Raw genomic sequence first — 54,073 nt, 5'->3', positions numbered from 1 at the left:
ATCCACCGAGCAGGTTTGGCCAACCACCAGATCACGGGTGACCGTTTTCAAGAAGCGCCATCACACTCCCTGCGTCGCGTCGGTTTGCGGCCAGTAGCACCCCATCATTGCGGGGGTTGGGGTTGGAGCCCTGCCGGGCCCGAGGGAGGCCCCGGCAGGGCACAGCATCCGCACCCCCGCCGACTTCGACGCCGCGCTCGCCGCCGCCTACGAACGCGCCGGCGCACCGCCGCGGCGCGTTCTGCAGGAGCGCGCCACCACCGACACCGCCGAGGGGGCCCTGCTGCTGCCGCTGACCACCCTGTGGCGCATCACCCGCCGCGAGGCCCGGCCCGTGACCTGGCATCAGTGCGAGGCCTTCCTGCGCGGCTGCGGCATCCACCCCCTCCGCATGGGCCCATGGCCGGAAGCCTGGCAGCGCATCCACACCACCACCCGCGCCGAGCAACCCGAACCCGCACCCGCCGGCCGATAGGCCGTCCGCAGCTCCTGGCGGACACGGGCGGCTCGGCCCGGGCTCGTCAGGCCGCTCTCCGACGGTTCCGGATGGCAGCTATGGGACAAGTCGGCCGCGGACGAGCCGTACGCCCTCGCAGACCGGCCCGGGCAGCGGGAGGCCGTGGCGGCTCCCGCCGTCAGCCGCCTCTACGCCGACCTCGACCCCACCGACCAGCACACGGTCCTCACCGCCGGCCTCACCCACCTCTACGCCGCCCGGGGCCGCGCCCGCCGCAACGGCACCGCCCCCGACACCAGCGGTGGCGCGCCATCTACAAGGCCGCGTTCGATCAGGCGTCGGGGGCCGAGCATGCTGACGAGGTGACCAAGGACTTCTCGTACAGCCGCGGTGAGGCCGAGGCACTGATCGGGATCGCTGCCAGCCTCCTGCGCGCTGCCCGGGCTCCGGGCATCTGAACGCGCCTCACTCCCGGGCCGGGTATTGCGCCACCGGCCCGCGGATCAAGTTACGACGACCGGCGCGATCTGGCGGGCGGCCGTTAGCCGCGGGATCGAGTTGGAGTCCACCATGTGTACGCGGATCACAGACTAGGAGAATCACCGTGGACGACGCACCAGACCTGCGATTCGCGCTGCGCTATCGCCGGACCAGCCTCATCGAGAAGACGCTACTCAAAGAGTCGTCTGCCAGGCGGAAGTCGTTTTCCGCGGCTCTACAGCAGTTCGAAGAACAGATAGAGGCGGCGAGGATCGTTACGTCAGCGACCAGGCCGATCAACCTCTACTACGGGCTAGTTCAGGCTGGCCTCGCTATCACAGCGGCCCACACCCCGGGGAACTGGAGCTTCAGTAAGCATGGCTTGAAGGTCCTGGACATGCAGCCGGACCTTCCTAACATCACGGTCCGTCCCGACGGAGACGGTGCCTTCCAATTCGTCGCCAGGGCCACCGGATCCGAGCAGTTGGCAGACACTGCGAGCTTCGGGGCGCTGTGGGCATCGCTTCCAGGCCTGTGCGAGTTCCCGCTCGCGGGCGCGACCTCACCCGTGGCCCTGGAGCTCTACAGGGAGAGATACGCCGAGGGCCCGGAGCACGGTCCAGCGCACTTTCGCGCCGAGATCGCCGTGAACACCGACATGCCCGAACAAGCCGACAGGGAGAGTTGGTTCCGCACCGCCATGGCCCACTACCCGGCCATGGCGAACGCGCGGCTCTGGGGCGGCAGCGACACCGCATTCAGGGAGGCCCGGAAAGACCGCTTCCTTGTGGACGTCGGGGTGCCCGTGCCGCATGGAAAACCAGCACAAGACGTCTCCGAGGAGGAGATTGAGGCGTTCTTCGACAAGCTGGCCCCCCAGCACCGGTTCGAGGGCGAGCGGTACCTGCGCCCTCCGATCGGCCCAGAGCAGACGCCTCCTCCGTCCCCTCTGATGACGTGGTGGCTCTTGCTGTACACGTTCTCGATGATCTCTCGGTACCAGCCCCGCAAGTGGACAGAGATCCTTGACCTGGACAAGTCCCCCAACGCGGCCGTGGTCCAGCACGCGTTGGAGATCGCCTTGGACGTGCTCCCCCACCTGGTCCTGGAGGCATTGGACAAGGAGCCGATGCTCTTCCGGCGGCCGCTGCGCCTCTGAGCGCCCTGATGACCGGGCGTCCGGTCATCGTTCCGGGTCGGAGCCTTCATGTCCGAACCTGTATAGGAGCGGCTCCAGTTCGGCGTCAGCGCCGCAGAGGCTGCACAGCCTCACGCTGGCCTTCTCTGCGGCGTTCAGCGCCTGGTCGACTGTGAGGGCCGGGGCGCCCTGCGGGGCTTCATTGCAGTCAGGGACGTGTAGGACACCCCGGTCCGGGCCGTGTCGGCGGTCCAGTGTCTGCAGCACCCACCCTGTAGGTCGGCGCGGTCCGAGGATCTTCCGCTCCATCGGCTGTCTCGGGAGGCTCGTGGTGGGGACGTCGTCGTACGAGACGCCGGCGACCGGTTCGACATGGGCGGCGGGCGCCTCCACCCACACCGTGTACCAGGCGGGCTCTACACGGCCGTCAGCACTGTTCTGCCAGGCCGGGACGGAGACGCGGTACAAACCGGCCAGCGGCGCGGCCTCGCGCCCGGGCAGCACGTCGATCGGGTGATGGCGTTCGACGTCTGTGATCAGCGTGGCGTACGAGTGCCCCTTGCGCGTGGCGAAATCGTCGACCCCGAGCACGCGCGGCGTGCTGAACATCGGATCGGGCAGGGCCACGGCGGCCTCCAGCAGGGCCCGGGCGTGCCAGCGGACCTCGGTGTCGTACCCGGGACCGGGCGCGGTAGGGATGACCAGGCGCGCGGCCAGGAGCAGGGCGTCGGGCTGCGCGGGTGGCCGGCGACCCGCTCGGCGACGTCGCCGGCCTCGGCCAGAAGCTGTGTCACATCTTCATCTTTGCAGGTCATAGGGCATGGAGGATGGTGGAGACCTGGTTTGCCGTTCGGTTGGACGTCGTTGCCGTCGCCGTTCCGAACGGCGACGGCAACATCCTGACCGCCAGGCAACGGCGAGGGTGCTCGGCAACGCCTTCGTCTGGCGGCGAGGCCAGCCAGGCGGCGGGACATGAGAGCTGACGGCAGCGAGCCACCACACCTACAGCACCGCGGCCCCACATCGGCGTCCACGGCAACGACCATCCGCGGCTGGGGCACCCCGTCCCGGCCCGTGCGGTCACGTACGCACGTGTGCCCACCTGCGTCAGCGGGGGGCGTATTCGAGGTATAGCGGTGTAGCCAGTAGCCAGCGTTCGTGATTGCCGCCCGGAGCGTTGCCAACGGCCAGGACACGGGCGTGACCGGCGAGTTTCGTCGGCGGCATCCAGCGAATGATGTTGCGGTGTTGTCGCGCGTCGCTGCCGCACAGCCAGCCGACCGAGGTACCCACGTTGCTGTACTCGACGTCGTCCGGGTCCGGCAAGGTGCCCACGGCTCCCCCTCCTGGAAGCTCGCGCAGGTGCCGGAATTCCTCGCGCAAGGCCTCCATGTAGAAGTGTCCGGGGTCGTAGCACTGCTGTGGGGTCGGTTCTGGCTGCCTTCGGTCAAGGATGTGGTAGCCCGAGGCAAGCAGTGCCAGGGGTGGGAGCTCCGCGGCTGCAAAGTACACAAGGTTGTACCTCTCAATGGCGGGGTCCCTCGCGCTGGATGCCCGGCCGTAGAGGAAGACCTCGTCCAGCCTGATCCAGTCCCCGACCCGCAGGTCCACGTCATGGCGGGACCGCTCGCCGTGCTTCTCCTCGATCATGTCGATAACCGCGTCGAGAGCCTCGAAGGGGGATACCTCGATGCCGAGGACGGCCAGAGAGCAGCACTACGAGCGGGCCGGCCATTGGCCGACGAAGGGGCGTGCCCCCTGCCGGGGGCCGCACGCGGGGTGAGGGCCGGCTCCCTTCCGGGACCCTCGCCGGACGAGCGCGGGCCCGGGGCCCGCTGGCCCCGGAGCAGGTGGGCCCCCAGCACCGTCCTTGCGGTGCGGGAGCCATGCGGGGCCGGATCCGGTCGGGTGCGGGAGACGGAGCCGTACGGCGGCGCAGGCGGAGGGGTGAGCATGCGCTGGGGCCCGGAACGTGGTGTGCCGGGCCCCAGCGGGCAGGGCGTGCGCCAACACGGCCTGCGGGGTGTCCTGATGCGCCAAGGTGCGACCCGTACGGCTCAGGAGCGCCGCCGGCGGGGAACCGGTCGGCGGATGCCACGCATCATGAAGGAGTCCCTCGTCCCGGGGCAAGCAGGTCTGGAACACGGATGACCACCATCGTGGCTGACCGTAGCCAAAGCGGGGCTGGAATTGCCGGTCGTGACGCGGCAGATCCGTATCAGGCCTCCAGGGCCCAAGCCCGGCGTTCACGGCTCGAAGTCCGTTGTTGGAACAGCGCCGACCATCTGCAGGACATTCAGGACAATCGGGGGAGGCGGTACGGCGCGGCACCGTGGCATGCTCTGGCGCACCGGCCCCGCGCACGGGCAGCGCCAACTGCTCGCGGATGCCGGTCACTTGCGACCCGTCCGTCTTCGGCGGCCCGCTCCCCGTGTGCGGGCGGGCCCGCCCCGTGTCCCAGGAGTGCCCCCGTGCCTCAGCTCACCCCTCTGCCCGTGCCCGCCGAGGCCCCCTGCGTTCCCGGCCGCCCCCGCACGGGAGCGCAGGTCGCCGGTGTCGTCGCGTTTCCCGTGATCGGCGGCGTCCTCGCCGTGACCGGCATGCCAGTCGGCGACGTCCTCGCCCTCGTCAGCGGCTGCGGCGTGATCGGCGCCGCGTCCGTCACCGCATGCGGCCGCCTCGCCGGCAGGCCCGTGGCCGGCCGTCTCGCCGCCTCGCTCGCAGCGGCCGCCGTCCGCGTGGCACGTGAGCCGAGGCCGTGACCGTACGCAGCGGCAGGCCGCCCGCCCGGGAACGGATCGCCCTCGGCGTCTTCCTCCACTCGCTGCGCTGGGTCAACGGTGGCCCAGGCTGGGCCGAACTGGCCCGGCGTACGGGCCTGTCGGTGTCCACCCTCCAGCGCACCGCCCGCCGCACCGGCCCGGTACCGCGCGAGGAGAACGTGATCGCCTACGTCCAAGGGATCACCGACGACCCACGGGCCGTCACCGACGTCATGCGGCTGTGGCGCCGGGCACGGATCGAGGAACGCGGCCGGCTGCGCACCCTCGCCGCCCCCGCGCCCGCCTACGTGCGCAACGAGGCCGACCTCCTGGCCGCGCTCGCCGCCGCCTACGAAAAAGACGGCGCCCCACCCCTGCGGACCCTCCAACGCCGCGCCGGACGCGCCGGCGACGACGTGTTCGTCCTCCCCCTCGCCAACGCCTCCCGCATCGTCAACCGCATACGCCTGCCCACCGACCAACGCCAGTACGAAGCCTTCCTCACCGGCTGCAACATCCCCCACCGCGCCCTCGGCCCCTGGCGCGAAGCATGGCACCGCGCCCACACCACACACCCCGCCACCACCCGGCCCGCCACGACCGACAGCCGGCACCCACACCCGTAACACCACCCCTCCCCCGCCACAGCGGGCGGCCGGGCCGCCGTGCGAGCGTGAGCGCCGGCCCGGCGGCACCCCACGACGGGGCCGCCCCGGCGGGCCGCCCAACGGCCGCACCACGTCCAGCTCCTCGGGGCCGACAGCAAGTCCGGCCCGGACCGCCCGGCCAACCATCGGCGCCCGGGCGGCCCGGGTCGGCTCACCCGTTTTCCGAGTGGTGCTTCAGGCAGTGCTGGACGGCCATGGTGTACAGCTGCTCGTAGGTGAAGGGCCGGGACCGGCCTCCGGCCCGCCGCACCGCCTCCCCAGCGATCGTCGTGCACGCGGGCGACGGGCGACGAGCAGCACTTCGAGCGGCCCGGCCGTTGACCGGCGATGAGGCGTGCCCCCTGTCGGGGGCCGCGTGGGGGTGAGGGCCGGGTCCCTTCCGGGACCCTCCCCGGTCGGGTGCAGGAGCCGGGGCCGTTGGCCCCGGAACGGGCCGCCCGGTCACCGTGGGGTCGGGCAGGAGCGGCGCGAATTCGGTGTCTGCGAAGGCCCGTTGCAGAGCGCTGCGGAAGTCGCCGGAAAAATCTTGCCGGACCACTGGACGCTTTGGGGCCCGCCGGCGGCATCCCTTGTGTAGAGCAGTGCGCTGGCGAAGGATCGCGGGAGGGGCCGGATGCGCAACCAACGGGCAGAAGTACAGAGCGGGAGGTGGGGTACAGGATGACGATCACCTCCGAGCCTGTCTGCTCCCAGCCGGTCTGCCGTCGCACGGATCCTGAGCCCGACTGCCGCACCTGTCCCTGGGCGCTGTCTGTGATACCCGCGATGGACACCGGCGTGAGGCTGGGGTTTCTTCCGCAGGGGCTGGTGGACTTCCACGACGTTCACCGCGTGGTGTTCCTGAAGTACGCGCGCAGCCGCGGCATCACCCGTGACGAGGCCGAAGACGTGGTCAGCCGGACCTTCCTGCAGCTGTACCGGGCCGGGGAGTTGTTTCTGTCGGCGGACAACCGGCCGGCGTTCGGCTTCAAGGTCCTGCGGGACGTGCTGGTGGACCACTTCCGGGCAGCGGACCGCAGGCCCAGGGCCCTGCCGCTGACGGCCATGGACGAGCGGCCGGCCACGGACGGGGGCATCAGCGAACTGATCTGCCGCCTCGATGTGGAGAAGGCGCTGGAACGGCTGGCGCCGCAGCAGGCCGACTGCCTGCGCCTCCACCTCTTCTTGGACCTGTCGCCCACACAGATCTGCTTCTACCTCGGCATCAAGCGTTCCACGGTGTCCTCGCACCTGGCCGCCGGACGGCAGCGGCTGGCGGAACACCTGGCGAACTACCGCCCGTCCCCCTCCCGCCGCGGAAAGGAGCAGCACGCATGAACATCGACGAGCTGGCACAGGCAGCCCGTGCTGCCCTGAACGAGGAGTACGCCGGCTACGACACGGCCACCGGCCGTGCCCGGCTGGAGGACGATGCCAGCGGTGAAGCAGCCACCGCCGACGCCTGCGCCACCCAGGCCCCGGCCGACGCCGCGCCCCCGCCCACGCGTTTGTCCGTCTGGATGTGGGTCACCGACTGGAGCAGCCAGGCAGCCTGCCGCACCACTGACCCGGACGAGCGGTTCGTCCAGGGCGCCGCGCAGAACACGGCGAAGGCCGTCTGCCAGGGGTGCCCGGTGCGGACCGAATGTCTGGGGGACGCCCTGGACAATCGGATCGAGTTCGGCGTCTGGGGAGGCATGACCGAACGCGAGCGGCGCGCACTGCTGCGCCGCCGCCCGACCGTGACCTCCTGGCGCCGGATGCTGGAGACCGCGCGCGGGGAGTACGAGCGCGGCGCGGGAAGCCTGCCGACCGAGGACGAGGACCTCACCGCCATCTTCGACCAGGCCATGTAGAAGGCGGGCGCGGCGCCCTGCCGCGCCCGCGAGCCACCTCCGCAAGCCCGGCGTTCCACGCGGCCGGGCCGCTCCGACCTGCCGCCACACACCCGACCAGAAGGCCGCCGGTCAAAGCCCGGCACCCCTGCCCCCACACGCTACCGACCCCCGTGAGGAACGACTGCGATGACCGAGCTCGCCATCACCCCCGGCCTTCTGCTCACCCTCATGGTGTCGGCGCTCGCCGCTATCGCCGTCTACCTCGACACCAAACGGCGCAGCAGCGACATCCCCCCGCGCGGGGACCTGTACATGGCGATCACGGCAGCCGCGGCCGTCGCAGCCGTCCTCGTAAGCCTCGGACTCACCTCCATACCACCCAGCCCCGCCCAGACACCCGCCGTCGCCCCGGCACCCGCCTGCCCCTCCCCACCCGGTCGCTGCGGTTGACGTACCGTGTCGTCGACGACGTCGCGCCGGTCATGGCGACCGCCGTCCGCACTCAGTACGCGTCGCCTGTCGACTGCTGCTCACACCGCTGGGATCAATGCCCCAGCCAGGTACCGAACTCTGCGAAGAACGCGGACGCCCTGGCCGGCCCCTCCGCCAGCTCCGGCGTCGCATCAACGGCGCCGCCCGCTAGCCTCCGCATGTGACCACCACTGCCGCCGAATACGACCTGGCCCTGCCGCGCAAACGCGTCGCCGCCGGCATCCTCTTCTTCGACGAACACGACCGCGTCCTGCTCGTCGACCCCATCTACAAAACTCCCTGGGAAATCCCCGGCGGAGCCGTCGAACCCGATGAAGCACCCCGCGCCGGCGCTCGCCGTGAGCTGAAGGAAGAGCTCGGCCTCGATCTCGAGCCTGGCCGCCTCCTCGGCGTCGACTGGACCCCGCCCCGCCCCGACCGCAGCGAAGGCATCGTCTTCTTCTTCAACGGAGGCCACCTCACCGCCGAGCAACACGCCGCGATCCAGCTCCAGCCTGACGAACTCCGCGCCTACGCCTACGTACCCCTCGACGAGATCGACCGGCGGCTCATCCCCCTACTCACCCGCCGCGTCCACGCCAGCGCCCAGGCGCGCGCGCAGGGCACCACCGCCTACCTCGAAAACGGCAACCCCACCTGAACACCCCCGCTCAGCAGGAGCGGGGGCGCAGCGGATGACCGCCAACCGCACGCCCCCTGCCGGGGGCTTCGAACGCAGTGCAGGCCGGGCCCCCGAATGCCTGTGCGGAAACCTTGGATCGCGGCAATCGTCAGTCTGGGCGCGCCCGATCCCTCAGAACGTCCATGCGGTCCAGGAGCTCTCCCAGAAGTTCGGCACGCCACTGCTCGAGCTCCCGTATCTGGCGGGTCAAGTCTTCGATTTGGTTGTTCAAGTAGTCGATGGCGTCGGGCTCCAGGGTCTCGCGCTGCTCGTACTGCTGTGCCACGAAGCGGATTTCCCGGTCGATCTCACGCAGGCCGTCCATCCTTCGGCCTGCCTTTCGTTCAGGTTGCCCGTCCTGCCGCTGCGGCCACCTGGCGTCGACTGTGGTCGGTGACATCGCAAAGTACAGCCCGTCGGCTGCGGCGGCGTCCGCCGCTCGTGTCGCATCCGTCCATGTCGAATCCAGAGCAGTGAGGAGCTCTTCGACGTTGAGCGGTTGCCCGTTCTCCATCGTGCGAACGGCCTCCGACCGGAGCGTCAGAGCCGCGCGCGTGGTGCTGCGCAAGGCGATGAGGCGGTCAAGCTCCGCCGTGTCCCGAGCAAGCCGGCGTGTGCGTTTTTCGTCCTTGTGTTGGAGGAGCGGTGCCGTGATTGCGGCACCTGCTCCTAGCAAGGCTCCGCCGAGCGCCCCGACCAGCCCGTAGAGGGCCGCGCTGTCCGCCATGAGGGCCATGCTCCCGGAGCTGGAGTCTCCTGACCAGAGCAGCGACTGCCCCCGCTTACCTCATCCTCAAGGCTCGACAAAAGGGACGCTCCTCATGCCAGCGGCCCGGAGTTGGCGCCATCGCGGCCTCCAGATCGGCATGTTGCGGGGAGGGTATTCACTGCGTCCCGGGTGACGCTCGTGGCGAGGAGCTCAAGTGCAGGTTGTTGGCGACGTTCTCCAGTGCGTCAGTCATGCAAGCTCAACGACTGGCCGGTGAGAGCGTCGCGCCGATAGCTCGGTGATCAGAGGCTTCTTCAATGGCACTGACCAAGCCCTCCGGGGCCAGTGCGACACCGAGGCCGTCGGCCGTCGTGCCCACCTGCGTTCTCGCTGCGCGTTGGCGACCATGACGGGCTGGGCATGGAGAGTCTGTCGACTCCCTGCCGATGAACGGCAGGAGCACGAGAGAGGGAGGGGTATGCAGGCCATCAGCCCGACCGGCTACGCAGCGCTCTACCGGAATAAGGCACGCCGAGTCGTGGAGTCATGGGATCCGGAAGGGCATCCTCAGGTTGTCCAAGGGGACCGTCTCGTCAACGCGCACACCATCGAAGGCTTCGCAGGCCTCACCCAGTGCCCCCGCACCAGAGACGTGATTCCTGGCGGCCAATGGGTCCAAGAATGGTGCCTGACACAAGAGAAAGAGTCTCCGGAAGCAGTGTGGTCAATCCCCGTCGTCGCCTGGATCATCAGGAGCGACGGCGAAGCCGAGCCCGTAATCCCACAGGACGTGTGGCCGGAAAAGGACTACAAGGGGCAGGAGATCGACTGGGACAACTCCGGCATGTCAGCAGTACGCACCGTGCCGATGACGCACCCCACGATGGGCTGGCGCCCCTACCTCGAAAACAGCACACCCACCTAACCACCCCGCCCAGCAGCGGCGGCGCAGTGCACGGACGGGCGCCGGAGGGCCCGGCCGCTTGGGTAGGGCCGACCGATCGAGGCGTTGGACACCAGCGCAGACGCGCCCGCGTTGCGTCGAGCCCCGCTGCGCGGCCGGCCTCGACCAGGGCCGCCCGCGCTGCGGGTCCTGCGGTGGATGGCCGGGCCTCGGTAGGCCCGGCCGCTCTGGATCAGCCCCGGGGCAGCAGCATCAGCCGCTTGTGGGCCTTGGACTTCATGTCGTCGTCGGAGCCTTCGAGGGCGGCGGTTGCGCGGGCGATCTCCTCGGTCATGCTCTGGCCGGGGCGGCGGGGGGCGACGTGGTCGAGGTAGCCGGTGATGGCGCGCTCTGCGGCGTAGGCGGTGCGGCCGACCCGTTCGGTCTCGGTGGCGAACACCTCGTCGAGGGCGCTGAGTCGTACGGCGTGGTTGGTGCGAGTCCGCTTGGAAGCGTCGTCGTCGAGGGGCCACAGGTCAGCGATGGCCTTGTGGAAGTCGTCGATGGCGATGTCCGTGCGGGCCAGTGCCGTCTCCTCGGCGGCGAAGTGGTCGAAGTACTGGACGGACAGGCCGAGGGTTCGGCGGGCTTCCTTGATCTGGTTCGTGGCTCCGGCCGTGTGGCGCACCGCCCAGCGTGAGACCGCGTCGCGCACGGCGAAGCGCTCGGTGTTGGCGCAGACCGGCCGCCAGGGCGTTACAACGCACTGGAACTGCCCTTGCCCGCTGTGGTCGTTCATCACGGCGACGTACGGGACGACGACGTCGTTGATGCCCTCGGCGTCGACGGTGACGGACTCGGGGAGCCTGATCGAGATGAACACGCGGCGCCCGCCCCGGATCACACCGGCGGACTCCCAGACCACGTCGAAGCGCCCCACGAGTTCCTGGAGGAACTCGAAGCCCTGCCGGTTCTGGATCGGCTGATAGCGGCGGCCGACGGCGCCGAGCGCGGCGCCGGTGTCTTCGCGGATGGTGTGGAACTGGTCGGCGTGTTCGCGCAGTTCGCCGTCCCACTGGTACAGGGCGGGGACGGTGGTGACGGTGAAGTCGAGCCCGCCTTCGCGGAGCACGGTGTCGATGTCTGTGGTTCCGCCGGGGATGATCTGGCCCAGTCCGTGCCAGGCCGGAGACGATGCGTACAGGGCGATCGTGCCGTCCGCGCGCTCGTCGAGGCCGTGGTTCGCGAGGATCGCGTCGATCTCACCTTCGGCGTTGCGGGAGAGGGTGAACACTTCGCCCCGGTCCCAGCCGGTCAGAACCTCGTACTGGTCGCTGCCGAGCAGGCGGATTTCGCCCCGGTCGATGCGGGCCTGGAAGGTGCGCTCACGGTTGCGCGCGGCGTCGATCTGTCGGGCCTTCTCGTCGGCGAAGGCGGTGTTCACGTCGGTGATGGTCACGGTGTACTCCTTGGGACTTCGTCGGTGTGACTTCGGTCGGTCCCGGAGGCGGGGATGCCACTCCCCCGCTTCCGGGGTGGATGGGTGCCGGCTGGTCAGACGGCCAGCACGTCGTGTCCGAGGCGGGCCAGCCGCATGGCCATGCGGGCGGCCGTCTGTCGGTCCTGGCCGGGCTGGGTGAAGGCTTCGATGCCCGGCTGCCAGGTGAAGGCCGCGCCCTCGATGGCGGCGCGGGTCTCGTCGTCGAGGTCGTCGGCGCACTCCGGGGCGACGACGAGGGCGCCGAGCCGGGTGTCAGTGGTCACCAGGAACATGGGTCCTCTTCTTGGCAGTAGGCGTAGGCCTGATCGGCTGCGGAATCCGCGTCGGGGGCGTCGAATTCCATTGCCCAGCGGGTGAATTCCTCTTCGCTGGTTTTGAGAATTACGACTTCGTCGGCGACGGGTCCGGGGATTACTCCAGCGATGAATAGGTCGCTCATGTCGACGTCCGAGCGCAGGCCGATGACGGTGAAAGTCTGAACAGCTGGGTTCTGCATTGGCTGTTCCCTCTCTGCTGAATTGCTCGGGGTGGCTGGCCCCCGGACGAGGGGCGGGGGCCAGCGCGTGACCTGTGATCAGGAGCAGGGACGGGGCATGAGGCCGACCGTGGCCATGTCCAGGTAGAGGTCGATCAGGGCGAGGGCCTGGGGGTGGCTGAGTCCGGCGGCGTTGCCGTCGGCGTCGGGGGTGCCGGTGAGGACGACGTCGCCGATGTACGGCAGCGGGGTGGGCCGGTAGAGCCCGATGAGGCCGTGGGCCGCCTTGTTGGGCTTCTCGCCGTACGCTGCGGCGTCCTCGTCGACCCACAGGGTCAGGGTGGTGGTGAGGTCGACCGGGCGGGCGGTGTCGCAGCACAGCGCGTGGCGTGGGTTGCTGACGGGGAGCCAGGCCAGCAGGCGGAAGATGCCGCTGGGCTGGATGATCAGGGCGAAGCGCTGGTCATCGCTGGCGGTGGTGGTGATCAGAGACATAGATGCCTTCCTGAACTGGGGTGTGAGTCTTCGGTGTTGGGGCCTTGCCACAGGACCGGCCAACAAGACAAATATACCGCACTAGCATCAGACTTTGCAGGAGTGGCACGATCTTTCTTTGGGGTATTTCGCCTGCCCAGAGCGGGTTTTGAGGCGCCTGGCCGGGGCACGTCGCGGGGCGTGTCGGGGCCCGTGGCGCGCAGCGTCGCGGGCAAGGGATTCGGCAGCGCGAAGCGAGGGAGCAAGGCGCGGAGCGCACTGGGACCGCCTGCCGCAACCCACAGCGCGTCAGCGCGCACAGCGCGCGGTCCGAGCGGGCGCTGTGCGGCCAGCCGGACACACGGCAAGGCGGCGCGCCCCGGCCGAGCGAGAACTCATGCTGCACCCCGCTCCACCGCGCCTGGACGACTGCTGCGCCCTTGCCCGGCTGCCTCCTGGGAGGCCGCGAGGCCGGCACCTGCGGCCTCCCCGTGGGCGCCGCGAGGATTTCCCTGCCGCCCCGGGTGCGAGGTCACGCCCGAAACGGCACGCGGGAATCAGCCCGTCAGCGTCGGCCGCGGACGGCGCGTACGACGTCGGCGACCGCACCCAACACCGCCGCACGATGCTCCGACGCAGTACCCCGCAGCGCAAACCGGGCGAGAAGCACTGCGGCCACCGCGACGACGGTCATGCTGGCCACAACCGCCAGCGGCCAGACAAGTACGGAATCCATCGGCGTTCTCCCTATCAGCCGCGCCCGCTCCAGCAGCAGGACCAGCCCCACCACAGCGCGCCAGCTCCGCAGGTGTCCGCACTATCCGGACACGCCGGACGCCTCTGAGGCATCCTGCTGGTGAGGGGCACGTCCGGAAGCGCGGCAACCGGACCGACCGGACAGCGTCCCGAGGGGGGAAGCAGGGCGCATGAATGCCGAAACACCCATCGACCACCCAGGCCGGGCCGCACTCGCCCAGGAGTTGCAAGACCTAGAAGCACGGGCAGGCTACGGCACCGGCGACCCGAAACGCTCCCGCAGGCAAGCCACACTGCAGGCCAACCACACCTGCACCCAGCGCCAACTCCCTATCCTGACAACCTCCACCGTGAGCGACTGGTTCACCAAAGGCCGCCCCCCACGCGAGTTCCTGTGCCTGTGGCACCTCGTCGAGATACTCCTCGACTGGGCGGGTCTTCCAGCCGCCGGCCCAAAACGCGCCGCGCAACAAGCCTGGTGGAAACAACTCTGGGAACAAGCCCGCCGACCAACGCCCGCTACCAAGCCGCCCACCACCGCATCACGGTCATTCGGGCAATCGATCGAGGACTGGGACCCACTGGTACTTGGAGTCCACCCTGCCGTCGATGTCCCCAGCCGCGCAGGAGACGGCCGACAGGGCAGATCGCATGCCCCAGCGGCGCCACTGCCGGGGTACGTGTGCCGTGCTCATGATGCAGAGCTAGCCGCTCTCGTTACTGCTGCCGTACGGGGGCACAGCAGCATGGCAGTCCTGGTGGGCTCCTCCTCAACAGGCAAGACCCGCGCCTGCTGGGAGGCAGTGCAGCCACTTGCACCCGCGAGGTGGCGACTGTGGCATCCCGTCGATCCCACATACTCTGAGGCAGCCCTCACTGCCCTCGCCCACGTTCCTCCCCGCACGGTGGTATGGCTGGACGAGACCCAGCTCTACCTCGGCGCCGGCCAAGGAATCGGCGAGCGCATCGCCGCTGCACTGCGCTCTCTGCTCACTGACCCGGTACGAGGTCCGGTTCTGGTCCTGGGCACCCTGTGGCCCGTATATGCCCGGGGCTATAGCGCCCTCCCCCAGCCGGGCACGGAGGACCGCCACCCGCAGGCACGGAAGCTCCTGGCCGGATGCCGAATTTCCCTGCCTGACAGCTTCGACGCGGCAGCCACTGCAGCCACTCGGACTCTGGCGGCCGCGGGCGACCGCCAGCTCGCACAGGCTCTGAAACGCGCCCATGACGGACGCCTGACGCAGTATCTGGCGGGAGCACCGGAACTGCTGCACCGTTACGAAATCAGCTCGCCGGCCGCACGCGCGTTACTGGACGCAGCCATGGACGCCCGCCGCCTCGGCGTAGGCCCCCACCTGCCCCTTCCATTCCTCAAACAGGCCGTCGAGAGCTACCTCGATAACAACGACCACGACGCCCTTTCCGACGATTGGCTCGACCAGGCCCTCGAAGAGCTCAGCAGACCGGTCCACGGAAACCTCGCTCCCCTCCGCCGCGTCCGCCACCGCATCACCCCCACAACCCCAGGCTCATCACCGGCCACACCCCCACAACCGGCCTACCGACTCGTCGACTACCTCGACCAACACGGCCGCCACCAACGGCGACTGCTCTGCCCACCCACCAGCTTCTGGCACGCCGCACACACCCACCTCACACACCCCGACGAACTGGTGGCTGTCGCAGATGCCGCTGGCAGGCGCCACCGCCTCCAATGGGCCCACCACCTCCGATACCGCGCCGCCGACTACGGAAATACCAGCTCGTCGTATGTCATGTGGGACGAGTGGGTCGGCAACGGTTTCTACGTCGGCCAGGACTTCATCTGGCTCAATCCTTGGGACACGGAAGGCGTCGACGCCGTGATCTCACAGGCCGGCAGCAGCGACCGCCCCTCCGAGCTCTACAGAGGAGCCTTGCGCCGGGAAAGGGCTGGGGACCGGCAGGGCGCCGAAACCTTCGCCCAACAGGCCGCCGACCGCAGCAACACCCGCGCCCTGCACCGCTTGGCCGTGATGCGGGAGGAGGCCGGAGACCGAAAGGGCGCCGAAACCCTCGCCCGGCAGGCCGCCGACCGCGGCAACCCCCTCGTCCTCTACCGCCTGGCCGTGATGCGGGAGGAGGCCGGAGACCGAAAGGGCGCCGAAACCCTCGCCCGGCAGGCCGCCGACCAGGGTGGCCTTAGAGAGTTCGACCTCCTGAAAAGACTATGGCCTCATGGCCTGGACCCGGATGGTACGCCCACGCACGACTGGCGGTGACCGAGCCGCGTCCTGCACTGGGGGATCACGCTGTCCCCGGCACGGCTGGTGGGACGACTACCTCTAGCTCCGGGCTGGCACGGAGCAGCCAGCCGGACGCGCGGGGCGGCGGTACGGCGCGCGGAACGGACCCCACCACTGGCCGACACGCACATCGGCGCGCCCCGGCCGGGAGAGAGCAGACGCTACGCCCGCTCTCACGCACCCGCACAACTGCTGCACCCCCATTGCCCCGCTGAACCCCGCAAGGCCGGCACCAGCACCCTCTACCAGGCGCTGCGAGGCTCCCCGCCACCCCCGGGTATGGGAGAAGTCGCGCCCGGCACGGCGTGCGCGGATCAGCCGGTCAGCTCGACCTCGGGCGCCCCGCTGCCAGGGGGGTCGAGTCCTTCGGCATCGAGGTCGAGATCGACGGTCACCACCTGGGGCGCGCTGGTGCTCGCCGTGGGTGACGGGGGCGTGCTACCAACAGCCCGCTACAGCCCCCGGCTAATGAGCGAGCGCAGGACTGGAACGCTCGAGCCGGCGCCTGTCACGCCAGCAAGCACCGCGGTTGCCACGGGGACACCCGTGAGCGCAGTCAACCCGCCGATGACGAGCCCGATGACGAGAGCCGTCAGCAGGACAACAGCGGCGTGCAATGACAAGAAGGGCGGCTCGGTTGGGGAGTCGCCTGTGGAGCCGGGATTCACCGGCGGCATCAGGTTCACGGCCCCAGACTGTCGCCAGTCGTGGCCCTGACCAGCACGGGTCAAACAGGTCTGGCGAACTCCGACCAAACACTGAACGGCGCGGGACTGCATCCACCGTGTTCGGTGCTGTTCGGAGGAGTTCGGTGCCGTTCACTGCCCGCGCACGTAATCTGCTGCCGATGACGCGAGGCGGGGGTGGGCATGACCCAGAACAAGGCGGACAGCAACGCCAGTTACCAGACGGCACTCCGTGAGATGGGAGAGGCCCTCACAGACCTGAAGCGACGCCGCGGTGTTCCTTCTTACGACCGCCTGCGCGCCCGAGGCACGAAACTGTTCGGCGAACAGTGCTCAAGTTCCAAGGCGACCATGAGCAATGTGTTCGGCGGACGCCAGTACCTCGCCCTGGACAAGCTCATGTGGTTGGTCCGAACCATGCTGTCCTACCAGGACGGCGAGGAAAGCAGCGCACCGACGCGCGATAACCCGATCCTGGAACCATGGCGTACGCGCTGGTACAACATCGACGCCCTGCGTACCGCCGCCCGCAGGCAACTCGCCGCGGCGCCATCAGCAGGACCAGCGGAGGACGGCGAGGCCTCCGCATCCACGTTGCCCAACAGCGAGGAACAAGCTCGAAACCCGTCACCCTCCTCGGTGGGAAAAGAGGCAGAACCGCCAGCGGGACGGCGGCAGTCCCGCGATACCCCCTTCGTCTCCATCAGGCGCCCGTTCAATCTCGACGCCCTCTCTACCGATGGCCGTAAGGATGTTGCGGCGCTGGCACTCTCGCCGGACGGCTGGGTTGCTGCTGTAGGCCCGGACCAGGTCATACAGCTGTGGGCCCCGAAAACCGCCACCGGTCCAGGCAGGCCTCTTGAAGGAGCTCGTGACGGAGCCGTAGCGATAGCGTTCTCACCGGAAGGACAGCTTCGCACCCTGTGCGACGGAAGAGTCCTCCGGGAATGGGATCCCGAAACCCACTTCCAAGTCACCGCATTCCTCATCGGCGACAAGGACGGCGGGGCTACATGCGGTGCGTTCTCACCGGACGGCCGGCTCCTCGCCACAGCTGAGGGCTACCGCGGGCTCGCACGGGTGTGGGACTTGGAAACCCGTGAGGCGCTCGACGTGTCATTCTCCTTCCCGTCCGTCACCGCGGTGGCGTTCTCACCGGACGGACTGCTCGCCACCGGCCATAGAGACGGAAGCATCCGGCAATGGGATCTGGAGACCCGTACCCAACACGGGGAACGCCTGGTCGTCGGTCTCACGCCAGACGAACCCGTCCGCGGCCTGGCGTTTTCGCCGGACGGGGTACTGCTTGTCACAAGAGACGAAAACGGGCTCGGACGGGTGTGGGACTTGGAAACCGGCAAGGCATTGGACGACCCGTTCCCCGGCGCCGCCGTCCCACCCGTCACTGCATCGGTGTTCTCACCGGATGGGCTACTCGCCACCGGTCACAGGGACGGAAGCATCCGGCTCTGGACGCAGCCAGCGGCCCCTCCGGTGCCGAGCGTTGCTCTGCCTCTTGCTGCCCGGGCGGCGCTGTACGGCATGCACCGCGGTCAACCCGTCGAGCTCGGAGCCCGGCTAAAACACGACAGCCCCGTCCTTGCCACTGCGTTCGCGCCGGACGGGCGTCTCGCCACAGGCGCATCGGACGGAACTGTGCAGCTGTGGGACCCAGTCACCCGAGCCGCGCTGTCCCCCCGGCTTCATCATCACGGACCCGCTCGCGTGGTGGCCTTCTCACCGGACGGAAAACACCTCGCCATCGCTGACGACTACGGCGTCCGCCTCTCGCCCTCGGCCGGCGACACCGACCGTGGCCCGTACCTCAATGGCAATCATGGACTCGTCCGAGCGGTGGCCTTCTCACCGGATGGACAGCACCTCGCCATCGGCGACGACAACCACGTGCAAATGTGGGATGTACGAGCCAGCGCCCCGCTCGGCAATCCTTCGGTGCATTCGGGTTTCCTCACGAACTGGTGGCCTTCTCGCCCGACGGGCAGCAGCTCGCCACATGCGGGCAAGACGGTGTCCAGCTGTGGGACCCTGTGAGCCGTTTCCCGCACGCATCGCTTCGCAGCGACATCGGATTGGTCGAGGCGGTGGCCTTCTCCCCGGACGGCCGGCTCCTCGTCGCCGCCGGCGAAATGGGCATCCATGTATGGGATGCCGCTCGTGCCTGGCTGGGAGGCCAACTGCCAGACGAGGATGGGCCGTTTCAGTCAGCCGTTTTCTCACCGGACGGCCGGCTCCTCGCCACCAACGGCGAAGACGGCATCCAGCTGTGGGACCCGGCGACCCGTGTACGGCTCGCCACACTTCGCAGCAAAAGCAGCCCTGCCCATTCGCCGGCATTCTCGCCGGATTCTTCCGTGCTTGCTGTGGCCACCGGCGATGAGGTCTTGCTGATCGCCTAGATCTGTGAGCCGCCGCGCACCGCAGGCCAGGGAGATGACCGGGGGCGAGGCCGAAGCCTGGAGGAGCCGGGGGCGGCGGGGGCGGGTCCTTCGGGGCTGCCGGGCCATGGTAAGCCCGGGTGCGGGGCCGCCCCGGGCCAAAACGCCCCTCCACAATCACCCGCCCGAGGAGGCATGGTTAGACACTCCAAGTAGCCCGCCAGGGCAAGGGGCGTCACGGCGCTGGCCCGGTCGACGGACATGGACTCCGAGCCACCGGGCGGGAGTTGAGGGTGTGGGCAGTCTGCGCAGGGTGGACGGCATGACAGAGGTTGAGGAGCGGGACGCTGCGCGGGCACTGGCCGCGCAGGCCCGGAACGTGGCGTGGGCGGCGGACGGCACGCCCTGGCAACGGTTCTTACGCGCGATCAGCGGCGGCAGATGGGGCCGGCAGCCCACCGGCTGGACGGTCACCCGACTCGATGCGCCCTGGCAGGATACTCCCTCCTCGGAGCGGCCCGGCTGGAGGGAGCGGGCGGCGAACCTCTCCGGCGATGTCGCCTTCGCCGTCGACTACACCGTCTGCGCCGCCTGCGGGCTCGGGTGGGTCGAGCAGCCGTACACGATGGAGAAGTACCAGCGGTGCGGGCTTGGCGCCGCAGGCCTGGAGGCGCTGCGCCTTGAGCACCCCGGTCTGTCCTGGCACACCCTGGGCGGCCATTTCCGGGACTCCCGTCCCTGGGCGGCGGTGGGCACGGGTGTGCCAGGCAACTACCAGCAACGTGATACCTGCCCGCATGTGCCCGAAGGGTGAGCCGCCCAGCCGGCGCGCCCAGCGGGGGCTCGCGGCTGGCTTCACTCCTCCGCCGGATGTCAGTGAGCGTCCCTGGCGATCCATCGGCCGACCGCGGTCCAGGTCGGCTCGGCGCCTCTCTCGGGTACGGCGCCCGTCAGACCGTCGAGATGATCGACGGCCTCGCGGGTGACGTAGCGGTCGGGATGGGGGGACTGCAGGTAGCGGCGCAGAAGGTCGCCGTCGAGGTCCTGGCGCTGGAGGTAGGCGGCGATCGTGCCGACCAGAAGATGGTTGTGGGCGAGGGCGTCGGTCAGGGCGTACAGGACCAGGCGCTGCCACTCGCCCATACCGTCCTCATGCAGGGTGCCCAGGCTCTGGGCGCGGGCGAGGTAGGCGTTGATCTGCCGGCAGTGGTAGGTGACGAGTGCCAGCAGTTCCGGCGGCACTCCTTGCATCGCAGGCCGAGGAGCAGGCGGCACGGTGCGTGCCGCGGAGGCAGGCAGCAGAGCATCGCGGATCTGCTGTAGGCCTTCCGTCTGTTGGGGTCCGCGGGGGAGCTCGCTACGCCGCTGGGAACGCCTGCGCGGATACGAGTCGGTCATGATGGATCCGTCTCCGGCCGGTCCCACGACCCGGCACTTCTGTGTGGCCGAGGCGCTGCGAATGACGCCGCGCGTCTAGGGCCTACCCGTTCGCACCAGACGTGGGCTGACGCGACACTCGACCGGGCACCGTCACAGCGCAATGAAGGCGGCACCACTCGTCAAACGAGCCGTGCTCGAGCGAAGTCACGAACCGATCCAGGCCCGTCACGAGAGCGGGCAGCGCCGGGACACCCGCTCTCCGGGGGGAGTGGCAGAGATCAGGACGCCCGGCAGCTGACCGGGCTATGCCGGTGCCGGGCCAGGTACGAAGGCCCGGGCGAGGTGGAGTGGGTCTGCGGCTGTGGCCAGACGGGCGAGGCGAGAGCGCTGCTCGCCGATGCCGCGGCATCCGTCCAACGCCCTCGTGGATCCCCCGGACGGCCCTAGATCCACATCTACTGCCTGGCACAGGGTGGAAGCCACCAAAACGATCAGGGATCCGTAGCAAGAAGGATGACCGTCGCTGCTGCTTCGGGCTCCTGACAGCAGCGCGATCAGACGGGAGCGCCTCTCAATGACTAGCGGACCGGACGAGCGCGGCACGCACCGCAAGCACGCACTCAGCGAACAGACCGAACTCGCACCCTACCGCCTTCTCGATGACGGTGAGGTGGGTCTGTCGTGGTGGCTCGTCCCTGGAGCGGACCGTTACGAGGTCACCGCACTCGACGGCGACGGGGCGGCAACGCCCCTGGGAATCACCGAGGACATCACCTTCGTGATCCCGCCGGAGTCGGTGAACGGCGCGACGAGCTACCGCGTCGTCGCTGTCTCCGGCGGTGAGGAGATCACACAACTCGAAATCAGCCCTTCTCCCATGGCTCCCGACAGTGAGCCCGCAGACATGAACGCGTACGTCAAGCAGCTTGCCGGCTGGCGCTCCATCGCCCCTCATGACCCGGACAAGATTGAACCGCATGGCCCTGAAGCGAAGTCGACCGAGAAGGCCGAGTCCGGCTACGTGGTCACAAAAACGCAGCGCTACGACATGACCAAAACCCCTGAGATCATCATGACGCGCGACCCGAACGCGGACATCCTGTGGCCCGGCGCTCTGGTCCAGGGGGCCGCAGCCGTGGAGGGCGGCCTCACCGAATGTGCGATCAAGGAACGCAAACCTATCCGCATCGGAATCACCTCACTGGGAGGAAACATCAAGTCCCAGCTGGTGGAAAACCCGAGCGGCTCACTTGTCGGCGACGCGATCCGCGCCATGACAGGGGATAGGGACGCCACCCCGGAGACAACGTTTTACCGTATGAGTGAAGCGTCCTCCGCCCGCTCGGCGTTGCTGGAGATGAACGCCTCAGCGAGCTACATGGGGTTCAAGAGCGAAGCCAGTGGAGAGTTCAAGAAGGAAGACAAGAGCACAACAATCTACGCGCTCTTCATCCAGCGGGCTTTCACGGTCACCTGCGACAATAACGGCCTGCCGGACCAGTGGTTCACGCCGGCACTGACGAACAAGAGACTCAGCGAATACCAGCCGCAGTACATCGATCAGGGAAACCCGCCGCTGTGGATCTCCGGCGTGTCCTACGGACGGAGTCTGATCTTCGCGTTTCACAGCAACTCCAGCACCCTGGACGCCAAGGCCGCGCTTCGTATGGGATACGACGGGGGCGCGTTCAGCGGGTCGGCCGAGCTGAAAGCGAAGTTGCAGCAGATCCTGGATACGTCCGAGGTCAGCATCATCGCACGCGGCGGTCCGAACAAGGACATCATGGCCCTGATCAGGGATAATTCGCTGAAGTCCTATTTCAGCGGTGACCTGAAGATGAACCAGTGTGTGCCGATCTCCTACACCCTCAAGTCCCTGGCCGACGCGTCCATCGCCAGTATGTCGGAGACGACCCAGTTCACCAAGGTCAGCCGCTCGCCCCTCGCCTTCACGTTCCAGCTCGATGCCACCAGCTTCGAAGGCCGGACTATCGCATTGGGCATGGAGATCGGGATTAGAGGCAACCTCAAAAAGACATGGACCAGGGACTTCGGCTCCAACCCGTTCGAAAATGGTTTTGAGGAGCAACTCGACATCTCTGGCCACAAGTTGACAGTTCGGGTCCCGGTGAACCCTGAAATGTTCCGACAGCGCAGGACGATCAACAGCAAGAGCTATTGCGAGCAACCTGACATTGCGCTCAGCGGTGATGTCTCTTACACCCTGACGATGCTGCAGCCGTCCGGGGACGACTGGCCCATGGTCTAGCTAGAAGGGGAGTCGTGGTGCGCGAGTGACGGAGACCGTGGCGGCGGCCGCGGTGCCGGGCCCGAACGGCGGGCCCGGCATCGGGCGGCGTGCCGCGTGCGGTCAGTCGCGCTCCAGCTCCAGGGCCACGAACTCCTCTTCGGTGCGGGCGGTGAAGCGCACCGAGACCGGGAGGGCAGGGGCGTCGAGGACGTACGCCTCGTCGAGGGTGATGTAGATCTGGATGCGGTCGGCCCGGAAGCCTCGGAAGCCCCCGCTCAGGCGGTCCATGGACTGCACGAAGACGGCGCCGTCGTCGCCGCCGGTGACGATGTCCTGGATCTCGATGGTGCGGATGGAGGGGGCCTCGTCCGCATCGGCGTACGCGATGGCGACGGCACGCTGCTCGTCCAAGGCACGCCCGAGGTCAGTGAGGGTGTCGGTGAGCGACTGGTGGGCGGTGTTCTTCATCGTGTCCAGCACGAAAGTCTCCCTGGGGATATGTCTGCCTTCGGTGGTGGGCTCTGCCACGAAACCCACAAGACAAAGATACCGCATTAACATCACACACGGGAGGGGAACACGCCTGTTTTCCAGGCGAATTGGCATGTCAACCGACACCGGCGACGCGAAGCGGCCCGAACACCGAGACGGTGTCCGGGCCGCTGGCCAAGGTTGTGTCGCGCGTTTCCTCGCCGACGGAGTTCAGCCCTGCAGGGTGCCTCCGGCCAGGTGGACGGTCTTGGGATGCCTGGTGCCGCGCCGGCCGTCGGTGAGCGCGGCCAGCAGCTCGGCGGGTTCGGGCTGCTGGTGCTCGCTGAGGTAGCGGATGCCGTCCCCCTCCGGCGGGGTACCGGTCTCCTTGCCGATCGGGTGCCGCTTGCTGACAGCAGTGCGCCAGCCGTAGCGCTCGTCCCACACGAGGGCGGGCGCGCCGGATCCGCTCAGCGCCACGGCCGCGGCGAGCACATCGCCCTCCAGGCGCTGCACCTGAACGTCCTGTGCCGCAGCCAGGCCCGCGCCGACCAGGACGTCAGCGACGCGCTGCAGGTAAGGCTGGACCTGCCGGGCGCGCAGCTCCGTGGCGGCGCTGGCAACGGCGGTGCGCTGCACCGAGGTCGGGTAGCCGAGACGGGTGGCGGCCTCCTCGGGGGTCAGGTCCGGTTCGATCTGCAGCAGGTCGGCGATCCGCTCCCCGCGCAGCCGGGGCAGGGCACGCGCGGCCGCGGCGTAGGACAGGCCGACGCGCTCCTGGACCGTTGCGAGGGTCACCGCCGGGTCCTCGTCGAGCAAGTCGCCGACCCTGGCGGCGATCTCGTCGCGCGGCACCATGTCCCCGCTGCCCTTGGGGCGGCCCTTGGGTCCGGCGTCTGCGCCAGCGTCCTTGCCGGTGCGGAAGGCCTGCACGATGCCGCGGGGGCAGTGCTCCACGCCCTTGACCGTGACGAGGTGGGGGGCGATCTGCGGGTGCGTCTTGTAGTTCTTGTCCCAGGTCTTGGGGCTGACGCCCAGCTCGGCGGCGGCCTCGTTACGGTCGAGGAGGTCCTGCTCGTCATCCTCCTGCGGCAGTTCGGGGACGGGACGGCCGGCCAGGTAGGCGGCGGTCTGCTCGCTGTCCCACAGTTTCACCCGCGCCCCGTCGGAGCTGATCAGGGGCGGGAAGTCCTCGTCGGCGTAGGGCTGCTTGTTGCGGAAGGTGCCGATCGTCACGCCCATGGCGGCCGCGAGCTCTTCGCTGTTCTGGGCGTACTTCCGGCGTCCGGCGCGGATCATCGCTCTCTCCTGGTCGGTTGTGCAGGGCGCCGGCGTCGGCGTTGCGAGGCGGGTTAGGCCGTGGGGGCGGGGGTGCCGGCGGCGGTGGCACGCCACTGGGTTTCGAGAGTGCGGACGGCGGTGCGGTATCGGTCCTGGGCGGTGTTGGTCCGCGCGTCCTGGGCTTCCTGCCGGGCCTCGAACAGCACGGGCTCATCCAGGAGTCGGCAGACCGGGTCGCCAGCAAGGCTCGCGCCGAGGTCCTCCAGGACTCGATCGTGGCGTACCTCGAGGCCGGCGCGGCAGCGCCGGCCTCGAGGTACGCCTTCGCACGGACCAGCAGGACGAAGGCCCCGACCACGCAGATGACGGGACGAGCGACACGGAGCAGGGACTCCATGGGCACAGAGCCGGTTGTCTCCGCGCGCCGCATAACGCGGCACGCGATCGCGCGGGGTGCAGCATGGAGGAACTCCTTGACGACGCTGATGACTTCGGGCCGGGTGCGCTTGCCACAACACACCCAACGAAAGAAAGTTACCGGACTTACGTCATGGCGGGCAAGGAGGCGTTCCTTGGGCCTGTCGCGCCGCTACACTCGAAGGACGGCGCAACCCGTGCGGGTCACTTCCTGTCCTGAGCGGTGTGTGTCTTCGGTTGGCCGGTGCCCTTGCCACCCGCTTCGGCGGATTGGGCGCCGGCCGCTTTCTTTGTCCGCGGCCGGCCGACTGTCCCTGCAGCGTGGGTGCCCCGCCGACGGGGGAACGACGGGGCAGGACCAGTGTCGCAGCCCGGGCCCCGTCCGGCGCGGTTTTCGCCGCACCGACTCTTCCAGGTGGCCGAGTCCGTGCGCTCGTTCAGCCGTTCTACTGCCGGCCGAGGAGGGTGGCGAGCTGGGTGCGCTGCTGCTCTTCCTCGGCCATGACCTCGGCGAGGATCTCTCGGTCGATGTAGCCGTCGACGGCCTCCATCACCAGGCGCTTGAGTTCGGCCGGTTCCAGTGCCTCGACCTCCCACTGGACGGGACGGTCGAGGTCGAAGCCGTAGCGGCGGGCGAACCCGGGCCAGCGAGGATCGTCCCTCTTCCCTTCCGCCGGCGGCAGCTGGTACTCGCGGACCTGGCCGTCCGTCAGCAGCACCCGCTCCACCCGTTCCCAGCAGTCGGTGCGCTCCACCCAGTCGCGTTCGATGTCGGACCCGCTGGCGTCGAAGTCACCGAGGTAGATCAGTGCCGCCGGCCGGGGATCGCTGCGCGCACGGTCACGCACGACATCGGCATAGCTCTGGCTGCCGAAGCCTCTCACCACCAGGACGGGGATGCCGTACTCGGCGAGCCACCCGGTCAGCAGCTGGCGCAGCGTGTCTTTCTCGGCCGCCACGTACAGCGCCCACTCCTGCCCGCGGGTGCGGTCCAGGCGGAACCACTCGGGCATGTCCGCCATGAACGCGGCCGCGTCCGGCCAGGCTGGCGGGACGTGGACTTCGCGGATCGTGTCGACGAGGTCCGGGAACAGCCCGTCGCGGCGGGCCTGGGCGAGCCGGGAGGACAACCTGCGGTAGGTCGGTGCGGTGTTCGGCAAGAGTCCTTCGGCGACCAGCCGGTACATGACCTGTCGTACGGTGACGCCGCCGTCGTAGCCGTCGACGATGTCGCGGGCCCGGTCGATGATGTCCTGCCACTTGATGCGCGCACTCATCCGGTACATGTACCAATCAACGCCGCCCCGTGGTCAACTCCGTTTCTCCGGGTGCTCGTTCCGCATCCCCAACGGTCTGCCGCCTCCGGCCCGGCCGTATGCGGGGCCCATGGCCCGGGCGTCGGCCGGCGAGCCCTGGCCCCCGCCTGGGGCGGGGCCAGGAGGACCGGCCTGTCAGCTCGCGAGCGGTACATGTACCGGTTCGGGGAGGCCTTCGTCCGAGGCCTGGGCGCCGGGCTCGGCGGAGTCCACGCGCATCCCCATCAAGACGGTGCCGGCCAGGCCGGTCCTGGCAACCGTTTGAAATCCGTCGGCGGTGCGGTGGCGCACGCTCCACACCGGGCCGGTCAGGGTCGGCCGCCAGGTGAGTTCGTAGCGGTGGCCTTCCTTGCTGATCACGTCCCACCATCCCCGCTGGGCGCGGGTGATGCGCTCCCCCGCCTCCACCTCGGGCGTGGCCGGGCCCGGGCCGTGGGCCGCCTCCACCCATGCGAGGTAGGCCTCGGTCGGGGCGATTCGGGCGCGCATGGTGTCCCCGCGGGTGCCGCGGCCCGTCCAGGCTCCGGTGACCGTCCAGCCGCGCTTTTCCACCAGGGCGGTGAGGGTGGCCCGTTCGACGGACAGCGGGGTGCGGTAACTCCCGCCGATGGTCTGCGGCCGCCAGCCGGGGTTCTCGTGTGTGGTGGCGCACGTCCCGCATACGAAGGCCAGCACCGCGTTCCCCGTGACCGGCGAGACGTAGAGTTCCGCGGCCACGGGACGGTGCTTCTCCTCCGCACGACGGGCAATGCCCAGGCGGTCTTCCTCGGTCAGCCGGACAGGGGCCTGCCGCCGCTCGCCCTGCAACCGGTAGGCCGCGCGCCGCCGTCGCTGCTCCACTCGGCGCCGCTCCGCTTCCAGGGCGGCGCTGCGACGCCGGTCGGCCCGGACGATCGCGTACACGTCGTCCAGGCCGACCCACCCGCCCAGGTCGACGTCGGCGCCGCCGAGGGTGTAGCGCACGGTGTAGGGCAGTACCGCGTCCGGCGCGTGATAGACGCGGTACTGGCGCCCCGCGCAGGTCAGTTCAGTGATGCGGCTGTTCGCGTCCGGTCCGGGCGTCCACTCGGGCGCAGCCGGACGGACGGCGTAGGGGTCGCCGTCTGCCGCCTGTTGGCCATGGCAAGGGTGGACACGCGGCTGCTCGACCCCGGGCACGGCGCCTCCCTCCCCCTCCCACGCGTCGACCATGCCCGGATCGCTCACGGTGTCCGCCGCCACCGGGCGGTCAGCCTCGCTCGCGTCCGCTGACTCGACGTGCCCGCGGCCCCACATCTGGACGGCAGCCCAGTTTCCGCCCGTCGCCGATGCAGACCAGCCGCACGAGCACTGGGCAACGGCCGTGTCCTCCAGCCGCGGGTCATAGCCTGCCCGGGGCGTTCCTCCGCCCGAGAAGACGGAGACGCGCACGATGTGCGTGGGCGGCTCCGGGTCGGTGGTGAGGTCCGAGGCTTGGACGAGCACGGGAGTGTGGTCGCCGTCGCACAGGATGTACGCCCGCCCGTAGGTGGAGTAACGCGCGAAGACGCCGCGCGCGGGGATGCCCGACGGCCCGTCATAGATCACCCGCTCCCCCCGGGTCAGCCGCACAGCCGGTACGGCCACGCCGGGGACGGCGCCGCCCTCGCCATCCCAGGTGTCGACGGTTCCCGGGTCGCTCACGACGTCGGGGCGTACCGGGGTGACGTCGACGGCCGGAGCGGTACATGTACCCATTTCCGGTGAGGGGTCGGTGCCGGCGGGCACAGCACCCCGTCCGGCGTCCGGTGCGCTGGGCCGGTCGACGCCGACGCACACCCCGCCCTCGTCCTCCCACACGTCCACGCTGCCCGGGTCGCTGAGCACGTCCGCCGGACGCGCCCCGTACGCCACGGCGACCGCCTTGCGCGCAGCCTCCGCGGCGCGGTGCATCTCGCCGACACCCGCGCCCGACTCCTCCGCCTCCTTGCGCGCTGCCCGCGCGGCCCGGACGACGGCACCGGCCGGAGCCTCGACCGGCGCCGGGCCCGCCTCGGGCAGACGGCGCCCGTGGGCCGTGTAGCAGTCGGCGCAGATGTGGAACCGGTGCCCCTCCCCGTCCGCAGTCCAGTACGTCGAGGCGTACAGCGCCACCCCGGTGCGGAAGCACCGGTGGCAGTACAGGCGCCCGGTAGCACGTGCCTTCTCCTCCGCCGGGCACATGCGCGGACCGTTCGCCGTCATCGCGGCCACGATGTCCACCCGCCCGCAACGGCGGCACGTGCCAGCGATCACCAAACCCTTTTCCTGGCAACGGTGGCAGTACTCGCCTACTACCCGCTCAGCCTCCGCCGGGGTGTCGGCCACGGGTGCCACGGTCGCCGTGTCAGCCTCCGCCGGAACTTCCGCCGGGGTGTCGTCGTACTCGCGCACGAACGCCCCGCCCTCGTTCTCCCACACGTCCATGTCGTCCACGCGCGGGGTGACCACATCGAACAATCCGTCAGCCGCGCACTCCGGGGCGATCACGGTCACGTCCGCGAGGTACCGCTGAACCGCCCCGTTGTCCGCCACCCCGTACGGCATGGACACGTGCGCGTATGCCCGCTTCCTACGCGACCCCGCGTAGAGCGGCACCGCCACCGCCTCATCACGACGTGCCCGACGGCCGTCAACGGTCGCCACGATGACGGCCGTAGCCTCCCCCTGGTCAGCGTTCCAGGCGCCACCCTGCACACGGGTCGCCCACACCTGTCCCGTAAACCGCACCCCGTCAACCATCCACGCGAGCATGGACCCCGGGGCGTAGTCCTTCGGCTCGAACGCCTTACGCGGTGCGGGCTTGCCCGACCACATCTGAACCTTCGCGGGCTTGAACATGGGGCGCCCGTCGGCACGCTTGACGATCTCCACGGAGAGTTCCCGTGCGCGCTTGTGGAACCCGTCGCGGGCTTCCTGGTGTGCCTCGTCCGGCACGGTGTGCAGCGTGAACCTGGCGCGCCCGTCCGCCGACTCGATGTTCAGTCGCGCGCCCCCACCCGTGACGTAAGCGCGACTGTGCGCCCCCGCACTGACCAGGGGACGGACATTGTCCGGGGTGCCTTCCGGGCACGTGTCCGGAGTCTGCGCGTGGTCCGACTCGCCGTTCAGGAAGTCGGCGCGGGTGTCCGCTGCGAGCCGCGACAGATGTCCCTTGGAGGCAACACGCCCGTTCGCGTCGACGACCTTCCAGCGCTTGACGGGCTTCGGTGCGCCGTAGGCGATACGGCCGACCGCTGACACGTCCGGGGTGACGTTGTACTCGGCCACGCTGTATGGGGCGCAGAACGGCGCCTCAGTCTCCGTCGGAGCGTCCGGGGTGGCGACGTCCGCGACAGGCGCCGGAGCGGACGCATTCTCCGTCACGGCGGCATTGTCCGCTGCCTTACGGGCGTGGTCTTCCGCGATGACCTCAGCAGCCGGAGGGAACGGCGTGGCCACGACTACGGGTGCGTTCGCGGTCATGGCCACGTCCGCCGACCATTCAATCCCGTGCTCAGAGCGCACCGCGTACGCCACATTGTGAGTTCCCGAACGGCCGTCGGAAACGATCGTGAATCCCTCACGGCTCACGGCGTCCGGGTTCAGAACGGCGCCACACGAACACTCGAAGCCGTACCCTCCGCGCGTTGCATAGCGAATCTGCTGACGGCAGATGCCCGCCTTACGCCCCCCGAACCGCGCTACCGCGTACCGGCCGTTGTGCCGCACGGGTTCCAGGATCACAAGCCCGTCGGGGCGCACGTCCGCGATGTTCTTCCGCGCGTACGTCGACACCGGCCCCCTCGTCTTGTAGCCCTCCCGCCCTGGGATGATCCAGCGTCCGTCAAGCGTCACCAGGCTGTACCGCTCCGTCGCGGGGCAGTACACGGAGTACGCAACCGCGCGACGCATCATGCTCCGCCCCTGCAGGTTCGGGTACAGGTCGGCATCCGAGGCGAGGATCGTCTGCGCGTCCGTAAGACCGTGCCCTTCCATGGCGTTGCGGGCGGGAGTGGTGATCATGATGGCGTTCGACATGCGGAGCTCTCCAGAGTCTGTGTGGATCTTCGGCGCGGCGGGGGTGCCACTCCCCCGCCGCCGGGGGGGGTGGGGAGCGGCGTGCGCCGCTCCCCGGGGGAGGCCTAGATCAGGTCTGCGATGCTCGTGAGGAGCGCTACTGCCTTGTCCTTGGTGAGCGGAACCGTGTCTCCGTCCGTGTCGGCGCCACCGGTCAGCAGGACGGGTCCGTGGTACTGCTGGTGGGTAAATCCGAATCGGATCGCGAGGAGCGTCGCGAGCTTGTTGACCGGGTGGTTGTAGAGACCCTCGTCGTCGAGCCACATGTCGAGTTGGTCAGTGAGCGCGACGACGTCAACGCGGTCGCAGCGGAGTACGGCTCGCATGACGATCAGCCGGTTGTCACCGTCCGGAAGGTCGATCGGAACGATGTCCGCCTCGGGGGTGATGAGCAGGGCGTCGGGCGTGTGACCCATGGATGTCTCCCGTTCTCTGGGGGGTGTCTTCGGATTCGGTCGGCTGCCACCGCCGACCAACAAGAGAAATATACCGCACTTTCATCATCGAATGGAAGGGGTTCCGGCGCTGTTTTCCAGGAATCTGCGCTGGTCAGCGGCTCGCTCGGCGTCACGCGCGTGAGCGCGCGCACCCGTCCGGCGGCACCCTGGGCGGGGCCGGCGTCGGCCCAGCGGGGCCCCGGTCGGCCGAGTGCCGGCGGGACGGCCGGACGGGCCGGGATGGACTGGACTCTGGGCTGGGCTGGCCTGTGCTGAACTGGGTCCTCTTCCTCCGACTTACGCGGAGAAAGAGGTGTCGTTGAGGGTGAGGGGCTTGCCCATGGGGGGTGAGCTGGGCGAACGCCGAGAGCACACGGAGGGGCGCTGCACCTCTCGGTGCACCTCACGGTGCAACGGTGGAGCCAACCGTCCAGCCAACGGTGGAGCCCACTAAGGAAGCAACTGCGCAGACCAGTTCGCCGGCCCGCCTCCTGCGGGCATGGATACGCGGCCACTACGACTGGTGCCGGTCCACGGCCCGCTTCAGCAACCCCCTCCCCGAAGGAGCTTGTTCCTGAGCAGCGGTGCCGCAGGGCTTGGGCCCACTGTCAGTGGCGGGCGGCAGGATGCTGGTCATGACAACACCTGCAGCACTGATCGTGGATGCCGCCGCCTACGCGCAGGCGGTCGAGGACGCCGTACGGGCGGCGGCCGCGTATTACGAGGGCGGCACCTCGCCTCTCGACGACGACACCTACGACCGGCTGGTGCGCGGAATCGCCGCATACGAGGCCGAACACCCCGAGCAGGTGCTGCCCGATTCCCCCAGCGGGAAGGTGGCCGGCGGCGCGGTGGAAGGCGATGTGCCGCACACGGTGCCGATGCTGAGCCTGGACAACGTGTTCTCGCCGGAGGAGTTCACCGCCTGGACGGAGTCCCTGGCCCGCCGGATCGGCCATGAAGTCACCCGCTTCCACGTGGGGCCGAAGCTGGACGGGCTCGCGGTCGCCGCCCGCTACACCGGTGGCCGCCTCACGCGGCTGATCACCCGTGGGGACGGGACAGCCGGGGAGGACGTCTCGCATGCGATCGGCACCATCGAGGGGCTGCCTGAGCAACTGGGCAAGCCGGTCACCGTGGAGGTGCGCGGCGAAGTTCTGATGACGACGGCCCAGTTCGAGTACGCCAACGAGGTGCGCACCGGTCACGGCGGGCAGCCGTTCGCGAACCCGCGCAATGCGGCGGCGGGCACTCTGCGGGCCAAGGAACGCCTCTACACGGTGCCGATGACGTTCTTCGGGTACGGCCTGTTGCCCCTGCCCGACACCGAGCACGCCCTGGCCGAGCGGCTGATCGCGTCCGCGCACAGTGACCTGATGGGCCTGGTGGCCGAGCTCGGCGTGCACACCAGCACCGGCGGCGCGGTCCCGGACACGCTCGCGGAGAACGTGGAGCAGGTCCTGGCCCGGGTGCAGAAGATCGCCGCGGTCCGCGCCGAGCTGCCGTTCGGCATCGACGGCATCGTCATCAAGGCCGACCTGGCTGCCGACCAGCAGGCCGCGGGATCCGGGTCGCGCGCGCCGCGGTGGGCGATCGCCTACAAGCTGCCGGCCGTGGAGAAGATCACGCGGCTGCTGGAGGTGGAGTGGAACGTCGGCCGGACCGGGATCATCGCGCCGCGCGGCGTGCTCGAGCCGGTCGTCATCGAGGGCTCGACGATCACTTATGCCACGTTGCACAATCCGGCCGACATCACCCGTCGCGATCTGCGTCTGGGCGACCAGGTCATGGTCCACCGGGCCGGTGACGTCATCCCCCGCATCGAGGCTCCGGTCGCCCACCTGCGCACCGGCGACGAACAGCCCATCGTCTTCCCGGAGTTCTGCCCGCGCTGTGGATCGGACATCGACAAGAGCGAGGAGCGCTGGCGGTGCGCGCAGGGCCGCAACTGCCACCTGGTTGCCTCCCTCTCGTATGCCGCCGGCCGCGATCAGCTCGACATCGAGGGCCTCGGCGCCACCCGGATCGTCCAGCTGGTCGACGCCGGCCTGGTCGCCGATCTCGCAGATGTGTTCACCCTCACCCGCGAGCAGCTGCTCGGCCTGGAGCGGATGGGCGAGGTCAGCACCGACAACCTGCTCGCCGCGATCGAGAAGGCCAAGCAGCAGCCGCTGTCGCGGGTGTTGTGCGCGCTCGGGGTGCGCGGCACCGGCCGGTCCATGTCCCGGCGGATCGCCCGCCACTTCGCCACCATGGACGCCATCCGTGCCGCCGACGTCGAGGCGATGCAGCAGGTCGAGGGCATCGGTGCGGAGAAGGCGCCCTCAATCGTCGCGGAACTCGCCGAGCTCGCCCCTCTGATCGACAAGCTCGCCGCCACGGGCGTCACCATGACCGAGCCGGGCGCCATCCCGCCGGCGGCGGCCGATGCTGCTCCCGGCGAGGAGGCACCCGCGGCCGCGGCGGACGGCGGCCCGCTGGCCGGGATGACGGTGGTCGTCACCGGCGCGATGACCGGGGCCCTGGAGAAGCTGTCCCGCAACGAGATGAACGAGCTCATCGAGCGGGCCGGCGGGCGCTCCTCGTCCAGCGTGTCCAAGAAGACGACGCTCGTCGTCGCGGGCGAGGGTGCGGGCTCCAAGCGTGCCAAGGCCGAACAGCTCGGCGTCCGCCTCGCTACCCCCGACGAGTTCGCCGCCTTGGTCGCCGACCACCTGATCTGAGCTGACGGTCATGCGTGTGGGGCCCGCACCGGCACGGTGCGGGCCCCACACGTTGGTTCAGCTGGCTGCGGCTTCCGCCGGCTCGGGTTCCGGGTGCCGGGCCTTGGTCCGTACGGCAGCCTCGACGTCGAAGCGGGACTTGTCCTCGTCCTTGGCGTGCTTGGTGACGGCGGCCTGGACCTCGTCGGCCGCCTTCCACCAGTGCTGCCAGGCCTTCTCGTAGGTCTCAGTCTGCTCCTGCGACCACGGTGTTTCCGTGGGCCGACCGTAGCGGTCCCGCAGTTCCAGTACCTGAGCGTGCGCCTCGTCGGCTGCCTGCTGCATCTCCACGAGATCATCGAATGTGTGTGCCACGTCCATGGATCCTATGACGCTCGCGTCGGGCAGCCCCTCGCCCGCTGACCGGCAAGCCTCCCGCTCACTCGTCCTCGGGCGTGGTCTCCCCTTGAGCCGTCCACCTTCGCAAGACGCGTTCGCGGCCGTCCGTCTCCTCGAGGAGCTCAACGACCACGGCCGGGTCCTTGCTGTAGAGGCCGACCCACTCCGTGTACCGGTCCTGGGCGGTGTCGAGGACGCTCCATTCCCCCTCCACTCGTGGGCCGTCAGCCACGAATCTGAGCCGGACGAGGTACTTCAACTCCATGACGTGTTCCTCCGGTGGGCAAGCCACCCGCTCGGCCTGGGCAAGCACTGCTGCGTAGGGGTGGGCAAGCCCGCACCGTACGGGCTCGGCAGGGGCGGCAGACCGGCTGGTCAGGTGCGGATGACGGTGAAGCCTGCGCTGTTGAGGGCGCGGGTCCACACGTCGCGGTCGAACCACTTGGCGATGTCCGGCTGCATCTCGGTGAGGGTGCGCATGCGGGCGTGCCAGTCGTGGCCGGTGGGCCCGCGGCTGCCGGCGCATCCCTCGCAGCCGTCTTCTCCGTGGATGTGACCGGCCATCCACGCGTTGACGGCGACGTTGAGGATGACGGCGTACAGGTCGCCGCCGGTCTGGGCGAGGGCGTCCGGCACGCCGGCGAGGATGAGCGCCAGCTCGGGGTTGTCCCGTGGCGGCATCGGCGCCTGCCCAGCAGCCCTGTCGTCGGAGCCGCCGTCCTCGAACTCCCTCACGCTCTGGGCGATGGTGTCGGCGAGGGCGGCAGCGTCGAAGTACCGCCAGGCGGATCGCACCTGGATCCGGAGCTGGTCGGCCACCGCCTGGACGTTGCGTTCGATGGTGTCCTCCACCGTCGCGGGGGTGAGGGTCACACCCCGGCGAGCCAGTTCGGCGAGGGTCTCGGCGACGGCTTCTTTGAACGCTTTGGTGTTCCGCACCACCGCATCGTAGGGGCGAGGGGCTTGCCCGCGTGCCGAGAAGCGGTGGTCGCAGGACGCAGGCAGCGGTTCAGGGTGAGGGGGCCAGGGAGGCCGGGAAGACGGCGTCGGGTCCGAAGCGGGCACGGGCGGTGTCGGCGGCCTTCTCGAGCCTGCGGGCCTTGTCGTCGCTCGCGTCGAGGAGGAGCTGATGGTGGGCGGCGGCTGCGGGACGCAGGGCGGAGGCGCGCAAGGTGATGGAGCGGACGCGTGCGCGCTGGAGGCCGAGCTGGTCGTAGATGCGGAAGGCGGCGTGGGTGAGGGCGGCGGAGTGGTTGGTGGCTTCGGGCAGGGAGCGGGTGCGGGTGGTGTGGGAGCGGTCGGCGTACCGGACGTCGAGGGTGAGGGTGCCGGCGACGTCGCGGGTTGCTCGGAGGTCGGCGCCGAGTTGTTCGGCCAGGGCGAGGAGGGCGCGGCGGTGCTGTAGCGGGTCGAGTTCGTCGTACGGGAAGTCGTGGCGGGCACTGCGGGAGGCGGGTGCGGAGCCGGGGGTGACGGGGCGGGGGTCGTGGCCGCGGGCTCGGTCGGCGATCTCCCGGCCGGTGGCTTTTCCGAGGAGGCGCTGCAGGGTGAGCAGCGGGGTGTCGGCGAGGGCGCCGATGGTGTGCAGGCCGTGCCGGGTCAGGAGGGTGGCGGTGGCGGGGCCGATGCCGGGCAGGGCGTGGACGGGGCGGGGGTTGAGGAACGCGGCGATCGCGTCCGGGGTGGGGTCGACGATGGTGATCCGGCCGGGCGGGGTGGCGTCGGCTGCCATGGCGGCGATCAGGATCGAGTTGCCGCCTCCGATGGTGGTCTGGACGCCGTACAGCGCGGCGGTACGGAGCGCGATGAGGAGGCCGAGGTCGCGCGGGTGGCGGTCGAAGTACTTCAACGCGCCGGTGACGTCGTGGTCGGCGGCGGTGGGGGGTTGGGCCTGCCAGCGGGGGGAGATTCCGTCGAGGACGGTCAGCAGCTGGTGGTAGAGGTCCTCGTTGCCGCCGTGGTGGAAGTGGATGCGCAGAATGGCGCGTTGGTGGGCCATGGCTCACCCCGCGCTTCCGGGAGAGGTGTGGCCGAGTTTGGTGAGGTCGGCGGCGCGCTGCCCTGGAGGCTGGAGGTCGGCCCAGGGGTGAAGGGCGGCGCCGGTTTCGTGGGTGATGGTTCGGTGCGGTTCGGTGCGCGGGGCCGCAGGAACGTTCGCTTCGGCGCCGAGGAGACGCTGGACGGCTTCGGGTCCGTGGTCGCGGCGGGCGGCGGCGAGTTGCTCGAGGTCCCAGACCATCGAACCGGTGACGGTGTTGCGTTCGCCGCGGCGCTGGACGTTGCCGCGGACGAGGAGCAGTCCGCTGTGGAAGATCGTGTGCGCGCACGCTTCGTGGGAGTCTTCGAAGAAGGCCAGGTCGACCAGGCCGGAGCCGTCTTCGAGCGTGACGAAGATGATCCTTTTCCCGGAGCGGATGGGCGGCGTCTGGGTGGAGGCTCGGACGCCGGCGACGAGGACCTGCTGGCCGGGGCGCAGTCGCTGCAGGTGGGCGGCGTCGGTGGCGCCGAGTTCGCGCAGCAGCTGATGGTGGTGGTCCATGAGGTGGCGGCTGACGTCGGCGCCGAGGATGTGCAGTTCCGCGTTGAGGGCTTCGCGGCTGGTCATCTCCGGTAGGCCGGACGGCGGGGCGGTGTGCTGGTCGTCGAGGGCCATGGGGAGTTGGCCGTCGCCGAGGGGGCGGCCGCGGTACTGGCGGTGCAGTTCGGTGATCTGCAGCAGCAGGTCGCGGCGGGTGAGGGGGCCGCGGAGGCTGTCGAGGACGCCGGCCTGGGCGAGGCGTTCGGCCGTGGGCCGGTTGGGGCGGGCGCGCTGCCACAGGTCGGACAGCGAGGCGTAGGGCTGGCCGGCGACGAGGCGTTCGGCCTCGTCGGTGTGGATGCCGCGGACGGCGGAGAGGGCGAGGCGGACGGCCCAGGTGCTGTCGGGGGCGCGTTCGACGGTGTGGCTGGTCTGGGAGCGGTTGACGTCGACGGGCAGGACCGTGACGCCGCGGCGGCGAGCGTCCTGGATCAGGACGCGCTTGGGCCACATGCCGGGGTCGTGTTCGAGCAGGCCAGCGAGCAAAAACGCTGGGTGGTGCGCTTTAAGCCAGGCCGATTGCAGGGCTGGGACGGCGAAGGCAACGGCATGCGCCCTGCAGAAGCCATACGCCCCGAACGCTTCGATGATCTTCCAGACGTGGGTGAGGACGTCGGCGGGGTAGCCGCGGGCGGCGGCCGTCTGGTGGAACCAGTCCCGCAGGCGGGGTAGCCGGGCGGAGTCGGCGAGGGCGCGGCGGGCGATTTCGGCGAGGGCGCGGTCGCAGCCGGTGAGCGTGGCGATGATCTCGATGATCTGTTCGTGCCAGATGACGACCCCGTAGGTATCGGCGAGGACCGGCTCGAGGTCGGGGTGCGGGTAGGTGGGGGTGGCACCGTGACGTGCGGCGATGTACTGCTCGGGCATCCCGGACGCCACAGGTCCTGGACGAAAGAGGCTGATGTCGGCGATGACGTCGGCGACATTCCGCGGTTGCAGCCTCGAGAGCAAATCCTGCTGCCCACTTGATTCGAGTTGGAAGACTCCCAGGGTCTGGGCGTCCTGGATGAGCTTGAAGGCGAAGTGGTCGTCCAACGGGACCTGTTGCGGATCGTCGAGGTCGATGTGCTTGCCGGTGACGCGTTCGATCTCGGAGACGGCGTGCGCCATCGCGGACTGCATCCGTACGCCGAGCACATCCAGCTTGATCAACCCCAGATCTTCGACCCCCTCTTTCGGCATCTGAACCATGGGATAACTGCCAGGTGTGGGCTGGACGGGCAGCCGGTCAAGGAGGGTGGCGTCGGAGACGATGACGCCGCAGGGGTGCATAGCCAGGCCCCGCGGGAGGGCGTCGAGGCCTTCGGCGAGTTCGAACAGCAGCCGATAGCGGCCGGCCTCCGCGGCGAGCTGGCGCAGTTCGGGCAGTTCGGCGAGCGCAGCGGTGATGTCGGCGGCCCGGATGTGCGGGAAGCTCTTGGCGATCCGGTCGACGTCGTACGGGGCGATCCCCAAGGCAAGTCCGGTATCCCTCACTTCCCTATTGAATTGGCGTGTTGAAGCCGATCAAGAAGGGTGCGCTCGTGGTGAGTTGGCGTGTGTTCTGGGTGCCGCCGGACGCGGTACGGGGCGGAGTTCGGGGCAGTGTCGTCGAGGGATGGAACAACCTGCCGTCTCGCGAGGACGCGATGGGCGTGATGGCCGGCGACCCCATCTTCCTGTCACCAGACCACCGGGTGGACCCTCTGCTGAGCCTGTACGGCCAGTCCGGTACCTTCCGCCGCTACGAGGAGGAGACCCGCCGTAACTACGCCACGGACATCGCTCTGCTGCTGACGTTCTTGTGGAAGCGCGGGCGGGGCTGGCTGGAGGCGACGCCGCGGGATCTGGAGGACTACGAGCACTGGCGGCGGAGGGCGGAGGGGAACCCTAGCCGGGTGGGCGGGTCGAAGTGGGGGCGTGAACTGGCCGCGTTTGCCAGTCTGTTCCGGTGGGCTGTCCGTGAGGGACACTTGGTGCGCGGTCCGCTGGTCGTACGGCAGGTTATGGGGCGGAACGGCGAGGTGATCTCGGTGCCGGAGGCGGCACCGAAGGACGTCCGGCCGAGCAACGTGCACTGGCTGACGCCGCGGACGTGGCGGAAGTGGATCGATGTCGGCCTGCGCGGCCACACGCGCGGCGGCGTGCCGCGGCCGGGCTGGGCGGGTCGACTGGAGGACCGGAACGTGGCCTTCGTGCGATTGCTGACGTCGTCCGGGCTTCGGCGAGGCGAAGGCGGGTCGCTGCTGACGTTCGAGCTGCCCGTGCGGCGGATCGGCGGCGGTCGGTACTACCGGGGGAAGGCGGCCGCGGCGGTGACCCGGTCGAAGAGGCCGCGGACGTTCTATGTGGCCGCCGATGCGCTCGGCGACGTCGAGGCGTACGTCGATTCCTCGCGGGCATGGGTGGTTCGCAAGGCCCAGCAAGTCGGCCGGTACGAGCGGCTTGCTCAGCTGTGGCTGGTTACGGAGGTGACGCGTGGGCTGAAGCCGAAGGTGCGGTGGCGCGATCGGCATGGCCTTGCCGGGGAGCGGGAGTTGAATCTGCTGTCCGTGCGCGAGCGGATGATGCTGTTCACCGAGGGGCCGCATGGTCCGGAGCCGTTGTGGCTGTGGCTGAACGAGCAGGGGATGCCGTTTCGGCCGCACTCCTGGGACGGTGTGTTCCGTACGGCGAACCAGCGGTGCGCGAAGGTGCTGACGCCGCCAAAGTACCTGGGGATGGATCCGCATCAGGTCTTTGCGCCGTATGCGACGCCGCACTCAGCGCGGCACTCGTTCGCCCTGTACATGCTCGTGGTGCTGAATCATTTGATGGACCGGCGGTTCGGGCTGAGTCCGGCCGAGCGGCGGGACTTCCGTCTGCTGTACGGGGATCCGTGGTTCATGGTGCAGAACCTGCTGGGGCACGCCTCCCGGCAGACCACCGTCGACATCTACCTCGCGCCGGTCGCCGACCTGCAGTTGCGGGCGATGCTGGCCACGGCCGACGACGATCCGCAACAGGCGCCGATGCCGGAGCTGGATGAGGTCTTCACGCGCATTGCCCGGGAGTCGGAAGGCATCCAGGACCTCGACGACCGCCTCGACCCCTTCGGGGGTGTGGCGTGAGTCGACGCGGACGCCGGGCATCCCTGCCCCCAGGCGACCACACCCGCCCCGAACCCCTGGATCTGGGCGGGCTCGTCGTACGGCACGTCGACCGCAGTGGCCGGGTGCGGGCGTACGACTTCGCGACGCTGCCGGTCGCCGAGCCGATGCAGCGCTCCCTCGCCGTGCTGTTCGCCGCACGCTGTCATCCCAACCGGTGGGGCAGCCACCGCTCGTCGAGACTGGCGTTCCAGCTCCTGGAGAAGTTCACCGTGTTTCTGTCCGGGCTCGAGCGGACGCCCAGGGATGTGGAGGAGCTGACCACAGCGCAGGTCAAGCAGTGGCGGCTGAGCCAGGCGGGCACGGCGGGCGGCCACAACGCCATCACCCGGGTCGGCAGCCTGCTGCGGCAGGACGCCCGGCTGGCGAGCGGGCCCGTTGCGGACGAGTTGGCCGTGCGCACCCAACGGCCGAAGAGTAAGACGCAGTCCTACAGCGAGGATGAGTTCGACCGCATCAAGCGGGCGGCGAGGCGTACCTTCCGTGCCGCGTTGCTGCGTATCAACGACAACGCGGCGCACCTGGAGCGGTGGCGGGCGGGTGCCTTCGCGCCGGGCAGCCACGACTTCATCCTCGGCGAGGCGCTGGATTCCCTGGCCCGCACGGGCGACATCCCGCGCCGGGTCAGCGCAAAGGGGGCACGGAATCCGATCTGGCGATTCCATCGCGTCCTGGGCAACACCAGCCCGGCCGCGACCTGGCAGCGTTTGTTCCTGTCCCGGCTGGAGGCGGCTGCCCTGGGGGTGCTGCTGATGGTCGAGTTCGGCTGGAACTTGTCCGTGATCCACCAGGCCAAGGTACCCAAGGCCAGCCCCGACCCCGGAGAGGACGGACACCCGACCTACCGCATCCCGGTGGTGAAGTACCGGCGCGGCGGCGGCCGCTACTTCGAAACCCGCAACGTCACCGACGACGGCGCGAGGTCCCCAGGCAGGCTGATCACCGACGCACTGCAGGCCACCCGCTTCGCGCGGGCCGTCGTCGAGGACCTCGCGCCCGGCACCGACCTGCTGATCGTGTGGCGCTGGGCGCAGGGCGGGCACCCCATCACCACCTCTGATCACCACCCACCGGTCGGGCTCTTCCGCTTCGGTGTGGTCGAGAGCGCTGGCCGTGACTGGGCCCAGGCCGAAGGACTGGACGGTTCGCCTTTCCGCCGGGGGCGGCGCACGGTCAATGCGCTGGTGAGGCGGGAGCCGGGGCAGAACAGTCAAGCCACCCATGACCGTGACTATGTGCTGGTCGACCAGCGGGTGCAGCAGGAGGCCGCGGACATCATCGCGGCCGGTGCCGAGGACGCTGCCGCGCGCGCCCGCCAGGCGGTCCTGGTCGCCGAACTCCGCGCAGACCCCGATCCCGACGACCGGGAGACCGCGACGGTGGACTGCCACGACTACGAGCACAGTCCCTTCACCGGGCCGGGCAAGGGCTGCCGTGCCTCGTTCCTGACGTGCCTGGGCTGCACCAACGCCCGCATCCACCCCGGCCACCATCCGCGCCTGGCCCATCTGCACCGGGCGCTGACCCACCTGCGTACGGCCCAGTCACCGCCGGTGTGGGAGGCCGACTGGGGAGAGGCCCACGCCCGGCTTGAAGACCTCAAGCGCCGACTCGGCGAGCCGGTCTGGGCTCAGGCCCTGGCCCGCGTCACCGACACCGACCGTGATCTCATCGACTGCCTGCTGACCGGAGTGCTCGACGCGTGACCACCGCAGCCCACCACGATCCCTACATCCTGCCGATGCCCACACCGGACACGCCCGTCGTGCTGCCGTACCGTGTCCTGCCCATGCACGCGCACATCAACGGCCGCTACGTGGACTGGATATGGCCGCTGGCGGCGCTGACGGAGAACCCCAGCAGCAACAAGGCCAGCATCCGCTGGCGTAAATGCCCCGCGGCCTTCCGGGACGAACTCCGACTCATTGCCTGGACCATGATCAACGGCGAGCTACGGCCCACCTTCCTGGCCAAGCGCGCGGGATCCCTGCGGGCCCGCGTCAGCCTGAGCGACCTGACCGAGGCGGTACGGCAGTGGATGTACCTGGCAGCCTGGCTCCAAGAGCGCGGACTGACCTCGCTCGCCCAATGCACCACCGCCGTCTGGACCGCCTACGACCAGCACCTGCTCGCCGCCGGCTCCAGCCGGAAGCGCGTGCTGGAGATCCTCGGCACGCTCACCCGCCTGTGGGCGTTCGACCAGCTCTCCGCCCGCCCCGTCGGTATCGCCCGGCCGCCGTGGGACGAACTCGGTGCCGACGACTACCTGCCGGCCGCATCCTCCGCCACCGGTGGGGAGAACGCCAGCGAGCCGATCGCGGAAGAGACCATGGGGCCGCTGCTGGTCTGGGCCCTGCGCATGGTCGACGACCTCGCCGACGACATCCTCGCCGGGTACGCCGAGACCCGGCGGCTGGCGGAGGTTGGCCGGACCATCCCCAGCACCCCGGCCGGGCAGGACGCCCTCAAGGCATATCTGGATCCGCTCATCGCCGCCCAGGCGCCGCTGCCCGCCGTCCGGCTCAAGGGCCGCGAGGGGTACGGCTTCGCCCGCTACTACGTCGGCGGGCTCACCGGCGCATCCCGCCACCAAGTCGCCCTGTACGTCGAGCGCCACGGCCTGGTGGCCGCGGCCGCACAGCGGCCCGGCCCCTGCACACTGCCCACCCCCGTCACCGGCCGCATCGCCGGGCGCCCGTGGCGCGAGGCCCTCGACTTCGCCGAGACGCCGGGACTGGTCCGACTGCTGGTCACCGCGTGCTTCATCGTCATCGCCTACCTCACCGGGATGCGCCCGGGCGAGGTGCTCGGGCTGCACCACGGCTGCTGCCCGGATCCCGAGCCCGACGCCTCCGGCCGCACCGGCCGCACCGGCCGCACCGGCCGCCACGTGATCTACGGCCACGAATACAAGAACGCCACCGATGAGCACGGCAACCACCACTCCGCCGGACGCGAACGCGACGTCCCCTGGGTGGCCATCACCCCCGTCATCAACGCCATCCGCGTGCTGGAGCGCATGGCCGAGCCCGGCGAGCTGCTGTTCAGCCACGCCGTGCACGGTGCCATGGCCGGCCCCAGCACTGGCTCCCTGCGCTCACCCGCCCTGCGGACCCGGATCGAGGACTTCGTCACCTGGGCCAACGCCGAAGCCGCCCGACATGGCCTGCCCGGCGAGGTGATCCCGCCCGACCCGCACGGAGCGGTCGGCACAAGACGCTTCCGCCGCACCCTGGCCTGGCATATCGCCCGCCGCCCGGGCGGGCTGGTCGCCCTGGCCATCCAGTACGGCCACCTGCGCACCGCACTGGTCTCCGAGGCATACGCCGCGCGCAGCCGCGACGGCATCCACGAACTGATCGACATCGAAACCGTCCGCGCCGTGGCCGACACCGTCGCCGACCTCAACGACAATCTGGAGGCTGGCGGCGGCATCTCCGGTCCGGCCGCCCGGCGAGCCATCAAGGCCGCCGCCCGCGCCCCGCGCTTCGAGGGCGCCGTCATCAACGCCACCACCGCCCGCCGCCTGCTCGCCAACGACGACGCCCTCATCTACGACAACCCGCAAGCGCTGCTGCTGTGCCACTACAAGCGCGAGCACGCCCTGTGCCACCGCACGCCAGTCCGCGACACCCCGCGGCTCGATCACTGCGTGCCCGGCTGCGGCAACATCGTCCGCACCGACGAACACGCCACCCGGCTTCGCGACCGCGCCAATGCACTCGACAAACAGGCCGTTCACGTGCCCCAGCCGATCAGCGAACGGCTGCGCGACCACGCCGAACGCCTGCGCGGCACCGCCGATGCCCACGACCGCACCCGGATCACCCTCAAGGACACCACCCCATGAGCGGAGCACCAGACGAACGCGACCGCATCCGGGCCGCCATGGACCGCATCCTGTCGGGCCACCCGAAGCGCTCCAATGGGGCCCTGACCGTGGTGGCCCTCGCCATCGAAGCCGACGTTCCCCGCAACGCCCTCACCCAGCGCCACCTCGACCTGAAGAACGAGTTCTACACCAAGGTCAAAGAGCGCGGGCAGCCCACCGATGCCGAGACCCGGCTCCGCAAACAGGTCGTGCGGCTCAAGGAGCTCCGCGAGAAGGACAAAGCCGAACTCGAACGGCTCCGCGCCGACGTTGAAGGGCTGGTCCGGATCGTCAACGAACTGACCCTGGAGAACCTGCAGTTGCGTGAGCGGCTGTCCAACCCCGATCCAGTCGTCCATGTCTTTCCCATGCGGCCCACACCGCGTCGCCCCGACTGACGTCCCATGAGCATGGGGTGGGTCGGCGCCCCGCCGCACGCTGCCGGGCACCCTGCCGTGACCCCTTTGCCACCTGTTCGTTGAGCCCGGTGCATGCGATGCGCACCCCGGCGACCGCGTCCCCCGGCAGACGGGCCAGGGCGCGCGTCCGCCTGTCCGGTGAACCGGCCGGGAAGTGCGGCCCCGGGACGTCATGGCCTCGAAGTCTCGGGGCCCCGCACCCCTCCTCCCGCAGGCGGCAGGCCCGCGCGGCACGAGTGGACCGCACCTACCTCTACCGGCACCGCGACCTCCTCGAACGCGTCCACGCCGCCGCAGCCGCCCCACCGGAAGGAGGCCGGATCGCGGCCGTCAGCCGGGCCTCGCTGCGGGCAGACCTGACCAACGCGCTGGAGCGGAACAGGAGGCTGACGGTCCGGGTCCGGCAGCTGGAGAGGCGTCTGTCCGAGAGCCTCGGTGAAAACGCCTGGAAGGAATCCGGCCTTGGAGCGTCCGCCGACATCGACCAGCTTCAACGCCGCATCACGTTGCTCGAGCAAGACCTGGCCGACATAAGGGGCCAGCTCGATGAGCGGACTGAGGAACTCGATGCGGCGCGAGCGGCCAACCGGGAACTGACCCGGGCACTGAACCAGGCCCGCTGAGGCTATATGCGGGGCTCCGGCGTCCTTGCTCAGTGCCCGTTTCTGTGATCCGCCGCCTCACCCGGAATCCGGCGCGACGTCTGCCGCCTATTCTCTGCAAGTCCTGCGTGTCTCGTCCCTGCGCCCCGCTCGATGACCGATGGCTTGGACCGGAGAGCCAGCTCGGCGTGTTCGGCCTTATGCCGACCGCTGCCCGACTTGCACCTGACGTTGGCGTCAGGTTTTAGCGTGGCTGCTGTTGGCGCTCCGCAGCGCGCTGCGGACATCGCCCCCCCCTATGCCAATGATCTTCCGTGTCTGCTGTGAGCAGGTGCGGCCGATAAGTGGAGTTCTCATGCGCGCAGCTGTCTACAGTTCGATCGGCGGCCCGGAGGTTGTGGAGGTCGCTGAGGTCGACATGCCCGTTCCGGGCGTGAGTGAGATTCGCATCAAAGTACAGGCGGCCGCACTGAATCCGGCGGATGCGTCGGCGTGGAGAGGGGTCTTCCCCGCTCCGCCGGAGGGTGCCGCCTATGGTCTGGGCTGGGATGTCGCCGGCGTTGTCGACGCCGTCGGGCCGGGTAGTCACTGGACGCCCGGGCAGAGCGTCATCGCGTTCAGTCATGGCTTGCCGCTGGGGCTGAACCGGGGGCAGGCCGAGTACGTCGTGGTTCCTTCCCAGGCGATCGCCGAGGCGCCCGCGGGCATCGACCCTGTGCACGCTGCCACCATCCCTCTCAACGGTCTGACCGCGGCCCAGTCCGTCGAGCTGCTCGGCGTCCAGGCGGGCCAGACCGTGCTCATCACCGGCGCGGAGGGGGCGGTCGGCGGCTACGCGGTGCAGTTGGCCAAGCGCCGGGGAGCCGTGGTCATCGCGATCGACCGCTCGCCAGGCGGGGAGTTCGCGACCGAGGTGGCTGGCGCCGACGTGTACGTGCCGGCGTCGCAGACACCGGCCGAGGACGTCCGCAAGGTACGTCCCGAAGGGGTTGACGGCGTGCTGGACACGGCCAGGCTGGGGCAGGCCGTCATCGGCGCGGTGGCGGACGGCGGCAGGTTCGTCACCACGCGGCGCGACGCCATGCCCCAGACCGAGCGGGGCATCCGGGTGCTGCTGACGCAGGTCGGCCCGGACGCAGCGATGCTCACGACGTTGTCCGATCTGGCCGCAGCGGGAGACCTGGCGCTGCGCGTGGCCGAGACCTACCCGCTGCAGGAAGCCGCGCAGGCTCACGCGCGCATGGTCAAGGGCGGGCTCAAGGGACGTGTCGTCCTCACCATGGAGTGAGCACGCACCCTCCGATGCTCCTGTGTCGCGGCCGACCGGGGCGCAGTTCGCACCGGTCGGCCGCGCCGTCCATGGCGGGACCGTGCGGCGGCCGACGAGACGCCCGCACGTACGACCCTGCCGCCACGGTGCGGTCCTGGGTATCGATTCAGGCGTTACCGGCGGCGCGGATGGGGTGGCGGTGATGCGGGTGGCTCGGGTCGGTTGCCACAGCGATGATCTCGTCGAGGCGGGTGCGTACTTCCGTCAGATCGTTGATCTGACGGTCGATGCGGGCCCGTTCGGTGATCAGGCTGTCGGTGAACCCGACGGGCGAGGGGCCCTCGTTCATGCATCGCGGCAAAACCTGGCGGACGAGCCTGCTCGACAGGCCGGCGGCGTACAGCAGCTGGATCATCTTGACCCGCTCGACCGAGCCGTCCTGGTATTCGCGTTGCCCCCCGGCGGTGCGTGTGGGGCTGAGCAGCCGCTGCTCCTCGTAGTAGCGCAGCGCCCGGACGCTCACTCCGGCCTGTTCGGCGACCTCTCCGATCCGCATGGCGGCTCCTTGCTGTCCTCGTGTCCCACCAGAGCTGCATCTGACGTCAGCGTGAGGTTTGAGCGTAGCTGATGCCGACGCTCCGGGACCGGAGCGGGAGGGTCAGCGGCGGGCCAGGAGGGTGCGCAGGCGCGCGGTGTGCTCGTCGATGGCGTGGGGGCCGTTGCTGGTGAGCAGGCGGACGCCTTCCTCCCAGACGATCTTGACGGCGGCTGGGTTGGCGGTGGTCTGCACGTGGTAGCCGGCGTCCTTGAGGGCTTCGTCGATGAAGTAGCCCATGCGTACCTTCTTGCCGGGGATCTTGAGGTAGCCGCTGCTGAGGACGAAGAGCTCGGCGGATTTGGCGACCGTGGTCACGCGAGCGCCCTTGAAGGCGTGCTCGGGGTCGGTGACGACGGCGCCGTGGGGGTCCACCCGGTACTTGGCAGAGGCCATGGCGATGGGGGCGTGGCAGATCAGAGAGATCAGGACCTGGTTCTCCCGCAGGGTGTGCAGGAGTTCGCCGAGCCAGGGGTTGTCGACGAAGTCGACCATGGGGGCGTGGCCGCCGGGCATGTGCACGAAGTCGAACGCGCCCAGGTCGAAGGTGTCCTCGGGGTCGCGGTGTCTGTGCACGAGCTGCTCGATGGAGAGGTAGGTGTGCTCAGGCAGGTCCTGCATCGACTTGATGAGGTCGTCACGCAGTACCACGACCTCCTTGTCGCTGTTGGGCAGCGACTCGGAGACGGGCAGGCGGCCCAGGTAGTGGTGGGCCAGGGCGAGTTCGCTGTCCCGGCGGGAGACGAGCTCTGGCCGCTTGGCGCGGAAGGTGTCGACGTCGAAGCGGAACGCCTGGGCCGCGGTGGCCGAGACCATTGCGGCGCCGGACTTGGCGCCGGCGTGCATCGGCAGGCCCAGACCGTTGATCTCGAGTTGCGGGACGATTCCGCCGGGGGTGGCGAAGGTGAACTCGTACTCGTCGCCGAACTCCTTGAGGACCTGCGCCATCTCGACCAGGTAGAACCCGGTGGAGACGCCGGGGTGGCCTGCCGGTTCCGTGAGCGGCAGGACAGCGGCCGACGGGATGACGATCAGCGCCTTGGGCTTGGACGCCGTGGGGGTGTTCATGGCATGTCTTCTTTCGTTACATGGGCAGGGGGCACCGTTTGGTGGCGTCGCCCCCACGGTTCGCCAGTGGGTGGTCAGGCAGAGGTCGTGGTCGGCGTGAAGATCGTGGCGGGGTCGAGGGCGAGGTTCGCCTTGAACTGGGCGGAGAGGGCGTCGGCCAGGACTTCGGATTGCCCTGCCTCGACTCCGTCGAGCGCGGCCCTGACGACGTCGGCGGGGTCGTTCAGCTCGAACGGGAACGACAGCCCCCGCACCAGGTCGGTGTCGGTCGGCCCCAGATACACCCCGGTGACCAAGGCGCTCTGCCTGGCCAGTTCGAGGCGGACGCTGTTGGTCAGGCTCCAGGCAGCGGCCTTGGCCGCGTGATAGGCACCCCAGTGCTCCGAAGGGGACCAGGAGGCCGCCGACAGGACATTGACGATCGCCCCGCCACCACCTGCCTTCAGGCTCGGAGCGAAGGCCCGGATCATGCGCAATGGCCCGTAGAAGGCCGTGCTCATCTCCCGTTCGATCTGGTCCAGATCCCCGGTGACCAGATCGGTCTCGGTGTTGATGCCGGCATTGTTCACCAGCAGCGTCACGTCCGAGGCGGCTACCGCTGCAGCCGCCACAGAGGCCGGGTCGGTGACGTCGAGCCCGAGCACTTCGGCTCCCGGCAGATCGACGCTCTCGGGGTTGCGTGCGGTGGCGTACACCTTGGCAGCCCCCCGCTCCAGCAGCTGCGTGGCGAATTGATGGCCGAGGCCGCGGTTCGCACCGGTGACGAGGGCAACGGAATTGGCGATTTGCATGTGGGGGAAAGTCCTTCGCATGGGAAGGCGTCGTCGGACGCCCGGGAGAGCCTTTACATCGCCCACGCTAAAACCTCACGCTAACGTCAGGTGCAAGTCCTTGCGGGTGAGGCTCCGCAGGAGACAGGCATCTCTGCCCCACTGCGGCCTCGGTGGCGGGCCGCGACGGCGCCGGACTGGAGCCGGGTCTATGACCTCGCAGGCGGCCGGCGATCCCCAGACTGCGGAACTGGACCAACCCCGAGATGGGCACGCCCGTGTTCGAGACGACTGGCGTGATACCCCGACAGGCGCGCGCGACTGTGACGGAAGCGACCGACCCGCCGCCAGATCCCTCTTGCATGTTCTATGCCATACCCCATAAGTTACCGACAGGTAGCCCGCCTGGCGGGCCACGTCGCCGTCGGAAGGGTGGTGGGCGGATGAGCCCGCGCAGGAGTGACAGCCGTGACCGGATGATCCTCAGTGCTGCCGCTCTGCTGCGTGAGTACGGGGCGAGCGCGACCAGCATCGACCGTGTGCTCGCGCACAGCGGAGCCCCTCGGGGCTCGGTGTACCACCACTTCCCCGGCGGGCGGACACAGCTCATCGACGAGGCGGTGGCACTGGCCGGGGACTTCATCGCGGGCCTGATCGACGCCGCCATGCAGGCGGACGACCCGGTGGAGGCCATCGACGCGTTCTTCGCGCTATGGCGCGACCGGCTCGTCGAAAGCGGCTTCCGGGCCGGCTGCCCCATCGTGGCCGTGGCCGTCGAGACCAACGACGACGCACCCCAGCTCGTCCTGTCAGCGGCCGCCGTCTTCGCCCGCTGGCAGGAGGCCCTCGCGGCCCTGTTCGTCCGGCACGGCCTGACCGAGGAACGCAGCCGCCGGCTGGGCGCCTTCATCATCGCCGCGGTCGAAGGCGCGGTGATCATGTGCCGGGCCGAGCAGAGCACCGCCCCGATCGAAGCGGCCGCCACCGAGATCCACGACCTGCTCCTCTACACCTTGCGCGACCGCCCCGGTCCGGGACCCGGACCTCGGCCATAGGCGCGCAGCCCCTTGACCCAGTCAGTTCAGCTCGAAGGAGTCGCCATGCCCTCGCTCGACCGCCACGACAACGTCTTCATCCTCGACCTCGGAGACGGCGAGAACCGCTTCCACCCCGACTGGCTCACCGCCGTCAGTGCCGCACTCGACGAGGTCGAGAAGACGGAGGGCCCCCGCGCCCTGGTCACCGCGGCCACCGGCAAGTTCTACTCCAACGGCCTCGACCTGGACTGGCTGTTCGCCCACGCCGACCAGCACCAGGACTACGTCGTCTCGGTCCACGAACTGTTCGCGCGGATGCTGTCGCTGCCGGTCATCACGGTGGCCGCACTGCAGGGGCACACCTTCGCCGCCGGCGCGATGTTCTCCCTCGCCCACGACTTCCGTGTGATGCGCGCCGACCGCGGCTACTGGTGCCTGCCCGAGGCGGACATCAACATCCCCTTCACCCCCGGCATGGCCGCGCTCATCCAGTCCCGGCTGTCGCCGCAGACCGCCCACGCGGCCATGCTCACCGCCCGCCGCTACGGCGGCGCCGACGCCGCGGCCGCCGGCATCGTCGACCAGGCGGTCAGCGAGGACGCCGTGCGCTCCACCGCGATCGAGATCGCCCAGGCTCAGGTGAACAAGGCCGGCGACACCCTCGGCACCATCAAGGCCCGCATGTACGCCCCCGCACTGGCCACACTGCGCGACACCACCAACCCCATGGGCTGACCTCACGGTCCACAACGTCCCTGCCCGCCGCGGCCCTGCCCCCGGCCGCGAGCTCCCACGCCAAACGGTTGGCGGTGTTGACAAGGAGAAAACGTATGAATGACCAGGCCGACGCTGCCAGTTGGCACAAGACCGCCTGCATTCTGTGCGAGAACAACTGCGGCATCCAGATCCAGACCGACGGCCGGCGCTTCGCAAAGATCCGCGGCGACAAGGAACACGTCGCCACCGGCGGCTACACCTGCAACAAGGCCCTGCGTCTTGACCATTACCAGAACGGTGTGGAACGCCTGACCACGCCACTGCGCCGCGAGGCGGACGGCAGCTTCACCCCCATCGACTGGGACACCGCCGTGCGCGAGATCTCCGCCCGCCTGAAGTCGGTGCGCGACACTCACGGCGGTAAGTCGATCTTCTTCTACGGCGGTGGAGGCCAGGGCAATCACCTCGGCGGCGCCTACAGCGGCGCCCTGATGGGCGCCCTGGGCGCCCGCTACCGCTCCAACCCCCTGGCCCAGGAGAAGACCGGCGAAGGCTTCGTCGACGCCCACCTGACGGGCAGTCACACCGTCGGGGACTTCGAGAACGCCGAGGTCTCGATCTTCATCGGGAAGAACCCCTGGCAGACCCACGGGGTTGCCCGGGCCCGCACCGTGCTCAAGGACATCGCCAAGGACCCCGCCCGAACCATGATCGTCATTGATCCGGTGCGGACCGAGACCGCCGACCTCGCCGACATCCACCTGCAGCTCAGGCCGGGAACCGACGCCTGGTGCCTGTCCGGGATCCTCGGCGTCCTGGTCCAGGAGGACCTCGTCGACCACGCCTTCCTCGACGCCCACACGACCGGGGCAGCAACCGTGCTCGAGCAGCTGAAAGCGGTGGACGTCGCTCACTGCGCTGCAACGTGCGGACTGGACGAGGAACTGCTGCGCACGACGGCCCGCCGGATCGCAGCCGCCTCCAGCGTCTCGACCTACGAGGACCTGGGTGTGCAGCAGGGCCCCAACAGCACCCTCGTCTCCTACCTCAACAAGCTGATCTGGCTGCTGACCGGCAACTTCGCCAAGCCGGGCGCGATGCAGCCGCACTCGTGGGTGGTACCGCTCGCCCGCTACAGCACCCGCCCGCGGCGCACCCCCGTCACCGGCGCGCGGATGCCCGGCGGCCTGGTGCCCTGCAACGTCATCGCCGAGGAGATCCTCAACGACCATCCCGACCGGTTTAGGGCGATGGTCATCGAGTCGTCCAACCCGGCGCACTCCCTTGCCGACTCCGCTGCCTTCGCCAAGGCCCTCGACAAGCTCGACCTGGTCGTCGTCATCGACATCGCGCTGACCGAGACCGGGCGCCGGGCCGACTACGTGCTGCCGGCCGCGTCCCAGTACGAGAAGTGGGAAGCGACCTTCTTCACCTTCGAGTTCCCGCACAACACCTTCCACCTGCGTGCCCCCGTTCTCGACCCGCTGCCCGGCACGCTGACCGAACCCGAGATCTACGCCCGCCTGGTCCGGGAACTCGGTGCCGTCCCCCGCAGTCGCCTCTCCCTGCTGCGTGCCGCGGCCCGCCTGGGCCGCACCCCGTACAAGCTCGCGTTCGCCGCCCTGGCTGTACTCGACAAGAGCACCGTGAAGCTGGCCCCGTATCTGCTGTACGAAACCCTCGGCCCCACCTTGCCCGACGGTGCCCGCTCCGCCGCTGTGCTGTGGGCGCTGTGCCAGCGCATCGCCAAGGAGTACCCCAAGGCCATGCGCCGCGCCGGGCACGCCGACGCGGAAGCCCTGTTCGAAGCGATCCTCAAGGGCCGTTCCGGGGTCATCTTCACCGAGGACGAGTACGACGACGCCTGGGGCTACGTGCCTCATCCCGGCCACCGCATCCCGCTTCCCATCCCCGAACTGCTCGACCTGCACGCCGACCTGGACACCACCCCGGCGGTGCACACCACCGAGGAGTTCCCGATCGTCCTGGCCGCCGGCCAGCGGCGTGCGTTCACCGCGAACACCATCATCCGCGACACCACCTGGCGCCTTCGTGACAAGGGCGGCACGCTGCGCATCAGCCCGCACGACGCCGAGCAGCTCGGACTCGACAACGGGGCGCCCGCCCGGATCACCACCGAGCGCGGCACCGCCGACGCCACCGTCGAGATCGACGACCGCATGCAGGCCGGGCACGCCGCCCTGCCCAACGGGTTCGGTCTCGATCTGCCCACCGGGGACGGGGGGACGGAACGCACCGGTGTCGCCCTCAACACCCTCACCGACTTGCGCAGGCGCGACCCCATCGCCGGTGTCCCGTGGCACAAGCACGTGCCCGCGCGCATCGAGGCTCTCTCCGCCTGACCCTCCACCCACGACAGGCCAACATGTCCGCGGGCCCCGCTGCACGGGTTCGCAGATGTGCGGCACATCCGAGGAGAACGACCGTGCCCCTTGAGCACCCCGGCTCACGCGCGGCCGACGACCCGATCAAGCTGCTTGCCATACGTGAGACACCGCTCTGCGTCGACGAGGTCTTCCGGGCGGTCGGGGATGCCGCCGCCGGCGGGATCGCCCTCTTCGTAGGAACGGTACGGAATCACGATGGCGGCTCGGATGTCGATGCCCTGGGGTACTCGTGCCACCCCAGCGCCGAGGCCGCGATGCGACGGATCGCCGAAAGGATTACCGCCGACCACCCCGTGCGCGCTCTGGCGGCGATCCACCGCGTGGGAGACCTGATAGTTGGCGACCTCGCGGTCGTCGTCGCCGTCTCGTGTGCCCATCGGGGCGAAGCCTTCACCGCGTGCCGGCAGCTGATCGACGACCTCAAGCACGAGGTGCCGATCTGGAAACACCAAAGGTTCTCCGACGGGACCCAGGAGTGGGTCGGCTCCTGCTAGCACCGTTCAGTAGGACGAGGCCCGCACTCAGGGCCGTCTCTCCGGCCCGGCGCACGTCACCGCACTGACGGGATCGACTCGGCCCTTGCCGCCCGCCAAGTGCAGCGAACCCACGGCCAGCGCCGTCGGCCACACCCCTTCCGGATCGAGAGGTAGCGGCACCATGACCACTGAGGCTCTATCGGGTGAGGGCCGGCTCAAGCCGGTCCGGCAGCTGGACCGGGTGATCATCCGTTTCGCGGGAGACTCCGGTGACGGCATGCAGCTCACGGGGGACCGGTTCACCTCGGAGACGGCGTCGTTCGGCAATGACCTCTCCACCCTGCCGAACTACCCGGCCGAGATCCGTGCCCCCGCCGGCACCTTGCCGGGCGTCTCCAGCTTCCAGCTGCACTTCGCCGATCACGACATCCTCACCCCCGGCGACGCTCCGAACGTGCTGGTGGCGATGAACCCTGCCGCGCTGAAGGCGAACCTGCCCGACCTGGCGGGCGCGGCCGAAATCATCGTCGACACGGACGAGTTCACCCCGCGAGCCCTTGCCAAGGCCGGCTACGCGAGCGACCCCCTGGCCGACGGCTCGCTGGAACGGTACCGGCTCCACGGTGTACCGCTGACCACGCTCACCGTGGGGGCCTTGAAGGACTTCGGTCTTTCCCGGAAGGAGGCCGAGCGCAGCAAGAACATGTTCGCGTTGGGGCTGCTGTCCTGGATGTACCACCGGCCGACCGAGGGCACCGAGACTTTCCTTCGCCGCAAGTTCGCGAAGAAGCCGCAGATCGCCGAGGCGAACGTGACCGCCTTCCGGGCCGGCTGGAACTACGGAGAGACGACCGAGACCTTCGCCGTCTCTTACGAGGTTGCCCCTGCCCGGCTGCCGGTAGGCACCTACCGGAACATCGCCGGCAACCTGGCGCTGTCGTACGGGCTGATCGCAGCCGCCGAACGCGCGCAGATTCCGCTGTTCCTGGGCTCGTACCCCATCACCCCGGCCTCGGACATCCTCCATGAGCTGAGCAGGCACAAGAACTTCGGGGTGCGCACTTTCCAGGCCGAGGACGAGATTGCCGGGATCGGTGCCGCCCTGGGTGCCGCGTTCGGCGGCGCACTGGGGGTCACCACGACCTCGGGACCTGGCGTGGCGCTCAAGTCGGAGACCATCGGACTCGCTGTCTCGCTCGAACTTCCCCTGGTGATCGTCGACATACAGCGGGGTGGCCCGTCGACCGGTCTGCCGACCAAGACCGAACAGGCGGACCTGCTCCAGGCGATGTTCGGACGCAACGGTGAGGCGCCGGTCCCGATCGTCGCGCCCGCCACACCTGCGGAGTGCTTCGACGCGGCCCTGCAGGCGGCCAGGATCGCGCTCACCTACCGCACGCCGGTCTTCCTGCTCTCCGACGGCTACCTCGCCAACGGCTCCGAGCCCTGGCGGATCCCGGACGTCGGCGAACTGCCGGATTTGACGGTGGAGTTCCCCTCCGGACCCAACCATGTCCTACCGGACGGGACGCCGGCCTTCTGGCCGTACAAGCGAGACCCGCTCACCCTCGCCCGGCCGTGGGCGGTTCCCGGCACGCCAGGACTGGAACACCGGATCGGCGGCATCGAGAAGGAGGACGGCACCGGCAACATCTCCTACGACCCGGCCAACCACGACCTCATGGTCCGCACCCGCCAGGCCAAGGTGGACGGCATCGACGTCCCCGACCTCACTGTCGACGACCCCACCGGCGACGCGCGGGTACTGATACTGGGCTGGG

General features: G+C 69.5%; 49 protein-coding genes and 2 pseudogenes (1 of these 51 running past the window's edge). 27 read left to right on the top strand and 24 right to left on the bottom strand.

All coding sequences use genetic code 11. From position 1 onward, the window contains the following. Nucleotides 1–334 precede the first annotated feature (334 nt). The 3 genes from ABD355_RS44445 (at nucleotide 335) to ABD355_RS44435 (ending at nucleotide 2,096) form a co-directional block, all read left to right on the top strand. Nucleotides 335–475 carry a hypothetical protein gene (locus tag ABD355_RS44445; protein WP_344407156.1) on the top strand — a complete coding sequence of 47 codons (141 nt, stop codon included), beginning with the start codon at nucleotides 335–337 and terminating at the stop codon, nucleotides 473–475. A gap of 144 nt (nucleotides 476–619) precedes the next feature. Beyond that, nucleotides 620–823 (top strand): hypothetical protein, encoded by a 204-nt coding sequence (locus tag ABD355_RS44440; protein WP_344407155.1) that lies wholly within the window; start codon nucleotides 620–622, stop codon nucleotides 821–823. A gap of 238 nt (nucleotides 824–1,061) precedes the next feature. Continuing rightward, entirely contained in the window at nucleotides 1,062–2,096 is a 1,035-nt protein-coding gene (locus ABD355_RS44435) for a YaaC family protein (protein WP_344407154.1), read from the top strand. Between the two features lie 24 nt (nucleotides 2,097–2,120). On the opposite strand, the gene ABD355_RS44430 is transcribed toward ABD355_RS44435, so the two are convergent. The 3 genes and pseudogenes from ABD355_RS44430 to ABD355_RS44420 form a co-directional block, all read right to left on the bottom strand. Then, nucleotides 2,121–2,543 (bottom strand): DUF6233 domain-containing protein, encoded by a 423-nt coding sequence (locus tag ABD355_RS44430; RefSeq protein ID WP_344407161.1) that lies wholly within the window; start codon nucleotides 2,541–2,543, stop codon nucleotides 2,121–2,123. Between the two features lie 6 nt (nucleotides 2,544–2,549). Beyond that, nucleotides 2,550–2,687, bottom strand: a pseudogene (locus ABD355_RS44425) (transposase); the annotation flags it as partial. 495 nt (nucleotides 2,688–3,182) lie between these two features. Next, on the bottom strand, nucleotides 3,183–3,767 hold the full coding sequence (locus ABD355_RS44420) for an SAVMC3_10250 family protein (protein WP_344407159.1): 585 nt from the start codon (nucleotides 3,765–3,767) through the stop codon (nucleotides 3,183–3,185). Between the two features lie 779 nt (nucleotides 3,768–4,546). On the opposite strand from ABD355_RS44420, the gene ABD355_RS44415 reads away from it, so the two are divergent. The 6 genes from ABD355_RS44415 (at nucleotide 4,547) to ABD355_RS44390 (ending at nucleotide 8,454) form a co-directional block, all read left to right on the top strand. Beyond that, nucleotides 4,547–4,837: a hypothetical protein gene (locus tag ABD355_RS44415; RefSeq protein ID WP_344407152.1), complete on the top strand. Its 291-nt coding sequence runs from the start codon at nucleotides 4,547–4,549 to the stop codon at nucleotides 4,835–4,837. After that, nucleotides 4,834–5,463 (top strand): hypothetical protein, encoded by a 630-nt coding sequence (locus ABD355_RS44410; protein ID WP_344407150.1) that lies wholly within the window; start codon nucleotides 4,834–4,836, stop codon nucleotides 5,461–5,463. The genes ABD355_RS44415 and ABD355_RS44410 overlap by 4 nt, the downstream gene beginning before the upstream one ends. A gap of 807 nt (nucleotides 5,464–6,270) precedes the next feature. Continuing rightward, the gene (locus ABD355_RS44405) at nucleotides 6,271–6,822 is read left to right on the top strand and encodes an RNA polymerase sigma factor (RefSeq protein ID WP_344407148.1); all 552 of its coding nucleotides are present in this window, start codon (nucleotides 6,271–6,273) and stop codon (nucleotides 6,820–6,822) included. 182 nt (nucleotides 6,823–7,004) lie between these two features. Next, nucleotides 7,005–7,340, top strand: a complete 336-nt coding sequence (locus ABD355_RS44400; RefSeq protein ID WP_344407158.1) for a WhiB family transcriptional regulator — start codon at nucleotides 7,005–7,007, stop codon at nucleotides 7,338–7,340. 168 nt (nucleotides 7,341–7,508) lie between these two features. Continuing rightward, nucleotides 7,509–7,772, top strand: a complete 264-nt coding sequence (locus ABD355_RS44395) for a hypothetical protein (RefSeq protein WP_344407146.1) — start codon at nucleotides 7,509–7,511, stop codon at nucleotides 7,770–7,772. Nucleotides 7,773–7,974: 202 nt separating this feature from the next. Beyond that, nucleotides 7,975–8,454, top strand: a complete 480-nt coding sequence (locus ABD355_RS44390; protein ID WP_344407144.1) for an NUDIX domain-containing protein — start codon at nucleotides 7,975–7,977, stop codon at nucleotides 8,452–8,454. 130 nt (nucleotides 8,455–8,584) lie between these two features. Here the strand turns inward: ABD355_RS44390 and ABD355_RS44385 are convergent, their stop codons facing one another. Then, complete coding sequence (locus ABD355_RS44385) at nucleotides 8,585–9,202, bottom strand: hypothetical protein (protein ID WP_344407143.1); 618 nt, start codon at nucleotides 9,200–9,202, stop codon at nucleotides 8,585–8,587. A 460-nt stretch (nucleotides 9,203–9,662) separates the two neighbouring features. On the opposite strand from ABD355_RS44385, the gene ABD355_RS44380 reads away from it, so the two are divergent. Continuing rightward, nucleotides 9,663–10,109 carry a hypothetical protein gene (locus ABD355_RS44380; protein WP_344407142.1) on the top strand — a complete coding sequence of 149 codons (447 nt, stop codon included), beginning with the start codon at nucleotides 9,663–9,665 and terminating at the stop codon, nucleotides 10,107–10,109. Nucleotides 10,110–10,320: 211 nt separating this feature from the next. On the opposite strand, the gene ABD355_RS44375 is transcribed toward ABD355_RS44380, so the two are convergent. From ABD355_RS44375 to ABD355_RS44355, 5 genes are all read right to left on the bottom strand, one after another. Continuing rightward, a complete protein-coding gene (locus tag ABD355_RS44375; protein WP_344407141.1) occupies nucleotides 10,321–11,526 on the bottom strand; it encodes a DUF932 domain-containing protein in 1,206 nt (401 codons plus the stop codon). Nucleotides 11,527–11,621: 95 nt separating this feature from the next. Continuing rightward, nucleotides 11,622–11,840 (bottom strand): hypothetical protein, encoded by a 219-nt coding sequence (locus tag ABD355_RS44370; RefSeq protein ID WP_344407140.1) that lies wholly within the window; start codon nucleotides 11,838–11,840, stop codon nucleotides 11,622–11,624. Continuing rightward, complete coding sequence (locus ABD355_RS44365) at nucleotides 11,828–12,064, bottom strand: hypothetical protein (RefSeq protein ID WP_344407138.1); 237 nt, start codon at nucleotides 12,062–12,064, stop codon at nucleotides 11,828–11,830. The genes ABD355_RS44370 and ABD355_RS44365 overlap by 13 nt, the downstream gene beginning before the upstream one ends. A gap of 78 nt (nucleotides 12,065–12,142) precedes the next feature. After that, nucleotides 12,143–12,538 (bottom strand): DUF3846 domain-containing protein, encoded by a 396-nt coding sequence (locus ABD355_RS44360; RefSeq protein ID WP_344407137.1) that lies wholly within the window; start codon nucleotides 12,536–12,538, stop codon nucleotides 12,143–12,145. Nucleotides 12,539–13,082: 544 nt separating this feature from the next. Further along, on the bottom strand, nucleotides 13,083–13,253 hold the full coding sequence (locus ABD355_RS44355) for a hypothetical protein (RefSeq protein ID WP_344407136.1): 171 nt from the start codon (nucleotides 13,251–13,253) through the stop codon (nucleotides 13,083–13,085). Nucleotides 13,254–14,019: 766 nt separating this feature from the next. Here ABD355_RS44355 and ABD355_RS44350 point away from each other — a divergent pair. The 4 genes from ABD355_RS44350 (at nucleotide 14,020) to ABD355_RS44335 (ending at nucleotide 19,457) form a co-directional block, all read left to right on the top strand. Next, a complete protein-coding gene (locus ABD355_RS44350) occupies nucleotides 14,020–15,537 on the top strand; it encodes an SEL1-like repeat protein (RefSeq protein WP_344407134.1) in 1,518 nt (505 codons plus the stop codon). A gap of 893 nt (nucleotides 15,538–16,430) precedes the next feature. Next, nucleotides 16,431–18,299, top strand: coding sequence for a WD40 repeat domain-containing protein (locus ABD355_RS44345; RefSeq protein WP_344407133.1), 1,869 nt, complete (start codon nucleotides 16,431–16,433; stop codon nucleotides 18,297–18,299). Then, entirely contained in the window at nucleotides 18,227–18,664 is a 438-nt protein-coding gene (locus tag ABD355_RS44340; RefSeq protein WP_425585875.1) for a WD40 repeat domain-containing protein, read from the top strand. The genes ABD355_RS44345 and ABD355_RS44340 overlap by 73 nt, the downstream gene beginning before the upstream one ends. Nucleotides 18,665–18,965: 301 nt before the next feature. Then, nucleotides 18,966–19,457 (top strand): hypothetical protein, encoded by a 492-nt coding sequence (locus ABD355_RS44335; protein ID WP_344407131.1) that lies wholly within the window; start codon nucleotides 18,966–18,968, stop codon nucleotides 19,455–19,457. A gap of 59 nt (nucleotides 19,458–19,516) precedes the next feature. Here ABD355_RS44335 and ABD355_RS44330 read toward each other — a convergent pair whose 3' ends face one another. Then, the gene (locus ABD355_RS44330) at nucleotides 19,517–19,885 is read right to left on the bottom strand and encodes a hypothetical protein (protein ID WP_344407129.1); all 369 of its coding nucleotides are present in this window, start codon (nucleotides 19,883–19,885) and stop codon (nucleotides 19,517–19,519) included. Between the two features lie 712 nt (nucleotides 19,886–20,597). Between ABD355_RS44330 and ABD355_RS44325 the strand changes: the two genes are divergently transcribed. Next, nucleotides 20,598–22,292 carry a thiol-activated cytolysin family protein gene (locus tag ABD355_RS44325; protein WP_344407128.1) on the top strand — a complete coding sequence of 565 codons (1,695 nt, stop codon included), beginning with the start codon at nucleotides 20,598–20,600 and terminating at the stop codon, nucleotides 22,290–22,292. A 102-nt stretch (nucleotides 22,293–22,394) separates the two neighbouring features. Here ABD355_RS44325 and ABD355_RS44320 read toward each other — a convergent pair whose 3' ends face one another. The 6 genes from ABD355_RS44320 to ABD355_RS44295 all read right to left on the bottom strand — a co-directional run bounded on the left by ABD355_RS44320 (nucleotide 22,395) and on the right by ABD355_RS44295 (nucleotide 30,231). Then, nucleotides 22,395–22,754 carry a WYL domain-containing protein gene (locus ABD355_RS44320; RefSeq protein WP_344407127.1) on the bottom strand — a complete coding sequence of 120 codons (360 nt, stop codon included), beginning with the start codon at nucleotides 22,752–22,754 and terminating at the stop codon, nucleotides 22,395–22,397. A 222-nt stretch (nucleotides 22,755–22,976) separates the two neighbouring features. Beyond that, a complete protein-coding gene (locus ABD355_RS44315; RefSeq protein WP_344407125.1) occupies nucleotides 22,977–24,044 on the bottom strand; it encodes a DUF6292 family protein in 1,068 nt (355 codons plus the stop codon). 53 nt (nucleotides 24,045–24,097) lie between these two features. Beyond that, nucleotides 24,098–24,232, bottom strand: a complete 135-nt coding sequence (locus ABD355_RS44310) for a hypothetical protein (protein ID WP_344407123.1) — start codon at nucleotides 24,230–24,232, stop codon at nucleotides 24,098–24,100. 657 nt (nucleotides 24,233–24,889) lie between these two features. Then, nucleotides 24,890–25,720: a hypothetical protein gene (locus tag ABD355_RS44305; RefSeq protein WP_344407122.1), complete on the bottom strand. Its 831-nt coding sequence runs from the start codon at nucleotides 25,718–25,720 to the stop codon at nucleotides 24,890–24,892. Between the two features lie 174 nt (nucleotides 25,721–25,894). After that, entirely contained in the window at nucleotides 25,895–29,776 is a 3,882-nt protein-coding gene (locus tag ABD355_RS44300; protein WP_344407121.1) for a hypothetical protein, read from the bottom strand. Between the two features lie 104 nt (nucleotides 29,777–29,880). After that, a complete protein-coding gene (locus tag ABD355_RS44295; protein ID WP_344407120.1) occupies nucleotides 29,881–30,231 on the bottom strand; it encodes a DUF3846 domain-containing protein in 351 nt (116 codons plus the stop codon). Nucleotides 30,232–30,887: 656 nt separating this feature from the next. On the opposite strand from ABD355_RS44295, the gene ligA reads away from it, so the two are divergent. After that, nucleotides 30,888–32,975, top strand: coding sequence for an NAD-dependent DNA ligase LigA (gene ligA / locus ABD355_RS44290; RefSeq protein WP_344407118.1), 2,088 nt, complete (start codon nucleotides 30,888–30,890; stop codon nucleotides 32,973–32,975). Nucleotides 32,976–33,032: 57 nt separating this feature from the next. On the opposite strand, the gene ABD355_RS44285 is transcribed toward ligA, so the two are convergent. The 5 genes and pseudogenes from ABD355_RS44285 to ABD355_RS44265 all read right to left on the bottom strand — a co-directional run. Continuing rightward, nucleotides 33,033–33,329 carry a hypothetical protein gene (locus ABD355_RS44285; RefSeq protein WP_344407116.1) on the bottom strand — a complete coding sequence of 99 codons (297 nt, stop codon included), beginning with the start codon at nucleotides 33,327–33,329 and terminating at the stop codon, nucleotides 33,033–33,035. 64 nt (nucleotides 33,330–33,393) lie between these two features. Continuing rightward, on the bottom strand, nucleotides 33,394–33,618 hold the full coding sequence (locus ABD355_RS44280) for a hypothetical protein (RefSeq protein WP_344407115.1): 225 nt from the start codon (nucleotides 33,616–33,618) through the stop codon (nucleotides 33,394–33,396). A gap of 110 nt (nucleotides 33,619–33,728) precedes the next feature. Then, nucleotides 33,729–34,292: a hypothetical protein gene (locus tag ABD355_RS44275; protein ID WP_344407113.1), complete on the bottom strand. Its 564-nt coding sequence runs from the start codon at nucleotides 34,290–34,292 to the stop codon at nucleotides 33,729–33,731. A 70-nt stretch (nucleotides 34,293–34,362) separates the two neighbouring features. Further along, on the bottom strand, nucleotides 34,363–35,352 hold the full coding sequence (locus ABD355_RS44270; RefSeq protein WP_344407112.1) for a DNA polymerase Y family protein: 990 nt from the start codon (nucleotides 35,350–35,352) through the stop codon (nucleotides 34,363–34,365). A gap of 3 nt (nucleotides 35,353–35,355) precedes the next feature. Continuing rightward, nucleotides 35,356–37,428, bottom strand: a pseudogene (locus ABD355_RS44265) (helix-hairpin-helix domain-containing protein); the annotation flags it as partial. A gap of 131 nt (nucleotides 37,429–37,559) precedes the next feature. Here ABD355_RS44265 and ABD355_RS44260 point away from each other — a divergent pair. The 6 genes from ABD355_RS44260 (at nucleotide 37,560) to ABD355_RS44235 (ending at nucleotide 45,239) form a co-directional block, all read left to right on the top strand. Beyond that, nucleotides 37,560–39,020 (top strand): site-specific integrase, encoded by a 1,461-nt coding sequence (locus tag ABD355_RS44260; RefSeq protein ID WP_344407110.1) that lies wholly within the window; start codon nucleotides 37,560–37,562, stop codon nucleotides 39,018–39,020. Then, a complete protein-coding gene (locus ABD355_RS44255; protein WP_344407109.1) occupies nucleotides 39,017–40,765 on the top strand; it encodes a hypothetical protein in 1,749 nt (582 codons plus the stop codon). The genes ABD355_RS44260 and ABD355_RS44255 overlap by 4 nt, the downstream gene beginning before the upstream one ends. Then, nucleotides 40,762–42,909, top strand: a complete 2,148-nt coding sequence (locus ABD355_RS44250) for an integrase (RefSeq protein WP_344407108.1) — start codon at nucleotides 40,762–40,764, stop codon at nucleotides 42,907–42,909. The genes ABD355_RS44255 and ABD355_RS44250 overlap by 4 nt, the downstream gene beginning before the upstream one ends. Then, the gene (locus ABD355_RS44245) at nucleotides 42,906–43,328 is read left to right on the top strand and encodes a hypothetical protein (RefSeq protein ID WP_344407107.1); all 423 of its coding nucleotides are present in this window, start codon (nucleotides 42,906–42,908) and stop codon (nucleotides 43,326–43,328) included. Before ABD355_RS44250 ends, ABD355_RS44245 begins: the two co-directional genes overlap by 4 nt. Before the next feature lie 257 nt (nucleotides 43,329–43,585). Next, entirely contained in the window at nucleotides 43,586–43,972 is a 387-nt protein-coding gene (locus tag ABD355_RS44240; RefSeq protein ID WP_344407105.1) for a hypothetical protein, read from the top strand. Between the two features lie 334 nt (nucleotides 43,973–44,306). After that, entirely contained in the window at nucleotides 44,307–45,239 is a 933-nt protein-coding gene (locus ABD355_RS44235) for an NADP-dependent oxidoreductase (RefSeq protein WP_344407104.1), read from the top strand. Nucleotides 45,240–45,387: 148 nt separating this feature from the next. Here ABD355_RS44235 and ABD355_RS44230 read toward each other — a convergent pair whose 3' ends face one another. The 3 genes from ABD355_RS44230 to ABD355_RS44220 all read right to left on the bottom strand — a co-directional run bounded on the left by ABD355_RS44230 (nucleotide 45,388) and on the right by ABD355_RS44220 (nucleotide 47,675). Further along, nucleotides 45,388–45,777, bottom strand: a complete 390-nt coding sequence (locus ABD355_RS44230) for a MerR family transcriptional regulator (RefSeq protein ID WP_344407103.1) — start codon at nucleotides 45,775–45,777, stop codon at nucleotides 45,388–45,390. Nucleotides 45,778–45,879: 102 nt separating this feature from the next. Next, complete coding sequence (locus ABD355_RS44225) at nucleotides 45,880–46,884, bottom strand: type 1 glutamine amidotransferase family protein (protein WP_344407102.1); 1,005 nt, start codon at nucleotides 46,882–46,884, stop codon at nucleotides 45,880–45,882. 74 nt (nucleotides 46,885–46,958) lie between these two features. Beyond that, a complete protein-coding gene (locus ABD355_RS44220) occupies nucleotides 46,959–47,675 on the bottom strand; it encodes an SDR family oxidoreductase (protein ID WP_344407101.1) in 717 nt (238 codons plus the stop codon). A 422-nt stretch (nucleotides 47,676–48,097) separates the two neighbouring features. Between ABD355_RS44220 and ABD355_RS44215 the strand changes: the two genes are divergently transcribed. The 5 genes from ABD355_RS44215 to ABD355_RS44195 all read left to right on the top strand — a co-directional run. Further along, complete coding sequence (locus ABD355_RS44215; protein WP_344407100.1) at nucleotides 48,098–48,709, top strand: TetR/AcrR family transcriptional regulator; 612 nt, start codon at nucleotides 48,098–48,100, stop codon at nucleotides 48,707–48,709. A gap of 45 nt (nucleotides 48,710–48,754) precedes the next feature. After that, nucleotides 48,755–49,426 carry an enoyl-CoA hydratase-related protein gene (locus ABD355_RS44210; protein ID WP_344407099.1) on the top strand — a complete coding sequence of 224 codons (672 nt, stop codon included), beginning with the start codon at nucleotides 48,755–48,757 and terminating at the stop codon, nucleotides 49,424–49,426. Nucleotides 49,427–49,521: 95 nt separating this feature from the next. Beyond that, the gene (locus ABD355_RS44205) at nucleotides 49,522–51,771 is read left to right on the top strand and encodes a molybdopterin-dependent oxidoreductase (RefSeq protein ID WP_344407098.1); all 2,250 of its coding nucleotides are present in this window, start codon (nucleotides 49,522–49,524) and stop codon (nucleotides 51,769–51,771) included. Between the two features lie 83 nt (nucleotides 51,772–51,854). Continuing rightward, nucleotides 51,855–52,310, top strand: coding sequence for a molybdenum cofactor biosynthesis protein MoaE (locus tag ABD355_RS44200; protein ID WP_344407096.1), 456 nt, complete (start codon nucleotides 51,855–51,857; stop codon nucleotides 52,308–52,310). Between the two features lie 163 nt (nucleotides 52,311–52,473). Then, a protein-coding gene (locus tag ABD355_RS44195; RefSeq protein ID WP_344407095.1) for a 2-oxoacid:acceptor oxidoreductase subunit alpha crosses the window boundary here: on the top strand, nucleotides 52,474–54,073 show its 5' portion. Its footprint extends 305 nt past the window's final position; 1,600 of the gene's 1,905 nt are visible here — the first part of the coding sequence; its start codon is at nucleotides 52,474–52,476; its stop codon lies off the right edge, out of view.

Origin of the sequence: Streptomyces longisporus, from assembly GCF_039532765.1 — a bacterium.
Lineage (GTDB): Bacteria > Actinomycetota > Actinomycetes > Streptomycetales > Streptomycetaceae > Streptomyces > Streptomyces longisporus.
This window is presented reverse-complemented; position numbering and strand designations above follow the sequence as displayed.

Coding starts and splice junctions, on each gene's coding strand:
- ABD355_RS44230 (WP_344407103.1), bottom strand. CDS start 45,777: ATGCGGATCGGAGAGGTCGCCGAACAGGCCGGAGTGAGCGTCCGGGCG.
- ABD355_RS44355 (WP_344407136.1), bottom strand. CDS start 13,253: ATGGATTCCGTACTTGTCTGGCCGCTGGCGGTTGTGGCCAGCATGACC.
- ABD355_RS44360 (WP_344407137.1), bottom strand. CDS start 12,538: ATGTCTCTGATCACCACCACCGCCAGCGATGACCAGCGCTTCGCCCTG.
- ABD355_RS44315 (WP_344407125.1), bottom strand. CDS start 24,044: ATGATCCGCGCCGGACGCCGGAAGTACGCCCAGAACAGCGAAGAGCTC.
- ABD355_RS44215 (WP_344407100.1), top strand. CDS start 48,098: ATGAGCCCGCGCAGGAGTGACAGCCGTGACCGGATGATCCTCAGTGCT.
- ABD355_RS44345 (WP_344407133.1), top strand. CDS start 16,431: ATGACCCAGAACAAGGCGGACAGCAACGCCAGTTACCAGACGGCACTC.
- ABD355_RS44300 (WP_344407121.1), bottom strand. CDS start 29,776: ATGTCGAACGCCATCATGATCACCACTCCCGCCCGCAACGCCATGGAA.
- ABD355_RS44210 (WP_344407099.1), top strand. CDS start 48,755: ATGCCCTCGCTCGACCGCCACGACAACGTCTTCATCCTCGACCTCGGA.
- ABD355_RS44335 (WP_344407131.1), top strand. CDS start 18,966: ATGACAGAGGTTGAGGAGCGGGACGCTGCGCGGGCACTGGCCGCGCAG.
- ABD355_RS44260 (WP_344407110.1), top strand. CDS start 37,560: ATGGGCGTGATGGCCGGCGACCCCATCTTCCTGTCACCAGACCACCGG.
- ABD355_RS44370 (WP_344407140.1), bottom strand. CDS start 11,840: ATGTTCCTGGTGACCACTGACACCCGGCTCGGCGCCCTCGTCGTCGCC.
- ABD355_RS44295 (WP_344407120.1), bottom strand. CDS start 30,231: ATGGGTCACACGCCCGACGCCCTGCTCATCACCCCCGAGGCGGACATC.
- ABD355_RS44305 (WP_344407122.1), bottom strand. CDS start 25,720: ATGAGTGCGCGCATCAAGTGGCAGGACATCATCGACCGGGCCCGCGAC.
- ABD355_RS44350 (WP_344407134.1), top strand. CDS start 14,020: ATGGCAGTCCTGGTGGGCTCCTCCTCAACAGGCAAGACCCGCGCCTGC.
- ABD355_RS44400 (WP_344407158.1), top strand. CDS start 7,005: ATGTGGGTCACCGACTGGAGCAGCCAGGCAGCCTGCCGCACCACTGAC.
- ABD355_RS44365 (WP_344407138.1), bottom strand. CDS start 12,064: ATGCAGAACCCAGCTGTTCAGACTTTCACCGTCATCGGCCTGCGCTCG.
- ABD355_RS44325 (WP_344407128.1), top strand. CDS start 20,598: ATGACTAGCGGACCGGACGAGCGCGGCACGCACCGCAAGCACGCACTC.
- ligA (WP_344407118.1), top strand. CDS start 30,888: ATGACAACACCTGCAGCACTGATCGTGGATGCCGCCGCCTACGCGCAG.
- ABD355_RS44395 (WP_344407146.1), top strand. CDS start 7,509: ATGACCGAGCTCGCCATCACCCCCGGCCTTCTGCTCACCCTCATGGTG.
- ABD355_RS44245 (WP_344407107.1), top strand. CDS start 42,906: ATGAGCGGAGCACCAGACGAACGCGACCGCATCCGGGCCGCCATGGAC.
- ABD355_RS44405 (WP_344407148.1), top strand. CDS start 6,271: ATGGACACCGGCGTGAGGCTGGGGTTTCTTCCGCAGGGGCTGGTGGAC.
- ABD355_RS44280 (WP_344407115.1), bottom strand. CDS start 33,618: ATGGAGTTGAAGTACCTCGTCCGGCTCAGATTCGTGGCTGACGGCCCA.
- ABD355_RS44380 (WP_344407142.1), top strand. CDS start 9,663: ATGCAGGCCATCAGCCCGACCGGCTACGCAGCGCTCTACCGGAATAAG.
- ABD355_RS44385 (WP_344407143.1), bottom strand. CDS start 9,202: ATGGCGGACAGCGCGGCCCTCTACGGGCTGGTCGGGGCGCTCGGCGGA.
- ABD355_RS44270 (WP_344407112.1), bottom strand. CDS start 35,352: ATGGCCCACCAACGCGCCATTCTGCGCATCCACTTCCACCACGGCGGC.
- ABD355_RS44205 (WP_344407098.1), top strand. CDS start 49,522: ATGAATGACCAGGCCGACGCTGCCAGTTGGCACAAGACCGCCTGCATT.
- ABD355_RS44220 (WP_344407101.1), bottom strand. CDS start 47,675: ATGCAAATCGCCAATTCCGTTGCCCTCGTCACCGGTGCGAACCGCGGC.
- ABD355_RS44235 (WP_344407104.1), top strand. CDS start 44,307: ATGCGCGCAGCTGTCTACAGTTCGATCGGCGGCCCGGAGGTTGTGGAG.
- ABD355_RS44225 (WP_344407102.1), bottom strand. CDS start 46,884: ATGAACACCCCCACGGCGTCCAAGCCCAAGGCGCTGATCGTCATCCCG.